We start from the raw sequence: 57671 nt of genomic DNA on the forward strand, positions 1-57671 counted from the left end.
GTGCTCCTCCTGCTCCGCGTCCTGGGCCTGGTCCGAGTCCTGCGCGCAGGCCGGGGAACGCTGGGCGACCAGCACCGGGCTCACGGCCTCCGGGCGGAGGACCGCTTCGGCGGAACCGGTGCGCATCCGCGCCCAGGCGTAGGCCAGGAAGTCCTCGGCCCGCGCCATCGCGGGCTCGAACCACGGCAGCGCCAGCAGGATCAGCAGACCGGCGGCCCAGCCGAGCAGCACGTCGCTCACCCAGTGCGTACCGAGGTAGACCGTCGTGGCGCCCACGCCGAGCGCGAGCAGCGCGCTCACCACGGACCCCAGCCTGCGGGCGCGCGGAGTCGTGGCCAGATACGCCAGAACGCCCCAGGTCACGACCGCGTTGGCGGTGTGTCCCGAGGGAAATATATCGCCGCCGGCGAACATCTCGGCGGAGCCTACGGTCGTCGCGTAATGCGGACCGAGCCGCCCGAGACCGTATTTCACGGCTCCCACCGTGATGTTCAGCAACAGCAGTGAGGTGCCGAGGACCAGCAGCGGATGCAGAGTGCGGTGGCGCCACGCGCGCCACCCCAGCCACGCGAGCACCATCACCGCGGTGGGACCCCGTTGGCCGAGGACGACGAAATAATCCAGGAACGCGTGGATTTGCGGCCATTGTTTGTAGGGACGCCAGAGCATGACCTGCCAGTCCAGCGTCACCAGTTTGGAAGTGGTGAGGACGCCCACGACGATCGCCACGTAGACCGCCAGCGTCGAACCGAACAGCCACACGCGTGTTCGGCTCATCCGCGGCAGGTCGCGGGTGGTCGGGCGCTCCGCCGTACGGAGGCGCTTCTCATCGGTTCGCACTTAATCGACGTTACAGCGTGTGACGGCATAGTTCGGCCGAACGGGCCGCTTTGTAATGACGATGTGATGTGGAGTGCGTCTCAGGGAGCCCTTTGGCGGCCGGTGATTCGGGCGGAATGCGGGAGTGGCTGGAGTTTATGTTCGGGTGTTGATACTCACAGGGTCGGCAAGGGGCGGCCTTCTTATTTATTGCTTATTTCCCTCACCTTTCTCCGCAGTTTCCCCGCCCATAGCCGGGCCGACGTGATCGAACGGGGCGGCGGACGGGCGGCGCCGGGGCGCACGACGGGTGTCCAAGGGGTGTCCGAGGGGGTCCCGCGGGGCCGGTGACCGGGTGTTGTGAGCCCGTGACCAGCGAGTGGTCTCGCGTACGCTGACGACTCACTCGTTCGTGGAGGTATGCGTATGACGAGGCCGGTCAGCAGGTGGACCATCCTGTTCGTCCTCTGCGTCAGCCTGCTGATCGTCGCTCTCGACGCGACGGTGCTGCACGTGGCCGTCCCCGCCGTCACCGAGGATCTGCGGCCCGGCGCCCAGGACCTGCTGTGGATCGTGGACGCCTATCCGCTGATCGCCGCATCCCTGCTGATCCTTTTCGGGACGCTCGGCGACCGCATCGGCCGCCGCAAAGTCCTGCTGATCGGTTACGCCCTCTTCGGCGTGGCGTCCGCGCTCGCCGCCTTCGCGCCGACCCCCCACGTACTGATCGCCGCCCGCGCGCTGCTCGGCGCCGGCGGCGCGATGATCATGCCTGCCACTTTGTCGATACTTCGACAGGTCTTCCCCGACCGCCGCGAGCGCGCGACGGCGATCGGCGTGTGGAGCGCGGTCGCCGCGGTGGGCGCCGCCGTCGGCCCGGTACTCGGCGGCTTCCTCGTCGAGCACTTCTGGTGGGGCTCGGTCTTCCTGATCAACATCCCGCTGATGGCCGTGATGCTGCCGCTGGGCCGGATACTCCTGCCGGAGTCCCGGGGCAGCACCGACGGCCCGTGGGACGTGCTCGGCGCGGTCGCCGCCGCCCTCGGCGTCCTCGGCGTGGTCCTCGGCATGAAGCGGCTCGGCGGCGGCGCGAGCCCGCTGGACGCCGCCGCCTTCGTGCCGCTGCTGGCCGGAGTGGGCCTGCTGGTCTGGTTCATACGCCGCCAGCGCCGCCGCGAGCACCCGCTGATCGACGTCCGGATGTTCTCCCAGCCCGCCTTCTCCACCTCGGTCGGCTGCATCGTGCTGGCCATGCTCGCCCTGGTCGGCCTGGAACTGATCGCGGTGCAGTACCTGCAACTGGTCCTCGGCCTCAGCCCGCTCCAGACCGGCCTGCGCCTGCTGCCGCTCACCTTCGCCGCCATGGCCGCGGGGCTCACCGGCTCCCGCATGCTGCGCGGCTTCGGTCCACGCCGCATGGTCTGCGGCGGCTTCGTGCTCACCGCCGTCGCCGTACTCGCGCTGACCGCCATGGGCCAGAGCGACCGGCCGGTCCTGCTCACCACCGCCTTCGTCCTGCTCGGCTTCGGTCTGGAGACCACTCTCTTCGGCGCCTACGAGTCCATGCTCAGCGAATCCCCCGCGCACCAGGCGGGCGGCGCGGCGGCGATCGGCGAGACCTCGTACCAACTGGGCGCCGGGATGGGCATCGCGCTGCTCGGCAGTGTGATGAACGCCGCCTACGCGCCGGGTGTCGCCCGCACCCCGGGGGTGAGCGCCGCCGACAGCACCGCCGCGGGCCACTCGCTCGGTGAGGCGTACGACGTGGCCGACCGGCTCGGCGGCGGCTCGGGCGCGGCCCTGCGGCACGCGGCCCGGCACTCCTTCGTCACCGGACTGCACATGACCCTGCTGGTGAGCGCGGGCCTGCTGCTCACCGGGGCGCTGGCCGCGCTGCGGCTGCCGCGTGTCATGGAGTGCGGCGCGGACAAGCGGCAGGCCACCTGCGATCTGGTGCTTCCGGCACGCCAGGAGCCCGCGGCGGCCGTCAGGTCCGGCGCGCCGGGGGAGTGAACGGCACCAGGCCCTCGACGGCCGTGCCCACGGGGCGCGCGAAGGTCCCGGCGCCGGCCTCCCGCCCGCTGCCGCTGGCTCCCGCCGGCCGTGGCACCATCCTCCAGGGCCCTCCCGACGCTCCCGGCGCGCGGCGGACGAGCGGTCTGGACGCGCGGCAGACTGAAACGTAACGTCGGCGCCGAGCCGTAGGTTATCGCCGCTAGTTTCCGTGTCCTTCTGTGCCGGAGGTCCCCCGTCATGCCCGGAGCCGCAACCCCGCCCTTCGATCCGTACGACCCGCTGGGCCTCGACGACCTGCTGACGCCCGAGGACCGCGCGGTCCGCGACACCGTACGGAAATGGGCCGCCGACCGCGTGCTGCCGCATGTCGCCGACTGGTACGAGCGCGGCGAACTGCCCGTCATCAGGGAACTCGCCCGTGAACTGGGCGCGATCGGCGCCCTCGGCATGCCGCTGACCGGCTACGGCTGCGCGGGCGCCAGCGCCGTCCAGTACGGCCTGGCCTGTCTGGAACTGGAGGCCGCCGACTCCGGCATCCGCTCGCTGGTCTCGGTCCAGGGCTCGCTCGCGATGTACGCCGTCCACCGCTACGGCTCCGAGGAGCAGAAGCAGCGCTGGCTGCCGTCGATGGCCGCGGGCGAGGTGATCGGCTGCTTCGGCCTCACCGAACCCGACCACGGCTCCGACCCGGCCGCCATGACCACCCACGCCAGGCGGGACGGCTCCGACTGGGTGCTGAGCGGCCGCAAGATGTGGATCACCAACGGCTCGGTGGCCGGTGTCGCCGTCGTCTGGGCTCAGACGACGGACGCGCCCGGCGGCATCCGCGGCTTCGTCGTCCCCACCGACACCCCCGGCTTTTCCGCGCCGGAGATCCACCACAAGTGGAGCCTGCGCGCCTCGGTCACCAGCGAACTCGTCATGGACGACGTCCGGTTGCCCGCCGACGCCGTACTCCCCGAGGTCACCGGCCTGCGCGGACCGCTGAGCTGCCTGAGCCACGCGCGCTACGGAATCGTGTGGGGCGCGATGGGCGCCGCGCGCAGCAGCTTCGAGGCCGCGCTGTCGTACGCGACGACACGCGAGCAGTTCGGCAGGCCGATCGGCGGCTTCCAGCTCACCCAGGCCAAACTCGCCGACATGGCGGTCGAACTGCACAAGGGCATCCTGCTCGCCCACCACCTGGGACAGCGGATGGACGCCGGACGGCTGCGGCCGGAACAGGTGAGCTTCGGCAAGCTCAACAACGTCCGCGAGGCGATCGAGATCTGCCGCACCGCCCGGACGATCCTGGGCGCCAACGGGATCTCACTGGAGTACCCGGTGATGCGGCACGCCACCAACCTGGAGTCCGTGCTCACCTATGAGGGCACGGTCGAGATGCACCAGCTCGTCCTAGGCAAGGCCCTCACCGGACTCGACGCCTTCCGCGGATGACGCGGACACCGCGCACGACGCCGGGACAGCCCGGTGAGTACCCTGCTCAGTTCTGATTGCTGTATCCCCCGGGGGACAACCCCCGGACCCCCGGCAGAGGTGGGGCTGGCGGTCGGGTGGCATGGCGGCAGCCAGAGTGTCAGTTCTGGTTGAAGAAGCCGTCGCCGCCGCGCTTGGCGTCGGCGTTCATGACCATGTAGTCGGCGGGAGTCAGCAGGAAAACCCTGGTGGCGACGCGCTCGATGGAGCCGCGCAGCCCGAACGTGAGACCGGCGGCGAAGTCGACGACGCGCTTGGCGTCGCTCGGCTCCATGCCGGTGAGGTTGACGATGACCGGGACGCCCTCGCGGAACAGCTCCCCGATGCCGCGCGCGTCCCGGAAACCGTCCGGGGTCACGGTGGCGATCCTGCGGCCCTGCTCTTCGGCGGTCTCGGTGGCCACCCGCACCCGCGGGTCGGTCACCCACGTGTCAGCCCGCTCGGAGCCCTCGCCGTAGTCGGCGTACTCCTCGTCGTAGTAACCCTCGCCGCCGTTGTCGTCAACGAGGCCCAGCCAAGCACTCGCCCGTCGAACCGATCCCATGGACGCCTCCTCTCTCACACGGTCAGTACCGTCCGCAGTCCTATGGTCGTCCATGATGTGGATGATGTGCCAAGCGGATTGCCGCCAGTCAGGCGTCTTGTGACGGTACTGGTGCACACGATAGTGGCGGATCGTCAGGCAGGCCCAGGGATATGGCCCCTGACACTTCGTTGGGAGCGCTCCCCACTTCCGGGTGACACGCGGGGCCGTCCGGCCGTACGCGCGCTCGTAGGCACGGCCGTACGTGTCGTCGTAAGTCCGCTCGTATGCCGCCCGGACCGGCCGAGTCCGTACTTTCGTATGCAATCCGGTCCCCGGCGCGTCGCGTGACGAAAGCGCCGCGGCCCGGACGTGCGGTGTCCCCCGAACGGGCTGATTCACATGTTTCCGGGACGTAAAACAACCCGATGAATCGGTGACCGTCCACCGACGCGCCTCGTTGTGCCGTCGCAGAACCCCGCCCCCTCCCGCTGTGCCCCAGCGGCACCGCGCATTCCCTAAGGCACATCCAGTGGACGCACGTACCACGGCGGCCCGCAGCCGCCGCCTGCTGGGCGCACTGGGCACGACGATGACGGCGCCGCGCACCATTCGCGCCAAGCTCACCCGAATCCTCGTTGTCTCCCTCGCCCTCGTCATGACCCTGCTCGGCGTCGTCGCCGCCCAACAGCTCTCCGGATACCGCAACGCCTCCGCCACCGCGGGCGACGCCCGCCTCTCGGGCACACTCCAGGGCCTCATCCACGAACTCCAGAAGGAGCGCGGCCTCACCACCGGTTACGTCGGCGGCGTCACCGAATTCCGCGCCAAACTCCCGGTGCAGCAGGCGGCGACCGACGCGGCACGCCGCGCCCTCGACACCGAACTGTCCGGCCGCTCCGACGGCGCGGCCGACTCCGTACGCCAGCAGATCGGCAAGCTCGACGGGCTCAAGGACGTCCGCCAGGCCGCCGCCGACGGCAACGGCGCGGTGGCCGACAGCTTCAACTACTTCACCTCCACCATCACTGACCTCAACCAGCTCGCCCTCGGCCTCGACCAGGTCCGCGACGGGCGGCTGCGCGCCGACTACCAGGCGCTGCGCACCCTGTCCGACGCCAAGGAGTACATGGGCGAGGAACGCGCCATCGTGCTCGGGGTGCTGCGCGCCGGGAGGTTCTCCGGCGACACCTCCTATCCGCGCTTCATGGAAATCAGGGCGGGCCGCCTCGCCGGACTCACCGCCTACCCGCAGTGGGCCACCGACGAGCAGCGCGGCACGCTCGACGCCGCCCTGGCCACCGCCACCGCGCGCAAGGCGCTCGGCTACGAACAGCGCGTCGTGGACGGCGGCGGCAAGGTCTCCGACCGCGAGATCCGCCCGCTCGACTGGTACGACGCGATGACCGGCACCATCAACAGCCTGCGCACCGTACAGATCTCGCTCGGCGACGACATCCAGCACCGCGCCGACGACCTGGAGAGCGCCGCCACCCAGCAGCTCGTGCTCTTCCTGCTGCTCGCGCTCGGCGCCGTCGCGGCGCTCGGCGGACTCGCCGTCGGCTGTGCCCGCGCCGTCTCGGGACCGCTGGACTCGCTGACCCGGCAGGCGGGAGAGGTCGCGGGGGAGCGGCTGCCCACCGCCGTCGCCCGCGCGCAGGCCGCCGGTTCCGCGCAGCCCGCGCCGCCCGCCGACCTCGTGCTGCCCGACCGGGCGGGCGACGAGGTCAAGCTCGTCGCCGCCGCCTTCGACCGGGTGCAGAAGGTCGCCTTCGACCTCGCCACGGAACAGGCGGTGCTGCGCCGCAACGCCACCGAGTCGCTGGTCAACCTCGGCCGCCGCAATCAGAACCTGGTCCGCCGCCAGATCAGCTTCATCAACAAGCTGGAGCACGAGGACGCCGACCCGGCGACGCTCGCCAACCTCTTCGAACTCGACCACCTCGCCACCCGCATGCGGCGCAACGCCGAGAGCCTGCTCGTCCTCGCAGGGGAATCCAGCCCGCGCCCGTGGGCTACGCCGCTGTCGGTCACCGATGTGGTGCGCGCCGCGCTGTCCGAGGTGGAGGAGTACCGGCGGGTGTCGCTGCGGCGGCTCGACCCGGTGCTGATCTCCGGCTCCGTCGTCTCCGAGATCGCCCACCTGCTCGCCGAACTGGTCGAGAACGCGCTGAGCTTCTCGCCGCCGGACGCCGAGGTCGAGATCGAGGGACGCCGTACGAGCGCCGGGTATCTCGTGGCGATCGTCGACCACGGGCTCGGCATGGACACGCAGGCACTGGCCGAGGCCAATGTGCGGCTGTCCGGCACTGCCAGCTTCATGGCGGAACCCACCAGGTTCCTCGGCCACTTCGTGGTCGGCGCCCTGGCCCGCAAGTGCGGGATCGAGGTACGGCTCGGCGAGGCACCGGCCGCCGGTGTCGTCGCCCGGGTGCTGATCCCTCCGGCGCTGCTCAGCGACATGGAGACCGCCGCGCTGGCTCCGGCCCAGGGCGCGTCGTCGATGCCCGCCGCTTCCGCCGCCGCGGGGGAAGGCCCTTCCCGTACGGCCGCCCGCGCGATCGAGAGCCCGGCCGCCGGGGCCGCCGTTCAGGGCGGGCCCGCCCAGGCCGGGAACACGACGGTCGGGATCACCACTGCCGGGACGCTCAGCACCGGGACCATGACGGCCGCGACCCGGGCCACCGAGAACGCGGAGGCCGCCATGGAGCAGCCGGAGCCCGTCGTCCTGCCCGCACCGCGCCGCGAGGAGGCCGCGGAGCGCGGCGGCTCGTCGGCCGCCCGTACCCGCAACGGCCTGGTCAAACGGCCCAAGCGCAGCGCCATCGCGTTGGCGGTCAACGAGACCGGCGACACCCGCTGGCAGTCGACCGCGGAGCCGACCCCTGACCGCAGCCCGGACGAGGTGTCCGGCATGCTCTCGGGCCTGCGCAGCGCGCACATGCGCGGCACGATCAGCGCGGAGCGGGAGAAGGCGTCGGGGAAGGGCACGGGGGACAGGAACGCCGCTGACGGCGGCGGCGAACGGGCCGCCGGGTCCGGGTCCGGGTCCGTCGCAGATGCTGCTGCCGGTTCGGATGCCGTCGTCGGCGCGGAGAAGGGCGGCGAGCGATGAGCATCGACATGCACAACGACTCGCAGACCTTCAACTGGCTGCTGGCGAACTTCGTCCGCAAGACCGACGGGGTGCGCGACGCGGTCGCCGTCTCCTCCGACGGACTGCTCATCGCCGTCTCCGACGGCCTCGGCAGGACCGACGCCGACCACCTCTCGGCGGTCGTCTCCGGCCTGTCCAGCCTGGCCCGCAGCGCCTCGCGCCGTTACGAGTTCGACGGCGTGAAGCTGATCATGATCGAGATGGGCCGCGGCTTCCTGCTGGTCTCCGCGATCAGGGACGGCAGTTGCCTGGGCGTGCTCGCCGACAGCAGCGGCGAACTGGGCCTGGTCGGATACGAGATGGCCGTGCTGTCCGAGCGGGCCGGGGACCTGCTGACGCCCCGGCTCATCGCCGACCTGCGCCAGGTGCTGCCGCGATGAGCGGGTCGGCCGAGGACGACGCCCTGTTCGTCCGGCCGTTCATCATGACGGGCGGCCGGGCGGAACCGGTGCAGGACGGGCTCCGGCTGGAGACCCTGGTCGCCGCCGCGCCCGGCGCGGGCTCCGCCCCGCTGGAGTTCGAGCGGCGGCGGATCGTGGCGCTGTGCGCGGAGCCGGCCACCGTCGCCGAGGTGGCGGCCGGGATCGGCGTCCCGCTGGGCGTGGCGAAGGTGCTCATCGCCGACCTCGTGGTCGGCGGCCTGCTGCTCTGCCAACAACCGTCGGAGCTCTCGCTCCACGTGCTCGAAAGGATCAGGGACCATGTCCGGGCGCTCTGACGCAAAAGCCGTGCCGTTCGCGGTCAAGATCGTGGTGAGCGGTGGGCTCGGGGTCGGCAAGACCACCTTCATCGGCGCGATCTCCGAGATCGAGCCGCTGGACACCGAGGCCGCGATCACCCAGGTCTCGGTGGGCATCGACTCGCTCGCCGGGGTCGAGTCCAAGACGACCACCACGGTCGCCCTGGACTTCGGCCGGATCAGCCTCGACCAGTCGATCGTGCTCTATCTGTTCGGCACTCCGGGTCAGGACCGCTTCTCCTTCCTCTGGGACGACCTGGTCGAAGGCGCGCTCGGCACCGTCGTGCTGGCCGACACCCGGCGGATCGAGGACTCCTTCCCCGCGCTCGACTACTTCGAGGAACGGGACGCGCCGTTCGTGCTCGCCGTCAACTGCTTCGACGGCGCGCGCAGTTTCGACCTGGAGGAGGTGCGCGAGGCGCTCGGTCTCGGCGCGGGCGTGCCGGTGGTGGCGTGCGACGCGCGGCGCCGGGACTCGGTGCGGGACGTGCTGGGCGCGCTGATGGACCAAGTGGTGAGCAAGCGCCTGGCGGTGTCGGGGCGTTCGGCGCGGACGCTGGTGCGCTGACCTCGCCCCTGTGCGGGGTCCGCGCGTGAACGGCCCCGGCTACCGGCTGACCCCCGGCTACCGGCTGACCCCTGTCACCGGCTGACGCCTGTCACGGCTGACCCCTGTCACCGGCTGCCGATAATATGTCCGCCGGTCGCAGGGGTCGGCCCTGCGGGCGGGCGAGTTCAACGGGGGAGCACGCGATGTTCGGGATCATCAGGCCGTGTCGGCACCGCATGTCCGAGGGGCTCGCGGCGTCCTGGACGGCTCACTTGTGCGGCCTGTGTCTCGCACTGCGGGACGGGCACGGCCAGTTCGCGAGAATCGCCACCAACTACGACGGGCTCGTCGTGTCGGTGCTCGTCGAGGCACAGACGGCCGTGTCCGGCGATGCCGACAGCCTGCGCCGCAAGGCCGGGCCGTGCCCGCTGCGCGGGATGCGGACGGCGCCGGTCGCCATGGGGGAGGGCGCGCGGCTGGCCGCGGCCGTCTCGCTGGTGCTCGCCTCGGCGAAGATGCGTGACCATGTGGACGACGCCGACGGGGCGTTCGCCCGGCGGCCGGTCGCCGCGGCGGCCCGTACGGTCGCCCGCCGCTGGGACCGGGCCGGGGCGCGTACCGGCGACAGCCTGGGCTTTGACACCGCGGTGCTGCTCGACGCGGTCGGGCGGCAGGGCGGGATCGAGGCGGCGGCCGGACTCGGCACCTCGCTGCTGACCGTCACCGAACCCACCGAGACGGCGACCGCCGCGGCCTTCGCGCACACCGCCGTACTCGCCGGGCGGCCCGCCAACCGGGAACCGCTGGCGGAGGCCGGACGGCTCTTCGGACGGCTCGCCCACCTCCTGGACGCGGTCGAGGACCTGGCCGAGGACACCCGCTCCGGCGCCTGGAACCCGCTCACCGCGACCGGCACCGACCTCGCCGAGGCGCGGCGGCTGTGCGACGACGCGCTGCACGGCATACGGCTCGCGCTCCGCGACACCGACTTCGCCGGGTCCGCCTCGGGCAAGCTCACCCATGTCCTGCTCGTCCACGAATTGGGACGTTCGGTGGACAGAGCCTTCGGCACCGGCGGTTGCGCGCACCAGGGCGCGGCCCCGTCCGCCGCCTCGCCCCCGCCGGGCAACCCCTACGCGCCGGGCGCGCCGGGCGGCACTCCTTACGGGCCGGGCCAGCGGCCGAACGCGCCCGGCGGCCCCGGATTTCCCGGCGGTTTCCCGCCGCCCGAGCCGCCGCGCAGGCGCGGGCTGATCATGGGCTGCCTGGTCTACGCCGGGATGTGCTGCACCTGCGAGCTGTGCTGCCGCGAGCACGACGACCCGTGGAGCGGGCAGCGCCGCGACTCCTGGTGCAACAACTGCGACTGCGACTGCGACGGCTGCTCGGACTGCGGTGATTGTTGCGATTGCTGTGACTGCTGCGACTGTGGATGCGACTGCTGAGGCCGCACGGCGGGGCCGTACCGATGAGCTGTTCGGACGATCTGTACGGCGGCGGGTGGCCCGTACCGGGAGCCCGTTGGGCGGGACGGCCTGCGAGGGTGGCCTGCGAGGGGGAGCGCCCGAGGGAGGGCGGTCAGACGGCGGGGCTGCGTGCGCGCGTGTGTGAGGACGGGACGATCCGTCGGAGAGAGGTCAGCTACGACAACACGACGCCGACCACACCCGACCGAAGTCGATGTGGCCGCGAGTGACGAGCCGACAGCTACGCATGCCCACAGTGCAGCAGCCCGTCAGGGCATCCGTCAACCACGCTGAGACGCGTGGTCCAGCACCTGGACATGCTTGACAGCGGGTGACGGCGTCGGCATAGCCTCGTGTCAAGGCCCGTGACGGGCCCAGCCGCGTTGAGGGACGCGGCGGCCTGTGTGAAGACGACTCCCGTGCCCCTTCCGCGTGTCCACGGAGCCTTCGCATGCCTGCTGCCTTCTCCCCTTCTTCTCCCTCGCCCTCTTCTCCTTCCTCTTCGTCTTCGTCCCCGGCTTCCGCGTCGCCGGGGGTCTCCGTGACCTCCGCCGCTGCCGCCGCGCCGCCCGTACCCGCGGTCCGGCGCCGTACGCGCTCGCTGCATCTCGCCGCCGCGATCGATGTCCCCGACCGCTACGAGGTGGCCTCGTACGGGGAGTTGGCCCGGCTCGCGGAGGGCGGTGCGCTGGACTTTGTCACCCTGGACGGCGCGGCCGACGCCGATCCGCTCGCCGTACTCACCGCGGTCGCCGCCGAGACCGGCCGGATCGGGCTCGTCCCCGCGGTGCCCGTCACCCGCGCCGGGCCGCGCGGTGTCGCGGCGGCGGTCGGCGCCCTGGACCTGGCCAGCCGGGGCCGGGCCGGCTGGACACCCAAGGCGGCGCCCGAGCCGATGCCGGAGCCGGCGCCCGAGCCGGCGCCCGGTCGGAGGTCCGCTCAGAGGTCCGCGCCCACGCCGAAAGCGAGAGCCGAGGCGCTGTGGCGGGAGACGGCGGCCGTCGCCGAGGCGGTCGCGCGGGAGTGGGACGGCGGCGCGCCCGAGCCCGGCCCGCGGGTGCGGCAGGGGCGGCCGGTCACGGCGGTGGACGCCACCGAGCCCGCCGCCCGCGCCGTCGCGGCCCGGTACGCCGACCTCGCCTTCGTCCGCGCGGCGGGTCCCGAAACGGCCGGGCTGGTACGGGAGGAACTGCGGCGGCTGGCGGCCGGAGCGGGGCGGGACCCGGACCGGCTGCTGGTGCTCGCCGAACTCTCCGTCGACCTCGGCGGCGGCGAGATCGGCCCGGAGCCGGGCGCCGAGATCACCCTGGTGCCGGACGGCACGGGCGGCGTGCTGTTCTGCGGCGGCCCCGTCGACCTGGCCGAACTGATCGCCGCGTGGCAGCAGGCGGGTGCGGTCGACGGCTTCCGCGTCCGGCCGGTGGAGCCACGCCGCGATCTGGAGCGCTTCGTGAACGGGACCACCGCGCTGCTCCAGCACCGGGGTCTGTTCCGCTCCTTCCACCCGGGCGCGACACTCCGCGAACACCTCGGCCTGCACCGCCCGTTACCGGACCTTCGGTGAACCGCCCGTCTCACCGGTCGGACGGCGGAGCGCCGCCGCGCGCCCTCTCCCGAAGCTCCGCGCGCGCTCTCCCGCGACCCTCCCCGCACCCCCTCACGGCACACTCCCCGCAGGTCACCGCCGTGCGAGCGCATCCGGCTCGCGCGGCCCGTATGGAAGGCTTGGTCGGCATGAGCGCAGAAACGGTTCTTGCTTGGAAGCGGTGGCACGAGCGGCGGGCCGAGACCGTCGCGGCGCCGTACGGTCCGCTGGCCCTGATCGGCACGTACTGGCTCGATGACGTGTCCGGGGACGGGACGATCCCCGGACTGCCGGGCCGGTGGCGGCAGGACGGCGGGGCGGTGGTGCACGAGGCGGACGGCGTGTCGGCCGTGCTGGAGGCCGAGGGCGAGCCGGTGTTCCTGCCGGACGGCAGGAAGCTGCTGGCGATCGTCCGCGAGGGTCTGCTCGCCGTACGGGTCTGGGACCCGCGGTCGCCCGCCCGTCTGGCCTTCGCCGGGATCGCGGCCTTCGACCCCGACGAGCGCTGGGTGCTGCCCGCCGTCTTCCGCCCGTTCGAGGCCGACCGCACCGTCCGGGTACCGAACGCGGACGGCCGTGAGCGCGGCCTCGGCCTCGGCGGCGAGCTGGCGTTCACGGTGGACGGGACCGAGCACACGCTCGCGGTGACGGTCGAGGACGACGGCCGGCTGTGGGGTGTCATCGCGGACGCGACGAGCGGAACGAGCACGTTCCGGTTCCGTTTCCTGCACGCGCCCGCGCCGGACGCCGACGGTTCGCTGACGCTGGACCTGAACCGTACGACGTTGCCGCCGTGCGCTTTCGCGGACGCCTTCATCTGCCCGTTCCCGCCGCCGGGCAACACCCTGGCCTTCGCGCTCGAAGCGGGGGAGCGGGCAGTTCTCACCGACTGAGACAGTGTCACATCCGGTTGCCCCGGCGGTTTTTGGACCGCCGGGGGCACCGCTGCGTCAGGCCCCGTACGGGTATTCGGCCGAACTACCCGGCCGAAAGGCCCCCTTGTGTGTTGCCTGTGGGATCTGAATACTCCTGTGAGTGCTTGTCAGGCGTATGAGGCGTTCGAATATCGGATCGAGTCTGACAGTACACCGACAAATCCCCCCGCAACCTCCCACCCCCACAGGAGGAAACGAGTGAAGACCACCCGGCGCATACAGCTTCTGGCCGTCACCTCCGGCCTGATCGCCGCCACCGCCATCGCGCTCCCGTCGGCGAGCGCCACCCCCACCCCCAAGGCCACGCCCGACGCGGCCGCCACCCTCGCGACCCACCTCGGCGCGAACAGCGCCGCGGGCACCTACTACGACGCGGCGAGCAAGACCACCGTCGTCAACGTCACCACCCAGGCCGCGGCCGACAGCGTCCGCGCCGCGGGCGCCACCCCGCGCCTGGTCACCCACAGCGCCGCGCAGCTCGCCAAGGCGGGCGACGCGACCAAGGCGGCCGACGTCGCGGGCACCGCCTGGTCCGTCGACCCGCGCAGCAACACCCTGGAAGTCAGCATCGACAGCCGGGTCACCGCCTCCCAGCTCGACCAGCTCAAGAAGTCCACGGCCGGCTTCGGCGACGCCGTGCACATCAACCGGGTCGAAGGCACCTTCAGCACGCTGCTCTCCGGCGGCGACGCGGTGCAGACCACCCAGTGGCGCTGCTCGGTGGGCTTCAACGTCCGCAGCGGCAGCACGTACTACTTCCTGACCGCCGGTCACTGCACCGAGGGCAAGCCCGCGTACTACACCACCTCCGGCACCTACATCGGCCCGACGACGGGCACCAGCTTCCCGACCAACGACTACGGCATCGTCCGCTACGACTCGACGGTCGCCCATGACGGCACCGTCGGCAGCCAGGACATCACCAGCGCCGCCAACGCCTACGTCGGCGAGTCCGTCAAGCGTCGCGGCTCGACCACCGGCATCCACAGCGGCACCGTCCAGGCCCTCAACGCCACCGTCAACTACGGCAACGGCGAGATCGTCTACGGTCTGATCAAGACCAACGTCTGCGCCGAGCCCGGCGACAGCGGCGGCTCCCTCTACGACGGCACCAAGGCCATCGGCCTGACCTCCGGCGGCAGCGGCAACTGCTCCTCCGGCGGGACCACGTACTTCCAGCCCGTCACGGCGGCGCTGAGCGCGTACGGGGTCAGCGTCTACTGAGCCGTCCGCCGAAACCCGCGCGAGTAAGCGAGGCCCGCGCGAGTCGGCGTGAATCGACTGAGCAGGCGTGAATCGGCTGAGCGGGTGTGTATCGGCTGAGCGGGCGGAAGCCTTGCGGACAGAGGCACTTCACCCGCTCAACTGTTCCACCGTCCGGCGCCCCCACCGCACCCCGCGCGGTGGGGGCGCCGGTTCGTACAGACTGGACGGCATGCTGGAAACCTCGGCGCGGCTGTTGCGCCTGCTCTCGCTGCTCCAGTCACGCCGCGACTGGACGGGGCCCGACCTCGCCGAGCGGCTGGACGTCACCGCGCGCACGATCCGCCGGGACGTCGAGCGGCTGCGGGCGCTCGGCTATCCCGTGCACGCGGCGCCCGGCACCGCGGGCGGCTACCGGCTGGGCGCGGGCGCCGCGCTGCCGCCGCTGCTGCTCGACGACGAGGAGGCGGTGGCGGTCGCGCTCTGCCTGCGCACCGGGGCGGGCAGCAGCGTCGAGGGAATCCAGGAGACGTCGGTACGCGCGCTGACCAAGCTGGAGCAGGTGCTGCCGTCCCGGCTGCGGCACCGCGTCCAGGCGATGCAGGCGGTCACCGTACGGCCGCGCGCCGCCGGTCCGACGGTCGGCCAGGAGGTGCTGACCGTGATCGGCGCCGCGTGCCGGGACCGGGAGGTGCTGCGCTTCGACTACCGCGACCACGGCGGCAACGCCAGCCGCCGGGCCGTGGAACCGTACCGGCTCGTGCACCACGGCCGGCGTTGGTACCTGCTCGCCTACGACGTCGACCGCGCGGACTGGCGGACCTTCCGCGTCGACCGGATGGAGCCCAAGCCGCCCACCGGCCCACGCTTCACACCCCGCGAACTGCCCGAGGACGCGGCGGAGTACGTGGCCAAGGGCGTCACCTCGCACGCGTACCGCTTCCAGGCGCGGGTGGTGCTGCACGCGCCCGCCGCGACCGTCCGGCAGACCTGGGCGGGTTTCGGCGTGGTCGAGCCGCTCGACGCGGACACCTGCGAACTGACCACCGGCTTCGAGTCGTTGGACGCGCTGGCGATGTTCGTCGGGATGCTCGGGGTGGACTTCGAGGTGCGGGAGCCGCCGGAACTCACCGAACACCTACGAGTGGTGGCAGCCCGCCTGACCCGAGCCGCGAACCGCACCCCGACCCCCGAACAGCCGTGACCCACGCTCAACCCGAACCGACCACCTGCCGAAGCCTCACGGTCCTCTCCCCCAGATAGGTGGTATGCGACCTGACCACATCCGGCACCCGCAACGACTCATGCTCCCGCATCAGCCGACGAACCTCGCCCAAGGGCCCACCCGCCGCGCTGACTTCGGCGACCGTGTCGAGCAGCCCGACCTCGTCGGCGCTGAGCGCGTCGAACGGCTGCCCGACCGGCGGGTCGGCCAGCCCCCAGCCGTCCCAAACCAGCAGCTCGGTGCTGTCGAGCATCGCGAGGTCCAGCACCAGATTGTGCTGCACGAACCACCAGCCCTTGAGGCCGATGTCCCCGACCCCGTACGTGTCCGGGTCCGCCGCGCCCGACCGGCAGTCCTGCCAGGCCAGGCCCGCCGTCACGAATCGGTCGCGTGGCACGTCGAACGGGTCGAAGTCGATGCCGTGCGCCGACATCGGCTCGGGCGCGGCCAACTGCGGGTCCACCAGGCGCCAGGACTCGCGGTCCGCGTCCCAGTACTCGGTGATCCAGTGGTCGTCGTGGAAATCCGGTGCGAAGTAGGTGGCATAGCCGCCGCGGACCCTGGCCGGTATGCCCTTCTCGCGCAGCGCCGAGCACAGCAACAGCGCGAAGTCCCGGCAGATACCGGCGAATCGCTCCTCCGGGCGGCGCGGCCGGTCCAGGGGCGCGTCGCACAGGCCGCGCGCCACCGCCAAGATGTCCGCCGCGTAACGCGTCTCCGCCTCCGCGTCCTTGCGGTCGCGCGGCAGCTCGTAGGCGAACAGATGCGCCTCCTCGCGGTGGATGAGCAGATTGCGCACCGTCTCGGCGAGGACCTGCGGGTCGGCGGGCAGCCCGGCGAAGACCCCCGTGCCGCCGGGATCGCTGGCGACACTCTGTGCACGGTAGAAATCGAACTCGTTTTCGTCCATAAGGGAACCCTGCTGGGAATTCGCCCCAATTTCAACCCCCTTCTGCCGGGGTTCAGCCGAATGGCTCAAGGGTGGCCCCGCGTGTCGCCGCTCAGCCCAACGGGCCGCTGGTGGAGCCCATTTCGCGGCCCCAGCCGTATGCGCGGTCGGCGTGGAGCGTGATGATGAGGCGGCGGTCGGCGACCATCGCGGCGCGGTATTCGTCCCAGTCCGGGTGCTCGCCCTGGATCGTGCGGTAGAGGTCGATCAACTCCTCGACGGTGGTGTCGTGGGGATCGGCTGCCACGGGGGTGAGTTCGGCGTCGCCCTCGGCGACCAGATAGGCGCCGAGGTCGGGGGTGGAGACGTAGAAGCTGGCGCGCGGGTCGCGGCGCAGGTTGCGGGTTTTCGCGCGGTCGTCGGTGACCGAGATACGGATGGTGCGGGCCGTTTCGTCGTAACCGAACGACACGTTGGACAACTGCGGGCGCCCGTCCCGCTTCAACGTGACGAGTACGCCGGTGCGACGCTCGCGCAGCAGGTCGAACAGCGGGTTCTGGGCGGCGGATTCCTGACGGGTCATCATCGCTCCGGTTCTGATCGCGGGTCGGGGTCGGCCTTGGGGTCGGCCTCGGCTTCGGGGTCGGTTGTGGGTAGGGCGTCGGGCTCGGTGAGAGGAAACGCCATCACCGTCGCGCCGATTCCGACCGTGCCGGGCGAATGCGGTGCCCGCGCCGCGTCGTGCAGCCCGTCGAAGAGCGCGCCCAGTCGGACGCGGAAGGTGTCCCAGACCTCGGGCGCCACCCATAGCTCCGCGTCCGAGGTCACCCCTGCGGCGCCCGGCGCGCGGCGGCCCGCCCGGTCGCGCAGATTGTGGGCCAGCGCCTCGGCGATCAGCAGCGCCCCCTCGCCCCGCTGATCGGAGAGCGGGGAGCCGTGCACCGCGCGGTAACGGCGCTCCCTGCCGCCGCGGTTGGCGCGCACCTCGGCGAGTTCCACCAGGCCGACCGCGTCCAGCCTGCGTAGGTGCTGACTGGCCAGCGCGTGCGAGACGCCCAGTTCGCGGGCGAGTTCCGCGGCGGACAGCGGCGCGTTCCAGACCAGGGACACGATGCGCAGCCGCACCGGGTGGGCGAGTGCTCGCAGGAGGGGATCGGTCGCCGTCATGTGCCCATTAGACCGTCCATGGGCGCGGGAAGCGGGCAGGCTGTTGCCGTCGCTGACTCCCAAGCAATAGGTTGGGAGTCATGACAGTGCGCAAGGTCCTGGGGGACCGTGACGCGGCGACGTATCTGGGCGGCGTCCTGGTCTCCGGCTTCGGCGACTCGGCGATGCTGCTCGTCGCCGGGATCTGGGTGAAGACACTGACCGGCTCCAGCAGCCTCGCGGCGGCCGTGACCTTCTGCGTGTGGGCGCCCGCCCTGGCCGGGCCCGTGCTCGGCACCCTCGCCGACCGGGTGCGCCGCCGCTCACTGCTGATCTGGACCAACGCGGCCCTGGCCGTCCTGCTCCCGGTCCTTCTCGCGGTACGGTCCGGGCGCGAGGCATGGCTGCTGTTCGTGGTCCTCGCGGTGGTCGGCGCCGCCTCCGTACTGTCGGACGCCGCCGAGGCCGGTCTCGTCACCGCCGCCGTCCCCGTCGACCTGCGCGGCGACTTCAACGGCCTGCGGATGACCGTCAACGAGGCCATGAAACTGCTCGCCCCGCTCATCGGCGCGGGCCTCTTCCTGCGCTACGGCGGCGGCGCCGTCGCCCTCCTCGACGCCGTCACCTTCGTCCTCGCCGCCGCGGCCTTCGCGGCGCTGCGCACCCGTGAACTCCCGCCGGTCCCACCGGCCGAGGGCTGGCGCGAGCAGACCGCGGAGGGCATCCGGTGTCTGCGCGACCACCCCGTGCTGCGCCCGCTGGTGACCGTCGGAGCGATCGCGATGGTGCTGTCCGGACTCAGCAGCGCCACCATCTACGAGATGACCGAGGCCGGGCTGCACCGTCCGCCCGCCTTCGTGGCGGTGCTCTACGCGGTGCAGGGCGCCGGGTCGATCGTCGCGGGAACGGTTGCGGGCGCGGTCATGCGCCGTGTGCCGGAACGGGTCTTCGCCGCCATCGGCCTGCTGCTCTTCACCACCGGCGCCGCCTTGCGCGCCATCCCCTCGCTGCCCGTCGTGCTCGTCGCGACCCTCGCCATCGGGGTCGGGCTGCCCTGGGTCATCGTCGCGGCCTTCACGGCCGTCCAGCAGCGCACCGCCCCCGAACTGGTCGGCCGGGTCGCGGCCACCGCGGGCACGGTGATCTTCGGCCCCACGGCGCTGGCCGCCGCCCTCGGCGCGGGGCTGGTCGCCCTGGTCGACTTCCGGCTCCAACTCGCCGCCGTCGGCGTCCTCGGCCTGCCGGCCGCGTGGCTTCTGCTGCTTCGTGGCGGGAGCGCGGGTTCGGCGGAGTCCGTTCCGGCAGATGCCGGTTCAGCCGATGGAGACTCCGCCCAAGCGGGCTCCACGCAGCGGAAACGTGGCGTCCTCCGTCCAGCGGATGCCGTCGAAGACCACCAGTCGGACCTCCGCGATCCGCGTCCGCAGCAGCGCTAGCGCCGGGACGCACTCCGCCTCCACCGCGGCGTACACCTCGTCCGACTGCCCCTGGGCGACGGTCAGATGGGGGACCGGATCGTCGAACGCGCCTCCGTACGGCGGGGCTTCCGGCCACCGGGCCGCCACCGCCGCGGTCAGCGCGCGCACGGGTCCTTCGGGCTCCGGCGCCAGCCACAGCAGATCCGGGAACCGCCCGAAGCGGGGGAAACGCACCTCGAACGGCCCGTGTCCCGAGAAGAGTTCGCCCAGCGCCGCCCGTACCCCCGCGTCGATCCGCTCGGCCGGAAGGAACGGATACAGCACCGTGAGATGCGCGGGCACCCCCTCCGCCGCGGCCGGGTCGTACCGCTCCCGCGCCGCGCCCACCACCTTCTCCGCCTCGGGCACCACAGCCACCAACGCGGTCGTACCCGCCGCGCGCCCCGACGTTCCCTTCTGACCCATACCCGGCATCGTCCCCCGCCTGCCCCTCGCACCGCCACCCCGTATCCGTCGCGGCCCTATGCCTTCGGCTCGCCCTCGGCGAGGGGGCGGGCGGTGTGGACGACGAGGTTGGTGACGTCGTGTTCGCGTTCGATGTGACCGTCGAGGAGGACTGCGGGGGCGTCGAGGACGGTGCGGCGGATGAGGGCCCAGACCGGTGGGGTGATGACGAGGTTGGCCATGGCGGTCTCGTCCTCGATGACGGCGAAGGCCATGCCGTTGGCGGTCGGGGGGCGTTGGAGGTACTTGACGATGCCGCCGACGCGGATGCGGCGCTGTGCGGGCCAGGTGCGGATGGCCTTGGTGGGCTGTGCGCCGAGGTGGTCGAGGCAGGGGCGCAGATGGTGGACGGGGTGCGGTCCCGCGGTGGCGCCGGTGGCGGTGAGGTCGGCCAGGGTGGTCTCGCCCGCGGTCATGGCGGGGAGTTGGGGGGCGTCGGGCAAGGCGTCGAAGCCGGGCAGGACCGGCTGCTGGTGCGCGGTGTGGGCGCCGGAGCGCCAGATCGCGGTGCGGCGGCCGGTGCCCAGGGACGCGAAGGCACCGGCGGTGGCGAGCTGTTCGAGGAGCCGGGCGCCCAGGCCGCCGCGGCGGGCGACGTCGTCCAGGTCCCGGAACGGCCGTTCGGCGCGGGCCGTGAGGAGGGTCGTGGCGGCGTCCTGCGACAGTCCGCGGACACTGGTGAGCCCGCGGCGGATCGCCGGATGTCCGTCGGGCCGCGCGGAGTCGGGTTCGAGGGTGGCGTGCACGCCGGAGGCGTTGATGTCGACGCCCCGGACGGCGATGCCGTGGTGGCGGGCGTCCTGGATGAGGGTCTGGGAGTCGTAGAAGCCCATCGGCAGGTGGGCCATGATCCCGGCGGCCAGGGCCGCGGGGTAGTAGTGCTTGATCCAGGCGGACGCGTAGATGATGCCCGCCATGGACTGCGCGTGGGACTCGGGGAAGCCGTAACTGCTCAGCGACGAGATCATCGTGATGATCCGCTCCGCCGCGTCCGGGCCGATCCCGCGCCGTGCCATGCCGGTCAGCAGCCGGTCGCGCAGCCGGGCGACCTTCTCTGTGGCGTGTTTGGCGGCGAGGTCCTTGCGGAGCCGGTCGGCCTCGCCCGGGGTGAACCCGGCGCAGTCGGTGGCGAGCCGGATCGCCTGCTCCTGCCACAACACCACCCCCAGGGACTTCTTCAGCGCCGCTTCGGCCAGCGGGTGGGGGTAGGTGACGGGTTCCTCGCCCGCCCTGCGCCGCAGATACGGGTGCTTGCTCCCGGCCTGGATCGGCCCGGGGCGGATGATCGAGGCGGCGACGGTGAGGTCCTCGAAGCAGGCCGGTTTCAGCTGCGGCAGGGTGCTGATCTGGGCGCGGCTCTCGGCCTGGTAGACCCCTATGATGTCGGCGCGGGCGATCATCGCGTACACCCGCGGGTCGTCCTGCGGAATCGTCGCCATGTCGAGGTGTACGCCGTGGTGTCCGGCGATCAGGTCACAGGCGGTGTGCAGAGCCGCGAGCATGCCGAGACCCAGCAGATCGATCTTGACCAGGCGGGCGGCGGCGACGTCGTCCTTGTCACCCTGGAGGACGGACCGGCCGGGCATGGTGGCCCATTCGACCGGCATGACCTCGCCGATCGGCTGCGCGGTCAGCACCATGCCGCCGGAGTGCACCCCCAGGTGCCGCGGCAGACCTTTGAGCTGAGCGGCCAGGTCGGTGACGTCGGCGGGGATGTCCGGATCGGCTGTCGTGCCCGTGTGTGTGGCCGTGCCCGTGCCCGTGCCTGTGCTCGTGCCCGTGTTCGTGTCGCTGCTCGCGCCGTCGGGGGTGTGGGGGCGGGCGGGCCGGTGGTGCAGGGACCGGGTCATGGCGTTGACTGCGGCGGCCGGGTAACCGAGCACCCGGGCCGCGTCCCTGACCGCCAGCTTCGGCTGGTAGCTGATGAGGTTGGCGACCTGCGCGGCGTGGTCACGGCCGTAGCGGGTGTAGACGTACTGGATGACCTCTTCGCGGCGGTGGTTCTCGAAGTCGATGTCGATGTCCGGCGGTCCCGACTTCTCCATCGACAGGAACCGTTCGAAGAGCAACCCGTGCTTGAGCGCGTCCACCGCCGTGATGCCCAGGACGTAGCAGACCACGCTGCTGGCGGCGCTGCCCCGGCCCTGGCACCAGATGCCCTGCTCCTGCGAGAAGCGCACGATGTCGTGGACGATCAGGAAGTATCCGGCCATGCCCAGATCGCCGATCACACCGAGTTCGTGGTCGAGCTGCCGCCACGCGGTCGCCGCCGCCGGATCGTCACGGGTCCCGTAGCGGGCGGCGCAGCCCCGCTCGGCCAGTCGCCGCAGCCAGGAGCTGTCGTCGTGACCGGGCGGTACGGGGAAGCGCGGCAGTTCGGGACGCAGCTCGGCGAGGTCGAGGACGCACGACTGGCCGAGAGCGATGGTCGATTCGTACGCTCCGGGGTAGCGGGCCAGCCGTTCCTCCATCTCCGCCCCGGTACGCAAGTGCGCGGTCGGCGCTGCCATCAGATGCCCGGTGGCCTGGTCGAGGGTCTCGATCCGTCGCAGTGCGGTGAGGGCCTGGGCGAGCCGGGCCTGCGCGGGCGCGGCGTAGTGGACGGCGTTGGTGGCGACCACGGGGGTGCCGGTGCGGTGAGCGGCCACCACCAGGGCGTCGGCGCGCACGCTGTCGACGGGGAGGTTCCAGTCGATGAGCTCCGCGTGCACGCTGCCGCTGCCGAACACCTCGCCGAGCCGTTCGAGGTGGAAGGCGAGCTGTCCGATCTCCGTGCCGTCCTCGCCCGCGTCGGCGGGCGGGCAGCCGGTCAGGACCGCCCAGTCACCGCCGGCGGCGGCGCGGGCGAGCACGTCGAGGTCGTACACCGGACGGCCTTTGGACCCGGCGAGCTGGGCCGCGGTGATCGCCGCGGACAGGCGGTGGAACCCGTCGAGGTTCCGGGCGAGGACGACGGGGCGCCCGAGCCCGTGACCGGTGAGGGTGAGTTCGGCGCCGAACACGGTCCGCAGCCCGGTACCGCGGGCGGCCTCGGCAACCCGCCGTGCCCCGTACAGCCCGTCCCGGTCGGTGAGCGCCAGCACCCCGATGCCCAGCCGCACGGCCTCCGTGACCAGCGCCCCCGGATCACTGGCCCCTTGGAGGAACGACAGCGAGCTGTGCACATGCAGCTCCGCCCACGGCACCCGGCTCCGCTCTTCCCGGTATTCGGTGTGTGCCGGGTGTGCCGCGTGCCCCGTGTGTGCCGGGTCCGCTGGGCGCGCCGGGCGCGGAGCGGCGGTGGGCAGGCGCAGCAGACGACCGCTGCGGCGGTCAGCCATAGTGGGCCTCGGCCCACCACCGGCCCGCGGAGATCCGCAGCAGCCATGCCCCGCCCGCGGTGGTGGTGATCTGCATCCGGGCGATCCGCCGCGCACGGTTCCGGTCCCACCACTGTTCCAGCGCGGGCCACGGCGCACTCCACGCGGTCACCTCCAGTACGCCGGGGAGTCCGTCCACGGTCAGCCGGACCGGAGGCGCGGAGACCGCCAGCCGTCCCGAGACGCCCACCACCTGTCCGGCGCCGTCCAGCAACCGGGCCGGCAGCAGCGGCTGGTACACCGTGGCCGGGTGCGGGGCGGGCAGCCTGCCGGGCCACGGCCCGGCACCGGCCGGGGGCGTGGCGATGTCGCCCACGGGGATCTTGCGGACCCGGTCGGCCGGGCCGCGGCCCCCGGTCAACTCCACCCGCGTGACCGCCCGGTGTCCGAGCAGCGCCTGCACCTGACCGGCCGCACGTTCCAGATCGTCCAGCGTGGCGCCCCCGCCGAACAGCACTGTCTGACGGCCGGTGGCCGCGCTGAGCTGCCGGGGCCGCAGCACCAGCTCCACCACTCCGACCGTGCCCCCGGCCCCGTCGGCGGCCGGGGCGAGATCCCCGGCATCGGTCCACGCCTGCACCTGCCAGCGCACCCGCTCCGCGACCGCCAACGACGACAGCCGTCCCTCGTGCCGCCACGCCCGCCGCAACGTGCGGCCGTCGGCCAGGCCCACCTCCACCTCCACTCGTGCTCCGACCACCCCCGCCGACGTCAGCCGCTCCTGCAACCGCTCGGCCAGTGCCTTCCCCGCGAACGCCAACGGCTCGGTGCGTTCCTCGGCAGGGTCGAAGCCCCACCGCACCGCGTGATCGGGCTCAGCGCCCGAGGCGTTCAGAAGCCGCGGCTCACGCCCGGACGCGGTGCGGTGCGCCGCCGCCCCGTCGGTGCCGAACCGGGCCGACACCTGGTCCGAGGGCAGCGCCGCGAAACCGCCCAGCGTGCCGATCCCGAGCCTGACCAGCAGTTCGGCCAGCCGGGGCCGACCCAGCACGGCCACCGGATAGGGGGCGAGTAAACCGGCCGTCTCCCCGGCCGGAACCAGGACCCCGGACCGGGCGCGGGCCGCCAGCGCCGCGGCGAACGTCGTATCCGCGGCGCCGCTCCGCACGGGGTGGCCGAGCCGGGAGAGCGCGGCGGCGACCCGCGCGGCCAGCTCCGCCTCGCCGCCCCAGTACCGCGCGGGACCGCGGGCCGGGGCGGCCACCATGCCCGGACGGATCACCTCCAGCCGCGGCATCACCTCCGCCTCCAACCGGCGTACCACCGGCTCGAACCCGCGTGTCTCGGCCGCCTGATCCCGTTCGACGGCCCGCAGCCCGGGGCAGCGGGACTGCGCCTGCCGCACCCGCATTCCCCGGCGTACCCCGGCCGCCCGCGCCGCGGCCGAACACGCCACCACCCGCCCGTCCCCCGACACGACCGCCACCGGCTCTCCGCCCGGCAGCCCCGTGGTGATCAGCGGCCAGTCCGGGACCCACGACACCAGCACTCGCACGTCGGCTCACCCCACCACGCGCAGCGCCCGGCCCCGGCCCGGCGCGTCCCCGGCCCGCACCTGATCCGCGGGCGGAGAGACCGGTTCGGGCTCCGCCAGGGGCATCGCCATTCCGGTCGGACCCGGCAGCAACAGCTCCGCCCGGCGGGGGGCACCGCCCGCGGCGCCGCGCCCGGACACCTCCACCACCACGTGGCGGTGGCGCAGCACACCGTGGCCCGCGCCGAGCCCGTCCCACCGCGCCTCGGTCACCCGCAGCCGCAGATCGGCGCCGTCCCACGGACCGGCCACGAGCAACACGGCCCCATGGGCCCGCACCTGTCCGGCCACCCGTCGCACCACTCGCCCCGGCACCGACCCCGGCGCGCCGAGCAGGATCACCGGCACCGTCGACACCAGCAACGACACCACCTGCGCCCACCGGCCCCCCGGCGCGTCCACCCACAGCCCCGCCCCGGCGTCCAGCCCCGCGTCCCGCGCGGCCAGCGCGCCCAAGGACGGCAGCCCCACCACGGCCCAGCCGGCCCCCGGACGCCGTCCCACCGCCTGCGCCGCCAACGCCAGCAGCAGCCCCTTGTCCCCGCCGACAGCGGTCACCGTGCCCGCCCGCAGCCGCCCTTCGGGCAGCAGCGGACCCCACACGGACCCCGGTCCGGCGACCGTTCCGTGTCCCGCCCGACCGTCTGCCGCCAGCACTGCACCCATGCCCCCGACATTCGCACGTGCGTTCGAACAAGGCAAGTCGGCGCACCGCCATCACTGCACGTGAGGGGTGTCGTACGGTCGATACGCATGTCCCCTGCATCCGCTCGACCGCAGCCGCCCGGTCCGCCCCTGGCCGCCCGGACGGGGGTGGTCGCGACGCCGTTCTCGGCCCGCTCGGCCGTCGTCGCTCCGGCGGCCGACGCCCGCCCGCCGGGCGCCGCGCTCGCGGACGCCGGTGGAAGCCGCCACTTCCGCCGCGATGCCGTGGAGGGTCGTGGGTTTTGTGACCGGCGGATAACGACGCGCCGACTTTTTACTCACGCGTAACTAGCCGCCCGTACTTACTCGCGCGTAATTTAACGGGTGTTCAGCAACCTCGTGATCCGGATCACAGGCCCTGCGTGTGTCCATTTTCCCGAACTGCGAGGAGATCACATGAGGCTGCCCTGGCGACGGCTCTTGGCCGCGCTTTCGCTGGCCGCCGCGATGGTTGTGGCGCCCGCTGCCACCGCCTCCGCATCTGCCAACTCGGCACCGTCAAGCGGGTGGAACAACTTCTCCTGCCGCCCCTCGGCCCAACACCCCCGTCCTGTCGTCCTGGTCCACGGCACCTTCGGCAACGGCACCGACAACTGGCTCGCTTTCGCCCCCTACCTGGTGCAGCGCGGCTACTGCGTCTACTCCTTCGACTACGGAATGCTGCCCGGCGTGCCGTTGATCGGCGGCCTCGGTCCGATCGCGGACTCCGCGCAACAGCTCTCCGACTTCACCGACCGGGTGCTCGCCGCCTCCGGGACGTCCAAGGTCGACATCGTCGGGCACTCGCAGGGCGGCATGATGCCGCGCTACTACCTGCGCTTCCTCGGCGGCGCGGCGAAGGTGAACACCCTGGTCGGGCTGGCCCCCGACAATCACGGGACCACGCTCGACGGACTCACCAAGCTGCTCCCGTACTTCCCCGGCGCGGCCGACGCGCTCCACGGGATCACCCCCGGACTCGCCGACCAGGTGGCCGGATCGGCCTTCCAACAGCACCTGAACGCGGGCGGCGACACCGTGCCCGGCGTGCACTACACGGTGATCTCGACCATCTACGACGAGGTCGTCACGCCGTATACGACCCAGGCGCTGTCCGGGCCCGACGTGCACAACGTCGTGCTCCAGAAGCTGTGCCCGGTCGACGTGTCCGAGCATGTGGCCATCGGCCTGACCGACCGCATCGCCTTCCACGAGGCGGCGAACGCGCTCGATCCGGCGCACGCGACCCCGACCACCTGCCTGTCGGCGTTCAGTTAGCCCATGGCGGTGATATGCGCGAGCCGTCGGCCAGTGTGGCTTGCAGGCCGATGCTCGTGGTGACCCACAAGGTGGCCGGCTCCTCCGTGCGGTTGGACAGACCTATGGAGGAGCCGGGCCGGGCGATGGCGGCATCTCCCGGTGCCAGGGAGCGCGTCTCCCCGTCGACGGACAGCTCCACCGACCCGGACAGGACCAGGAACACCTCCTCGCGAGTGATGGTGTGCGGCGGTCCCGAGGTCCCGGCCGGGACTTCGCTGCGCCAGGCGCACAGCTCCTCGCTGCCGAGTGCGGGTGCCGCGTAGGACACGAAGCGCACCCCGTGGATCTCGTGTGCGACAGCGTCGGCCGCGGTGACGAAAGGCATGACAACCCCCGGTGTTAGGCAAGTAATTTACGTAAGCTCCTTTCCTATATGTTCAAGCAGCTTGCGCTCTGTGTCAAGGTGTTCCTGTGAAAAATTCCGATGCCATGAGCCTGAGCGCGGCGCTCCTCGCCGCCACCGGCTCGCTCGTCGAGGACATCCACAACGGCGTCGTGGCCCTCGGCTACACCGACCTGCGCCCCACGCACGGCTTCGTCTTCTCCCGCCTGGCCCCGTCCGGCGCGACCGTCACCGAGATCGCCGAACACCTCGGCGTCACCCGCCAGGCGGCCAGTCAGATCGTGGACGAGCTGGAACGCAAGGAATACGTCGAACGCCGCCCGCACCCCGACGACGCGCGGGCCCGACTGGTGGTGCTCACCCCGCAAGGGCGGCGGTGCACCCGCGCCGCCGAGGAGTCCGCCGCGGAAGCCGTCCAGCCCTGGATCGAACTCCTCGGCGAGGAGCGGCTGCTCGCGCTGCGCGACGAACTGGTCCGCCTCGCGCCCACCGGTCCCATCCGTCCGAGCTGGTAGCACGGCACGCGTCCGACCGCCGGAGGAGAACGCGGGCCGACCGCACCGGCCGTGGCAGGGTGGCGCCATGAGCGACCCAGACCTCCGGCCCACCGCCCTCCGGATCATCGGGACCGTCCTCGACCCCGGCACCTGGCGCCGCTGGGACGAACCGGTGGCCGTGGCCGACCTGCCCGAAGCGGGCGACTACCGGGCGGATCTGCTCGCCGCCCGCGCGCGTACCGGCCTGGACGAGTCGGTGGTGACGGGGGAGGGGCGGATCCGGGGGCGCCGAGTGGCGCTGATGGCAGGGGAGTTCGGCTTCCTCGGCGGGTCCATCGGAGTCGCCGCGGGCACCCGGCTGGTCACGGCGGTCGAACGCGCCACCCGCGAACGGCTCCCGCTGCTGGCCACGCCCGCCTCGGGCGGCACCCGCATGCAGGAGGGGACCATCGCCTTCCTCCAGATGGTCAAGGTCACCGCCGCCATCGCCGACCACAAAGCCGCCGGACTCCCCTACCTGGTCCACCTGCGGCACCCCACGACCGGCGGGGTGCTCGCGTCCTGGGGATCGCTCGGCCACGTCACCTCGGCGGAACCCGGCGCGCTCATCGGCTTCCTGGGACCACGGGTGCACCAGGCGCTCTACGGCGAGGAGTTCCCCGCCGGAGTGCAGACCTCCGAGAATCTGCTCGCCCACGGTCTGATCGACGCGGTGCTGCCCGCGGGCGCGCTCGCCGCGGCGGCGGCCACGGCGCTCGACGTGCTCTGCGGCGAGCAAGGCCCGCTCTCGCACCGGCCCCTGACCACGCCCCAGCACGTGCCCGCGCCCGTGTCTCCGTCCGTGTCTCCGCCCACACTCGCATCTCCGCCCGCACTCGCAGGGCCAGAAGAGGGAGGACAAGGAGAGGACACGCCGCTTTCCACGGCCGTGTCATTTCCCACGACCGCGTCACTTCCCACCGACACGGCCGACTCGCTGCGCCGCAGCCGCCGACCCGAACGCCCCGGACTGCACGACCTGTTGGCCCACGCCACCGATGTGACGCCGCTGAGCGGCACCGGCGCGGGAGAGTGCGACCCCGGACTGCTGCTGGCGCTCGCCCGCTTCGGACCCTCGCCGTGCGTGGTACTCGGCCACGACCGTCGCCCCGCGGAGTCCGGACCCGCGCCGCTGGGACCCGCCGGGCTGCGCGAGGCACGGCGCGGGATGCGGATCGCCGCCGAACTCGGCCTGCCCCTGCTTACCGTTGTCGACACGGCGGGCGCCGCGCTCTCCCGCGAGGCGGAGGAAGGAGGTCTCGCCGCCGAGATCGCCCGCAGCCTGGCCGACCTCGTCACGCTCCCCGCGCCCACGCTGTGCCTGCTCCTCGGCCAGGGGGCGGGCGGCGGCGCTCTCGCCCTGCTGCCCGCCGACCAGGTACTCGCCGCCCGGCACGCCTGGCTGTCCCCGCTCCCGCCCGAGGGCGCCTCCGCGATCCTCTACCGCACGACGGACCGCGCCGTCGAACTCGCCGAACAGCAGGGCATCGGCTCCGCCGCGCTGCTCGCCCACGGCATCGCGGACGCCGTCGTCCCTGAGGACCCGGACGCCGCCGACGACCCGGACGCCTTCCTCGCCCGTCTCGCACACGTCCTCGGCGCGCGCCTCGCGGACCTCCGCGCGATGGACCCCGAGCGGCGAACAGCCGCCCGCAGAGCGCGTTATCGCAGGCTGGGCGGGGTCTGAGGGGCATTGTCAGTGGTGGGTGGCAGGCTTTTCCCATGAGCACCGAGACGGACAACCGCGACTTCTGGGACGGCGAAGCCGACCGCTTCGACGACGAGCCCGACCACGGCCTGCGCGACCCGGGGGTCAGGGGCGCCTGGGCCATACGGCTGCGCTCGTGGCTGCCCGGGACGCCGTCCGACGTGCTCGACCTCGGCTGCGGCACCGGAAGCCTCGCGTTGCTCGCGGCCGATGCGGGACACCGGATCACCGCTGTCGACTCATCGACAAAGATGGTCGCGCGGGCCGAGGAGAAGCTGGCGGGTACGGGGGCGCGGGTGCTGGTCGGCGACGCTGCCCGGCCGCCGGTCGGCCCCGCCGGATTCGATGTCGTCCTCGTCCGGCACGTGCTGTGGACCCTGCCGGATCCGGCGGCCGTACTGCGGCACTGGGCGGGGTTGCTGCGGCCGGGCGGCAGGCTCGTACTGGTCGAAGGACGCTGGGGCGCGATCAGCCCGGTCGGCATCGGGGCCGCGGAACTCGTCGAGCTGACCGCGCCGCTCGGCGGCCGGCTGGTGATCGAACAGCTCGGGCACGACGCCGCGTTGTGGGGCCGCGAGGTCGAGGACGAGCGGTACGCGGCGGTGCTCCGACCGCCCGCGCCCCAACGGCACAAGGAGATCGTCGACGTCCATCTGCTGCTGCTCCGCGGCGACGAGGTGCTGCTCGCCCGCCGGTCGGGCACCGGCTACGCGGACGGTCTGCTGCACGCGCCGTCCGGACACCTGGAGGACGGCGAGGACGTCAGAAGCGGCATGATCCGCGAGGCCCGCGAGGAGATCGGGATCGAGCTGGAGCCGGAGGAGTTGGCGGTCGCCCTGGTGATGCAGCACCGCGCACCGGACCGCGCGGCCAGGATCGGCTGGTTCTTCACGGCCGAATACGGCAGCGGCGGCGAGCCCGTCAACCGTGAGCCCGACAAGTGCTCTGAGCTGGGCTGGTACCGGCTGGACGCCCTGCCCGACGACATGGTGGCGTACTGCCGGGCGGGCATCGACGCCTACCGGAGCGGGCAGCCGTTCCTGCTCCACCTGCACGAGAGCGGGGACCCGATCGCCCACGACCCGGCCGGTAGCGGCCGAGCGGTGCCGTTGCCACCGTCCGCTGTGCCAGGATCCCGGATATGAGCCTGAAGATCACCGTAGACGCGGACGCGGCCACCGCCCCGTACGAGCAACTGCGCGGGCAGATCGCGGAAGAGGCCCGCGAGGGCCGCCTTCCGGTCGGCTACAAGCTGCCGACCGTACGGGGACTCGCCGAGCAGTTGGGGCTTGCGGCCAACACGGTCGCCAAGGCGTACCGCGCGCTGGAGGCCGACGGGGTGATCGAGACCCGCGGCAGGCACGGCACCTATATCGCCGCCGCCGACGCCCGCGCACGGGAAGTGGCCGCCGCGGCGGCGGAGTACGTGGCACGCACGCGTCGCCTCGGGCTCGACCGGGACGCCGCGCGGGCCGCGGTGGACGAGGCGCTGCGCGCCGTCGACGAGACCTAGAACCCCGGATCCCGGAGGTTCTCGCTCTCGGAGGGGCACCAACGTGGCAGGTCGGCGGCCGGGGGGCCGCCGGTGGCGGCGTAGGTCACGCGTTCCAGCAGTTCCGGTGCCCGCCGAGAGCGGCCCAGGCGTGCCGGGCCGCCGTCTCGGTGTCTTCTGTCGCCATGTATCTGGGGCGGGGAATCACCGGCGCTACTAGAGGTAGAGGCCGTCCGACGCCTGGGCGGGGACGGGCAGGGCGGCCGTGCTGCCGCGGCGGAGCGCGTACAACTCGGCGAGGGTGGCGCCTTCGCGGCCGATGCCCTCGGGAGTGCCGAGCCAGTTGACGGCCTCGTCACGGGTCAGCGGGCCGACCTCGATCCTGGCCAGGCAGCGGCCCGGCCGGACCACCGCAGGGTGCAGGCGTTCCAGATCCTCGTTGGTGGTGATGCCGACCAGCACATTGCGGCCCTGGCCGAGCAGCCCGTCCGTGAGATTGAGCAGCCGGGACAGCGCCTGGCCGGTCTGGTGCTTGGCCTGGCCCCGGATCAGCTCGTCGCAGTCCTCCAGCAGCAGGAGCCGCCAGCGACCGCCCGCCGTGCCGTCGTCCTCGCCGATGGCGATGTCCATCAGATAGCCGACGTCGTTGAAGAGCCGCTCGGGGTCGAGCACGCAGTCGACCTGGCACCAGTCGCGCCAGGACCGGGCCAGGGTGCGCAGCGCAGAGGTCTTGCCGGTTCCGGGCGGGCCGTGGAGCAGCAGCAGACGGCCGGTGATGTCGTCGGCCGTGAGCTTCATCAGGCCGTCCATCGAGTCGGCGACCGGCGCGGTGTAGTTCCCGCGCAGCTCCTCCCACGTGGCGGCGGAGATCTGCCGGGTGGTGCGGTGCGGCCCGCGGCGCGGCGAGACGTACCAGAAGCCCATGGTGACGTTCTCGGGCTGCGGCTCCGGCTCGTCCTCGGCGTCGTCGACGGAGGACTTCAGCACCTGCTCGGCCAGTTCGTCCGTGACGGCGGCCACGGTGACGTCGGCGCCGCGGTTCCAGCGGGAGATGAGGACGGTCCAGCCGTCGCCCTCGGCCAGGGTGGCGCTGCGGTCCTTGTCGCGGGCCTGGCGCAGTACCACCGCGTCCGGCGGCAGCAGCGTGAGGCCGGACTTCACGTTCTCCAGCGAGGCGCCGCGCGAGAACGGCTGCTCGCCCGAGGTGAACCGGCCCAGGAAGAGGGCGTCCACGACATCGGACGGGGAGTCGCTGTCGTCCAGTCGCAGATGGACGGGGAGCGCCTGGTGCGGGGCGGTGGCGGCGGTCGGCTCGGCGGCCGGTCCCTTGCCGGTTCCGGTGGTGGGCGGCACTTGCCTCCTCGGTTCACTGGGTGTCGCGGACATGCGGCCCATGATCCGGCACGCGGGCCCGATTCGCCCAGTCTTTTTCCATGCCGGGCCTCCCACCACGCCGTTGGTGGATTCATACCGTCTTGTCGGTATTTAGCGAGCGAGGGTCCGGGCGGCTTGAACTTCTCGTACAAGCGTACGTCCACGCTCGTGGGTGTCCCCGGCGGGGCGGTGGGGGAGACCCACGGGAACGGCACTGTTGCCAGGTCACAGCGGTCGCCGAGGATCGGGCGGCTGAGCTGGGCACATGCCCCTGGAACGTCAACACCCTTGAGGAGAAGGTGAATACGGCGTCTCGAATGAGTCCAGGATGCGCACGTGACGTGGCGGGGCGATAGGGTTAGCCTGCCCGAGCCGGGTGCCCTCGTAAGGGTGGGGAGAGTAATGGAACAGATAGCGATGCACAGCAGGCCACGAGTGCCTGCCATCAACTGCGGTACAGGCGCGTCCAGTGCGCGCCTCGACCGGCACCTCGCGATACTGGCCGGGCCTGCCCTGCCCCAGCGCGACACAGAGGAAGCGACTGTGCTGATGCAGGAGCTGACCTCGCGCAACACCGTGCACACCAAGGCCAACCGCGGTGCGAGGGTGTCGCTCTTCGCGCCGCTGCGACGGCTGCGGAGATCGCTGTTCGGCAACCGAGGCTGAGTCCGCTCCGCCCTCTCCCAGGACTCGGACTCCCAGGTCCCGCCCTCCCCTGACCTCGGTCGGGGCGGGGACCGGCCAGGTGCTCGGATCGTCCGGCGGCCACACCGTCCCGGCTCGGCGCTGCTTCGCGCGGCGCTTCGGTGTGTGCCCGCCGCGGCCGTCCCTCCCCACCGGACGGTCCGCCGCGACGCCAGGTCGCACGGACACCCTTCACCCGGCCACAGCGGGACCGCTCATGACAAGGTCGTTCACGGCACGGCTGGTCACAGCAGGGCGAACTGCCCGTCCGGCCCTTCCTCGTGGTGTTCCAGCACGGAGGCGGGCCTGCGCCTGGCGGCGGGCACCGGCAGTACGCCGCCCGCCCGCAGCTCGGCCGTCGTGATCGTCTCGCCGCGCACCGCCAGACGGCGCGCCAGACCCTCGCGGTCCTCGCGCAGACCGGCCAGCAGCGTCAGCACACTGATCAGCTCCAGCAGTTCCGACGTGGTGGCCCGCGTCCACGCGGCGGGCCGCAGCGCCTCCAGGGTCCCCGGCGCACCCGGCGCCGTACGCCGCTCGAACCACGCCTCGATCACCCGCACCCCACCCGCGGTGACGTCCCAGGCGGCTGGTGAGACCGGCGAGATCCGGCCGTCGCCGATCAGCAGCGCCCGCTCGTCCGGGTCGTACGACAACTCCCCGGCGGCCGGGGCGTCCGGCAGCGGTGAGCGTACGTAAGGGCGGCTTCCGCCGGGCAGCCGGAGCCGACCGGCGTCGCGTCCCCCGGCGGGGTCGGCGAACCGCGTCCCGTGGGTCTGGAGCCACAAGGTCCGGCGTCCGAGCGCCAGCCCCTCCTGCCAGAGCGCGGGATCGCGGGGCAGCGGTACGAGGGCGCCGCCGGGGCCCGGCCGCGCCGCCGCGCCGATCCAGGCCAGTACGTCGGCCGCGGCGACCTCGGTGCCCAGCCGCGCGGAGAGCAGGGCGGTCAGCCCCGGTGCGATGTTGGGGTCCCGGCCGCCCGGCTGCCGGAACAGCGGCCGTATCCAGCCCGGCCGCCCGGCCGGGGAGCGACCGTCGGGCAGCAGCGCGCAGAACACCACGGCGGGCTCCCGCGCCCCGGACTCCGCCACTGACACGGGCCGTGCCTGATACGCCTGTTCCAGCGCGAAGACCTGCCGGTCGTCGGCCGTCCGCCATATCTCGGCCCGCGCCACGTCGATCAGCCGGTGGTTGGGTATCAGCCACTGCCGGTCGTACGGGCCGTGCTGCACCCGCACCGGCTCGGGGCAGCGACCGGTCTCGCCGGCCAGCGCGGTGGTCGGGGTGCGGTGGCCCGGCAACTGCGCGACGGGCGTGTGCAGATTCCTGGCCCGCGTCGGATGCAGCAGCGCCGACCGGGCGTCCTGGTCCGCGGTGCCGGTGAACAGCGCCCACCGGGCACGCAGACAGGAAGGTTCCGCGGCCATCGGCCAGCCACGGCCGATCCGCAACGGGCGTACGGACCACGGCATCACGTCGTGCAGCAAAGGCGCGTCATTGCTCACCGCACGCATGCTACTGACGACCCTCAGGGTGCCTCCATCGTCACCGTGAACGAGAAGCGGTCACCCCGGTAATGGATGCGCACCACGTCCACCGCCCGGCCCGACTCGTCGTAGGTCACCCCGGTGTAGTGCAATATCGGGCTCAGCAGCGGCACTCGCAGCAGCCGGGCCGTCTCGGGATCGGCCAGCCGCGCCTCCACGGTGTCGGTGATCCGGCTGATCCGCACGCCGAGCACGTCCCGCAGCACCTTCGTCATCGGCCACCGCTCCAGGTCGGCGAGGTCGATCCGGGCGCCGAGTTCCGGACGTACGAAATTCTCCGCCCAGTTGGTGGGCTCACCGCTCTCGTCACAGCGCAGCCTGCGGTAGGCCATGGCCTGGTCGAGGTCGGGGAAATACTCGGCGGCCCCCGGCGGCAGCGGCTCGGAACCGTAGCGCAGCACCGCCGTACGGCCGCCGGACTGCTGCGCCACGATCGCGTCCACCGAGCCGAGCAGCTTCACCGGCGCCCCGCGCAGCGCGGTCGGCTCGATGAAGGTGCCGCGCCTGCGGTGCCGGCTGATCAGGCCCTCGTCCTCCAACTCCTTGAGCGCCTGCCGCATGGTGAGGACGCTCACCCCGTAGTGTCCGGCCAGCTCGTCCTCGGTGGGCAGCCGCAGCGGGGCCTCCGCGTGGCGGCCCAGTATCGAGGCCCGCAACGACTGCGAGACCTGGTACCACAGCGGCAACTTGCGGTTCAGGACGAGGGAGTCGGGGGCGAAGGACGTCACGGCCGGAAGTTTCTCGCAAGCCCCTCCCACACCCGGTCGTAGCCCTCCTGCCGGTGCTCCGCGTTCAGTGCGAACGCGGTGGGCACGACCGGCCAGCGGGTCTCGAACATGAACGCCAGGCCGTCGTCCACGCGCTGCGGCGCCAGTTCGGCGGCGCTCGCCTTGTCGAAGGTGGCCCGGTCGGGTCCGTGCGCCGACATCATGTTGTGCAGCGAGGAGCCGCCGGGCACGAAGCCCTCGGCCTTGGCGTCGTACGCTCCCTCGATCAGGCCCATGAACTCGGTCATCACATTGCGGTGGAAGTACGGCGGCCTGAAGGTGTCCTCGCCGACCAGCCAGCGCGGGGCGAAGACCACGAAGTCCGCGCCCGCGAGCCCCGGCGTGTCCGAGGGCGAGGTGAGCACCGTGAAGATCGACGGGTCGGGGTGGTCGTAGCTGAGCGAGCCCAGCACGTTGAATCGGTGCAGGTCGTACACGTACGGCACATGGCTGCCGTGCCAGGCGACCACGTCGAGCGGCGAGTGGTCGTAGGCCGCGGCCCAGAGATTGCCGCCGAATTTGTTGATCACCTCCGTCCGTTCGTCCCGGTCCTCGTAGGCGGCGACCGGGGCGCGGAAGTCCCGCGCGTTGGCCAGTCCGTTCGCACCGATCGGGCCCAACTCGGGTAGTTGGAAGGGCTGGCCGTAGTTCTCGCAGACATAGCCGCTCGCCGTGCCGTCCGGCAGCTCGACACGGAAGCGGACGCCGCGCGGGATCAGGGCGACCTCGCCCGGGTCGGCGCGGATCAGCCCCAACTCGGTCCGCAGCAGCAGGGCGCCCTGCTGCGGCACGATCAGGAACTCGCCGTCCGAGGAGGAGAACACCCGGTCGTGCATCGAGAGGTTGGCCGCGTACCAGTGGATGCCGATGCCCTCACGGCGCAGCACATCGCCGTTGCCGCCGACCGTGACCAGGCCGGTCACGAAATCCGTCGGCTCCTGCGGCATCGGCAGCGGGCCCCAGCGCAGCCGGTTGGGGTCGGGCTCCACGTCCAGGAAGGGGGCGCTGCGCACTTGGCCGTTGGGGATCCGGCGGAAGGGCGGATGGGCGGCCGAGGGCCGGATCCGGTAGAGCCAGCTCCGCCGGTTGCGGGCGCGCGGCTCGGTGAACGCGGTGCCGCTGAGCTGTTCCGCGTAGAGCCCGAAGGGGGCGCGCTGCGGTGAGTTGCGCCCCTCCGGGAGCGCGCCCGCCACGGCTTCGCTGCTGTGCTCGTTGCCGAAACCCGAGGAGTACGGCAGGTCCTTGCCGTCCTCGGCGTCGGCGCCGCCCGGCCCGTTCACGGCATTCGTGGCGTTCATGGTCTGCTCCCGGTGGGGTCTCGTCCGTGATTCCTATGCTGAACCATAGGAATCACGGCGGCAACCCTCAGCCCGAGCCTGTGGAAAACTCCGCTGCCAGGGCCCGGACGGTGGCCGCGGCCGACACCGCGTGGCCGCGCGCCGAGGCGTGCACCAGGTCGGCGCTGTACAGGTCGCGGTTGGCGGCGGCGGGATGGCCGTACATCTCGACGACCACCGCGCCGTAGCGCTCCGCGACCGTCCGGGTCACCTGATTGAGAACGGCGACGCCGCTCTCCAGCGGGCCGCCGCGCAGTTCCGGCACGGCCGCCGCGACATTCACCAGCGCGTACGCGACCAGGGTCCTGCCGGGCGCGGCCAGCCGGGAGAAGAGCAGGTCGAGCTCCTTCTCCAGCGCCTCGGGGGAGAAGCCGGGCAGCAGCAGGTCGTTCCCGCCGCAGACGATCGCGACCAGGTCGGGCGCGAAGCGCGCGGCGCGCTCGGCCTGGTCGGCGCGTACCTGGCCCGCGGTGAGACCGCGCAGGCCGAGGTTGAGATACGTCAGCTCCGGCACGACCCGGCGCAGGGCCTCCGCGGTGCGGTCGGCCCAGGGCAGGGTGCGGTATCCGGGCACGGGGTCGCCCAGTCCCTCGGCGATGCTGTCGCCGACGACCGCGAAGCGCTTCCAGGGCGCGCCGCGCAGCAGCCGGTCGCTCTCCTCGGGCGACAGGCAGTGGGGGTCGGCGGCCTCCGCCGGGTGGTCGGCCGCATAGGTGGCGGCGAAGGCGCTGACGGCGCTGGGCGCGGGAGCGTGAGCACGCGCGGGTGCGGGTGCGGGCGGGGGGACGGGAGCGGGAGCGAGGAGGGGAACGGGAACGGCGTCGCTGTGCTGCGTCATCTCAGGACTCCTTGGCAAGGGCGCGGGTCAGGCCGAGGCCGACCGCGGCGGCGACGGCGGCAAGCGCGGCGCAGACGAGGAACACCTCGCGGAACGCCCGCGTCCCGTCCAGGCCGCGGGCGGCGATGACCGACGCGGTCGCGGCGACGCCGAGCGCGCCGCCCAACTGCCGCGCGGTGGTGGTCATGCCGACACCCGAGGCGAACTGCCGGGGCGGCAGTGATGTCGCGGCGGCGGTGGACAGGGCGGTGAGCGTGGCCCCGAAGGCGGCGCCGCCGACCAGGCCCATGGGCAGCCACAGCGCCAGGAAGCGGGTGTCGGTGCCGAGTTGGGACCAGGTCCAGACGCTCACCGCGGCGAAGGCGGCCATGGACACGGCGACGACGGCGGGCAGATGGTGCGGCCGGGCGCGCTTGCCGACCACCAGGGCGGCCACCGCGGAGGTGAGCGCGCCGGGTGTGAGGGCGAAACCCGCCTTGAGGACCGAGTAGTGCCACACGGCGGTGAGGAACAGCGGTCCGCAGAGCATCCAGGCGAAGAGCGCGGCCCCGGCGAAAGCGGCGGCGGCGGAGGCGACGGCGAAGGTGCGGTTGCGCAAGAGGCCGGTCTCGACGGCGGGCGTCACCTGGCGCGTGGAACGGACGAGCGCCACGACGAGCAGCGCCGCGCCGCACCATGTGCTGCCCACAGTGGCCGCGGACGCCCAGCCCCAGTCGCTGCCCTTGCTGAGGCCGAGCACCAGCAGGCCGATGCCCAGGGTGACGGCGAGCGTGCCCAGTGGGTCGGGCAACCGCCGTTCCGCGCCGGTGCGTTCCGGCAGGCCGCGCAGCCCCGCGGCCACCAGGACGATGCCCACCGGCACATTGATGAGGAAAACGGAGCGCCAGCCGAAGGCGTCGACCAGCAGACCGCCCAGGCTCGGCCCGGCGGCGCTGGCCATCGAGCCCGCGGCGCCCCAGACGCCGATCGCCGCCGCGAGCCCGGCGGGGGGCGTGGTGGCGAGCAGCAGCCCCAGTGCGGCCGGGATCATCCCGGCCGCGGCGGCGCCCTGGAGGGCGCGGGCGGCGATCAGCCAGGGCAGGCCGGGCGCGGCGGCGCACAAGGCGGAGGCGACCGTGAAGCCGGTGAGCGACAGCAGGAAGACGCGCTTGCGGCCGAAGGCGTCGGCTATCCGTCCCGCGGGGGTGAGCAGCGCGGCGAAGAGCACCGCATAGCTGCTCACGACCCACGACAGGTCGGACACGCGGTCGGCGGGGAAGCTCTCGGCCAGGTCGGGGAAAGCGACGTTGACCACGGTGGTGTCGAGGAACGCGATGAAGGTGGCGCCCGCGCTGAGCAGCAGGACGATCCCCGGTCTGACGTCCGGGGTCCGTCCTGAGCCGTGCGGTGCGGGGAGGGTGGAAGCGGGGGAGGACATGAGCCGTCCTTGCCTTGGCAGCGAGAAACATACTGGGAGTACATACTGGCGGTATGAAAATACATACCGAAGGTATGTGCGTGTCAAGAGTGGATACGCCCTAGGGTGGGAAGGGCATCGCGAACGACAGGAGGGCGCCGCCGTGGCAGCACCGCGCACAGGCACCGGAAGCGGGACGGGCACCGTCCCGGCCCGCAGGGCGGCGGCACGCCCCACGCAGCGCGAGCGGTCGGACGCCACTGTCGAGGACCTGCTCACCGCGGCCCGCGCGCTGTTCGCCGCAGAGGGCTACGCGGCCACCTCGCTGGACGCGGTCTGCGAGCGGGCGGGCGTCACCAAAGGTGCCCTGTACCACCACTTCTCCGGCAAGAAGCAGCTCTTCAGCGCCGTCTACACCCGCGAGCAGGAACGTCTCGCCCACCGGATCTCGACCGCGTACCTCCAGGTCACCGACCCGTGGGAGGCGGTCCACGAGGGCAGCCGCGCCTATCTGGAGGCGTCCTTGGACCCCGAGGTGCAGCGCATCACGCTCTTCGACGCTCCGGGCGCGCTCGGCTGGGAGGCGATGCGCGACCTCGGCGTCAACTGCCGCCAACTCACCCTGCGCGGTGTGAAGTACGCCATCAAGGCGGGCGCGATCTCGCAGCGCCCCGCCGACCCGCTGACGTCGATGCTCTACGGCGGACTCAGCGAGAGCGCGATGGCGATCGTCAGGGCCGACGACCCGCCGACCGCCCTGGCGGAAGCCCTCGCCGACCTGCGCAAGCTCTTCGACGCGCTCGCCGCGAAGGGCTGACGGCGCCGTGCCACGGGCCGTGGGCGCCGACAGCGGACTGCGCCGCGCACCGGTGCAGCAGCGCAGCACCGAACGTCTGGAACGCATCCTCGACGCCTGCGCCCGGCTGTTGGACGAGGGCGGTTACGAGCGCCTCAGCACCCGCGCCGTCGCCGCCCGCGCGGGCGTCCCCATCGGGTCGGTCTACCGTTTCTTCTCCGACAAGCGCGCCCTCGCGGACGCCCTCGCCCACCGTAACCTCGACGAATTCCTCGACCGTACGGCCGCGCGTCTCGCGGAGCCCGGCACCGACCCCGACTGGCGCACGGCCGTGAACATCCTGGTCGACGAGTACACCGCCATGAAGCGCACCGCGCCCGGTTTCGCGCTGGTCGACTTCGGCGTGCCGGGCGAGACCAATCACGACCTCGCCGACCGGCTGCCCGCGCTGCTCGGCGAACGGCTCTCGGCCGACCCCTCGGAACCCCGGCTGCGGCTGGCCCTGGTGATCGCCGTCGAGACGGCGGACGCCGCGCTGCAACTCGCCTTCCGCACCGACCCGTCGGGCGACCCCGGTGTGATCTCCGAGACGAAGGCGCTGATCCGGGCCTATCTCGCGACCGTCCTGGACTGACCTCCCCTAGCCTCCCCGCACCTCACCCGGCCTCCCTCGGGCCTCCCCGAGCCTCCCGCTTCGGCCACGAGCCAGCCGGGCACCCGCTCCCGCAGCGCCTCCGCACCCGCTCCCGCAGCGCCCTCGCAGGGTCCGACGCCCGCTCCAGGGGTCGTTGTCAGTACCGCCGGGTAATGTCGAAGACGACCGCGCGCCACCGTCGCCGCCCGTCCAGGGGAGTCCCCGATGACCCGAACCGCCCTGCGCATCTGTCCGCTCTGCGAGGCCACCTGCGGCCTCACGCTGTCCGTTGATGACGGACGGGTGACGCATGCCCGCGGCGACCGGGACGACGTGTTCAGCGCGGGCTTCATCTGCCCCAAGGGCGCCGCTTTCGGCGCGCTCGACGCCGACCCCGACCGGCTGCGGCGCCCCCAGGTGCGCCGCGAGGGCCGGCTGACCGAGGCGACGTGGGACGAGGCGTACGCGGCCGTCGCCGCCGGGATCGGCGCGGTCACCGGCACGCACGGCGGTGACGCGGTCGGCGTCGTCCTCGGCAACCCCAATGTGCACACGATGGCGGGCGGCCTCTACCCCGCGCAGCTCATCGGCGCGCTGCGCACCCGCAGCGTCTTCACCGCGAGCACGCTCGACCAGATGCCCAAGCACGTGTCCTGCGGCTACCTCTTCGGCGACCCGAACGCGATCCCGGTGCCCGACCTGGACCGCACCGACCATCTGCTGCTCATCGGCGCCAACCCGCTGGTCTCCAACGGCAGTCTGGCCACCGCCGCCGACTTCCCCGGCAAGCTCAAGGCACTGCGGCGGCGCGGCGGCAGACTCGTCGTCATCGACCCGCACCGCACCAGGACCGCCCGCGCCGCCGACCGCCATGTGGCGCCCAGGCCCGGCACCGACGCCGCCCTGCTGCTCGCCATGGTCCGGACGCTGTTCGCCGAAGGACTCGCGGATACCGGCGAACTGACCCCGTGGCTCAGCGGCGTGGCCGAGGTACGCGACCTGGTGACGGATTTCGCGCCGGAGGCGGTCGCCGCCTATTGCGACGTCCCGGCCGATGACATCCGTTCCCTGGCGCGCGAGTTGGCGGCGGCCGACCGCGCCGTGGTCTACGGGCGGCTCGGCAGCACCGCCGTGGAATTCGGCACCCTGGCGAGCTGGGCGGTCGACGTGCTCAACGCGTTGACCGGCAATCTGGACCGGCCGGGCGGCGCCATGTTCCCGCTCGCGGCCACCGGACGGGCGCCCCGGCCGCCCGGCCCCGGCAAGGGATTCCGGGTCGGCCGCTGGCACAGCCGGGTCTCGGGACACCCCGAGGTCAAGGGTGAACTGCCCGCCGCCGCTCTCGCCGAGGAGATCGACACCCCCGGGGACGGCCGGCTGCGGGCCCTCGTCGTGGTCGCGGCCAACCCGGTGCTGTCCGCCCCCGACGGCCTGCGGCTCGACCGAGCCCTGGACGGTCTGGACTTCATGGTCAGCGTCGATCCGTATCTCAACGAGACCTCGCGCCACGCCGATGTGGTGCTGCCACCGCCCCCGCCCGCGCAGAGCGCGCACTACGACTTCGCCTTCAGCACGCTCGCGGTCCGCAACACCGTCCGCTACAGCCCGCCCGCGGTGCCGCTGGAGGACGGGCTGCTGGACGAACCGGAGATCCACGCCCGGCTGATCCTGGCCGTCCTGGGACAGACCCGTGGCCAGGGAGCCGACCCCGCGCTCGTGGACGAACAGGCGGTGGTCCGCAAGCTCACCGCCGAGACCGGCGACCCGCACTCGCCGGTCCACGGGCGGGACATCGCGGAGCTGTCCGCCGCGCTCGGCGGGAGCACCGGATACGAACGGCGGCTCGACATGATGCTGCGCCTCGGCCCGTACGGCGAGGGCTTCGGCGCCGACCCCGACGGCCTCACTCTGGCGAGGGTCCTGGACCGGCCGCACGGCATCGACCTCGGCCCGCTGCGCCCGCGCGTGCCTGAGGTGCTGCGGACACCGTCCGGCACGGTCGAGCTGGCGCCCGAGGCCGTCGCCGCCGATGTGCCGCGGCTGCGGGCCGCGGTGGCGCGCGGCGCGGACGGCGACGGCCTGGTCCTCATCGGGCGCCGCCATCTGCGGTCCAACAACTCCTGGATGCACAATGTGCCCGCGCTCACCGGCGGCACCAACCGCTGCACGGCGCAGATACACCCCGACGACGCGGCCCGGCTCGGCCTGGCCGACGGAGCGCTCGCCCTGATCAAGGGCGACGGCGGGGAGATCACCGCGGCCGTCGAGATCACCGACGCGCTGCGCCCCGGAGTGGTCAGCGTGCCGCACGGCTGGGGTCACGACCGCGAGGGCACCCGGCTGACCGAGGCGGCCCGCGAACCGGGCGTCAACGTCAACCAGTTGCTCGACGGCACCCGGCTCGACCCGCTCTCCGGCACGGCCGTGCTCAACGGATTCCCGATACGGATGGAGGCCGTCCGCTGACCCGCGCCGCGCCCGTGACACGGCCGGGTGACACGGCCCCGCCGGGTGGTGTGACACCCGGACAGCGGGGCACAGGACCCCTGGGCGCGGGCCGCCCGGGGAGGGCGGCCGGACGTCACGGGCACGGCCCGGCCCCGCGCGGAGCCCGGGGCGCCGGGCGGTTCCGGCGGGACGTGACTGACGGCACGCGGCGCACCCTGGCCACAGAAAACTAACGGCGCTAGTTTGGGCGTCGGACGCAGAGCGGTGACCCCGGAGGGCAGCAACGGTGGACGGTACGGCACAGGGCGCACAGGACCTGGTGACATCGCGCGACGCCCAGTACATCGGCGGGAAATGGCGCCCCGCGGCGGGCGGCGGCCGGATCGACGTCGTCGACCCGGTGACCGAGAAGGTCATCGGACAAGTGCCCGCGGGCACCGCGGAGGACGTGGACGAGGCCGTACGCGCCGCGCGCGCCGCCCTGCCCGGCTGGGCGGCCACCCCGCCCGCGGAACGCGGCGCGATACTCGGCGCGGTACGCGACCTGATGGCGGCGCGCCGCGAGGAGATCGCCGCGACCGTCGCCGCCGAACTGGGCGCGCCGCCCGCCTTCGCCGCCGCCGTCCACACCGACATGCCCACCGCCGTCATGGGCGGCTTCGCCGCGCTCGCCGCCGGGCACGCCTTCGAGGAACAGGTCGGCAACTCACGGGTGTTCCAGGAGCCGGTCGGCGTCGTCGGCGCGATCACCCCGTGGAACTACCCGCTGCACCAGGTCGTCGCCAAGGCCGCCCCCGCACTGGCCGCGGGCTGCACCGTGGTGCTCAAGCCCGCGGAGGACACCCCGCTGGTCGCCCAGCTCTTCGCCGCGATCCTCGACGAGGCCGGGCTCCCCGCCGGAGTCTTCAACCTGGTCACCGGACTCGGCCCGGTCGCCGGACAGGCGCTCGCCGAGCACCCCGGCGTGGACATGGTCTCCTTCACCGGCTCCACCGCGGTCGGACGGCAGATCGGCGCCACCGCGGGCGCCGCCGTCAAGCGCGTCGCGCTCGAACTGGGCGGAAAGTCCGCGAACGTCATCCTCCCCGGCGCCGACCTCGCCCGCGCCGTCAACGTCGGCATCGCCAACGTCTTCGCCAACTCCGGCCAGACATGCAGCGCCTGGACCCGGATCCTCGTCGACTCCGCGCGCTACGACGAAGCCGTCGAGGCGGCCACCGCGGCAGCCGCCAAGTACGTACCCGGCGAACGGCTCGGCCCGGTCGTCAACGCCAAGCAGCGCGAGCGGGTGCGCGGCTACATCCGGCGCGGCACCGCGGAGGGCGCGCGGATCGTCGTCGGCGGCACCGATGCGCCGGACGGACTGGAGACCGGCTACTACGTACGCCCCACCGTCTTCGCCGACGTCGACCCCGGTATGACGATCGCCCAGGAGGAGATATTCGGCCCGGTCGTCGCCCTGATCAGGTACGAGGACGAGGACGACGCCCTGCGCATCGCCAACGGCACGGTCTACGGGCTCGCGGGCGCGGTCTGGGGCGCCGACGAAGCGGAGGCCGTCGCCTTCGCCCGCCGGATGGACACCGGACAGGTCGACATCAACGGCGGCCGGTTCAACCCGCTGGCGCCCTTCGGCGGTTACAAGCAGTCCGGAGTCGGCCGCGAGCTGGGCGCACACGGCCTGGCGGAGTACCTCCAGACCAAGTCCCTCCAGTTCTGACCGCAGGACCGCCAGAACCGGCAGGACCGCCCCGTTCACGCCCGCTCGTCCGCATCCGTCCGCATCCGGATCCGGATCCGCTCGCAGCCCCGCACCCAGGAGACCTCGTGGTACGCGCAGCCGTCCTGCCCGCCGTCAACGCGCCGCTGGCCGTCGCCGACATCGAGCTGCCCGGACCTGGACCCGGACAGGTCCGGGTCCGGCTGGCGGCGGCGGGCGTGTGCCACTCCGACCTGTCGCTGTCCAACGGGACGCTGCGCCAGCCGGTACCCGCCGTCCTCGGTCACGAGGGCGCGGGCACGGTGGTGTCGGTCGGCGACGGCGTCGGCCATCTCGCCCCCGGCGACCGCGTGGTCCTCAACTGGGCTCCCGCCTGCGGCGACTGCCACTTCTGCGGTCTCGCCGAGCCCTGGCTGTGCGCCAACTCCGCCACGGCCGCGGCCAGTCCGTACGCCACGCTGGCCGCCGACGGCAGCCCGCTCTACCCGGGCCTGGGCACCGCCGTCTTCGCCGAGGAGACCGTGGTCGCCGCGGGCGCGGTCCTGCCGCTCCCGGACGGCGTCCCGCTCACCGACGCCGCGCTGCTCGGCTGCGCCGTACTCACCGGCTACGGCGCCGTGCACCACTCGGCGCGGGTCCGTACCGGCGAGAGCGTCGCCGTCTACGGGGTCGGCGGCGTGGGGCTCGCCGTGCTCCAGTCGGCGCGGATCGCGGGCGCCGAGCGGATCATCGCGGTCGATGTCGCGCCCGCCAAGGAGGAGTTGGCGCGGGCGGCCGGCGCCACCGACTTCGTCGTCTCCGGGGACGACACGGCCAAGCGGATCCGCAAGCTCACCGACGGCTTCGGCGCCGACGCGGCCATCGAGTGCGTGGGCCGCGCCGACACCATCCGCACCGCCTGGTCCTCCACCCGCCGCGGCGGCCGTACGACGGTGGTCGGCATCGGCGGCCAGGACCAGCAGGTCACCTTCACCGCGCTGGAACTCTTCTACTTCGGCCGCACGCTCTCCGGCTGCGTGTACGGAAACTGCGACCCGGCCGTGGATCTGCCGGTGCTCGCCGAGCACGTACGGGCGGGTCGCCTCGATCTGTCCGCCATGGTCACCGACCGCATCACGCTCGACGGCATCCCGGCGGCCTTCGAGGCGATGACCGCCGGGCGCGGCGGCCGTGCGCTGGTGGTCTTCTGACCGGTCGGGCCGGATTCCGGCAGGACCGCGGCCCCACCGAATTCAGCGGGCGCCGTCGCAACGCTTATGCCTACGCCTACGCCTGCGCGCCGTCGACCATCGCCAGCCAGTGCCGGTGGGTGCCGTCGAAGGGACCTGTGCCCTGCGCCACCGCCGTCATCAGCCACGCGGCGGAGGATTCGGCGGCGCCGATCACATCGGCGGGGTAGCCGTACAGCACCTGGTGTTCGGCGAATTCGTCCTCGTCGACCAGGATCGGCAGGTCGGCGCCGCGTTTGAGCAGGACGTCCAGGTCGAGGTCGACCATGGTGACCTCGGCGGGGGACGGCCACCGCGGCGGGGTGCTGATGTCGCAGTAGATCTCGGTGCGGCGGGGCGCCGCGTTGAAGGTCGCCGTCCACCACGCGTCGCGCGGGAAGAGGATGATGTGCGCCTCGGGGACCGGGATCTGGGGGATGTGGCCTTTGCGCACCAGGCCGAAGCCGGGGAGGCCGAGCCACATGCCGTGCTCGTCCTCACCGAGCCGCCGCATTCGCAGATTCCAGTGCAGAGTGCCGTCGTATTTGCGGTAGTTGACCTGGACGAAGTCGGGCTCGGGGCCCTGCGGGACCGGTTCTGACATGGCACCATCCTGCCAGCAGGCGCGGCCGGTCCGCCCCCGGATTTCCCGCCTGGAGGCCACCCGTTCCGGGGCTCACGCCGGTGCGGTTCCCGGGTCCGCGAGCGCCTCGAACTGCACGGCCAGACCGTCGATCAGCGCGCGCAGCCCCGTCTCGAAGGCGCCGCTGTCGATCTGCCGCTGGTGCTTGGCGAGGAGGTGGGCCTGGCCGAGGTGCGGATAGTCGGCGGGGTCGTATACGTCCGCGTCGCCGACGAAGCCGCCGGCGAAGGAGCCGAGCGCGGAGCCGGTGACGAAGTAGCGCATGAGGGCGCCGATCCGGGTGGCGTGGGCGGGCGGCCAGCCCGCCTCGACCATGCCGCCGAAGACGGCGTCGGCCATCCGCAGCCCGGCGGGCCGCAGGCCGGGCCCGATGGCGAGGAACGGCACGATGTGCGGGTGGTCGGTGAGGGCGGCGCGGTAGGAGCGGCCCCAGTCGAGCAGCGCCTGCCGCCAGTCCCTGCCGTCACCGAACATCGACAGGTCGACCTGGGTGACGACGGTGTCGGCCGCCGCGTCGAGGATGGCTTCCTTGGTGGCGAAGTGGTTGTAGAGCGAAGGCCCGCTGACGCCCAGTTCGGCCGCGAGCCGCCGGGTGGACAGGGCCGCAAGACCCTCCTCGTCGATGAGGGCGAGGGCCGCCGTGACGATCCGGTCGCGGCTGAGCAGGGGCTTGCGGGGGCGGGCCATGCGGCACATAGTAGAGGCTGCCGCCCCGAAACTAGCGGTGGTAGTTTCAAAGGATCGTCCGGACGATCGTGGGATGCGGTGACGACGCAGTGAACCTTGAGCTGACCGAGGAGCAGGCCGCCGCCAAGGAGCTGGCCAGGGACTTCACCGAGCGCGAGATCACGCCGAACGCGGTGGCGTGGGACCGCGCCGAGAGCGTGGACCGCGCCATCGTGAAGAAGCTCGGCGCGCTCGGCTTCCTCGGTCTGACCGTCGACGAGGAGTACGGCGGCTCCGGCGGCGACCACCTCGCCTACTGCCTGGTGACCGAGGAACTGGGCCGCGGCGACTCCTCCGTGCGCGGCATCGTCTCGGTCTCGCTCGGCCTGGTCGCCAAGTCGATCGCGCGCTGGGGGAGCGAGGAGCACAAGCGCGCCTGGCTGCCCCGGCTCACCTCGGGCGACGCGGTCGGCTGCTTCGGGCTGACCGAGCCCGGCACCGGTTCGGACGCCGCGAATCTCACCACCCGCGCGGTACGCGACGGCGACTCGTACGTGATCACCGGCAGCAAGATGTTCATCACCAACGGCACCTGGGCCGATGTCGTCCTGCTCTTCGCCCGCACCGGCCGCGCCGACGAGGGGCACAAGGGCGTCAGCGCCTTCCTGGTGCCGACCGACACGGCGGGCCTGACCCGCCGCGAGATCCACGGCAAGCTCGGGCTGCGCGGCCAGGCGACGGCCGAGCTGGTCCTCGACGGCGTCCGCGTCCCGGCCTCCGCGATGCTCGCGCCCGAGGGCAAGGGCTTCTCGGTGGCGATGTCCGCGCTGGCCAAGGGGCGGATGTCGGTCGCGGCGGGCTGCGTCGGCATCGCCCAGGCGTGCCTGGACGCGGCGGTGGCGTACGCGGGGGAGCGCGAGCAGTTCGGCGCGCCGATCGCCGGACGCCAGCTCGTCCAGGAACTGCTCGCCGACATCGCGGTGGACGTGGCCGCGGCCCGGCTGCTCACCTGGCGGGTCGCCGACCTGATCGACCGCGGGCTGCCCTTCGCCACGGAGTCCTCGGTCGCCAAGCTCTACGCGAGCGAGGCCGCCGTGCGCTGCGCCAACAACGCCCTCCAGGTCTTCGGAGGCTACGGCTACATCGACGAGTACCCGGCGGGCAAGCTGCTGCGGGACGCGCGGGTCATGACGCTGTACGAAGGCACCAGCCAGATACACAAGCTGCTGATCGGACGGGCGCTGACCGGCGTATCGGCGTTCTGACCGCAGGCCGCGGCCCCGTACGGCGCCCCGTACGGCGCCCCGTCCCGCTTCGACGTCCCGCTTCCACGCCCTGCCTCGGCGTCCCCCTGCCCTGGTCACGACAAGTGGCGAGTGACCGCTTAGTATCTAAGCGCTTGCTCAGCCCCGCGATAAGGTGGCGGCTGTGACCGGCGGGTGAGGAGCGTGCGATGAGCGTCGAGGCGACAACCGGCGAGGCGTGGGGGGACATCAGCCCCGACGCCGCGAGGCGGCTGGTGATCGCGGCGGTGCAGGCGTTCGCCGAGCGCGGCTACCACGCCACGACCACCCGCGACATCGCCGGGCGCGCGGGCATGAGCCCCGCCGCGCTCTACATCCACTACAAGACCAAAGAGGAACTGCTCTACCAGATCAGCAAGGTCGGCCACCTGCGTTCGCTCGCGATGCTCTCCGAGGCCAGGGACGCCGACGGCAGCGCGGCCGAACGGCTGGAGAGCGCCGTACGCGCCTTCGTCCGCTGGCACGCCGAGCACCACACGACCGGGCGGGTCGTGCAGTACGAACTGGGCGCGCTCGCCCCCGAGCACCACGCGGAGATCGTGGCGCTGCGGCGGCAGAGCGAGGACGCGATCCGCACGATCATCAAGGACGGCGTGACGGCCGGCGAATTCGACGTCCCCGAGGTCTCCGGGACCACGCTCGCCGTGCTGTCGCTCTGCATCGACGTGGCCCGCTGGTTCAACCCCGGGGGCCGCAGGACCCCGGACGAGGTCGGCGCGCTCTACGCCGACCTCGTGCTGCGCATGGTGCGGCCCACGGCCTGAGGGCGCGACCGCCCGAACGCGCCTGAGGACAGCTGTCCGAACGCGCCTACGGACAGCTGCCTGAACGCCGCTACGGCTCTAGAGATAGAAGCGGGCCACCGTCTCCGCCACGCACACCGGCTTGTCGCCGCCCTCGCGCTCGATGGTCACCTTCGTCACGAGCTGGATGCCGCCGCCCACCTCGGTGACCTCCGCGACCTCGGCGGTCGCGCGGAGCCGGGAGCCGACCGGCACGGGTGCGGGGAAACGCACCTTGTTCACGCCGTAGTTGACGCCCATCCTCACGCCCTCGACCAGCAGGAGCTGCGGGGTGAGGGACGGGATCAGGGAGAGCGTCAGATAGCCGTGCGCGATGGTCGTGCCGAAGGGGCCGAGCGCCGCCTTCTCCGCGTCGACGTGGATCCACTGGTGGTCCCCGGTGGCCTCGGCGAACAGGTCGATCCGCTTCTGGTCGATCTCCTGCCACTCGGTCCAGCCGAGCTTTTCGCCGACGGCGGCGCGCAGTTCGTCCGGCGAAGCGAAGATGCGGGGCTGCGACATGGGGTGGCCTCCAGAGGCGGTCCGGTACGGCGCGCTACGGGTTTCCAAGCGCTTGCTCAGCGACTCTCAGCATGGTTCGGGGGCCGCCGGGTGTCAATCGCCGCCGCGCCGCGGGCCGCCGCGCCGTCCGCCGCCCGTCCGCCGATCCCGTACCCCCGGTCCCGTACCCCCGGCTCCGGCGTCGCTACCAGACCTCCGGCCGCCGCCCCGCCCACGGCCTGGCCCGTTCCAACTGCGCCGACAGCGACACCAGCGTCGCCTCGTCGCCGTACCGCCCGCCCAGCATCACGCCGATCGGCAGCCCCGCGTCCGTCCAGTGCAGCGGGACGCTGACCGCGGGCTGGCCCGTCGCGTTGTACAGCGGGGTGAAGGGCGTGAAGGCGGCCATCGCGTCGAATTCGGCCGCCGGGTCCGCGTCGTCGCGTATGCCCCCGACCAGGGCGGGCGGCTGCGCGAGCGTCGGCGTCAGGATCACGTCGTACGACGTCAGGAGCGCGTCCGCGATGAGCTGGCCGAGCATGCGGAAGACGTAGAGGGCGCCCGCGAAGTCCAGCCCCGACACCTTGCCGCCCGCCGCCCGCAGATGCCGGGTCAGCGGCATCAGCACGTGCTCCTCGCCCGGCGGGACCGGCCGGGCCGCGGCCATCACCGACCAGACCGCGTTGAACGCCTGCCGCACCGAGTCGTCCACCGGCAGGGCCATCTCGTCCACGTCGTGGCCCAGTTCGCGCAACAGCCCCGCCGCGCCGTCGAGCGCGGCCCGGCAGTCGGGGTGCAGCGCGACGCCCGGCACCGGCGGATCCGCGAGCGCCACCACGCGCAGCGGCCCCGGCTCGCGGCGGGCGTGGGAGAGGAAGGTCTCGCCGGGCGGCAGCGAGGGCGCCCCGTACGGGGCGCCGGGCTCGGGGCCCGCGAGGATGTCGAGCAGCGCCGCCGCGTCGGCGACGGTACGGGCGATCGGGCCCGACGTACTGAGCCCGCTCACGTCGTGCAGGACGGGACCGCCGCTGACCCGGCCACGGCTCGGTTTTATGCCGAACAGCCCGCAAACCGAGGCCGGGATACGGATCGAGCCGCCGCCGTCGCTGCCCTGCGCGACCGGCGCGAGGCCGCCCGCCACCGCCGCCCCGGCGCCACCGCTCGAACCGCCCGCCGACCGGTCCAGGTCCCAGGGCGTGCGGGCGGGCGGCGCCAGCCGGTTCTCGGTGTAGCAGGGGAGCCCGAACTCGGGGGTGTTGGTCTTGCCGAGCAGGATCGTGCCCGCCTTGCGCAGCCGGGCCGCCACATGGTCCTCGGCGTCCGGTACGTGCTCCGCGAAGGCCGCGGAACCGAAGGTGCAGCGCACACCGGCCACCAGGTTCAGGTCCTTGACCGGCACCGGGACGCCGTGCAGCACGGGCAGTTCGTCGGCCGCGCCCTCGCGCCGCGCGGCCAGCGCCCACGCCTCGGCCTCCGCGGCCTGCTTGCGGGCGACCTCGGGCGTCACGGTGATGAACGCGCCGAGCGTCGCGTCGAGCCGGTCGATCCGCTCCAGATAGTGCTCGGTCAACTCGACCGGCGACACCGCCCCCTCGCGTACCGCCGCCGCCTGCTCCACCGCCGTCAGATCGTGCAACTGGGCCATGCCCGCTCCCGCCTTCCGCCGCTCGTACCGCCGCTCGTACCGCCGTGCGCCACGCGTCGTGCGCCGCGATCCTCGCACTACCGGCGGGTAGCGGCCAGCCCCTCGCCCGACCTGGTCACCCGCCCGGGACCCGTCACGCCTGATGACCACGGCCGCGGTCTTTCGTCGAGGCGTCGAGGAGTCACGGCGTCCGGTGTCACCGTCACCATGCCGCGACCTGGGCGGTTCCGCCCGCCGACCGGTGACGGCCGACGCCCCGCGGTCGGCCACTGTCGGCCACTATGGAGCGGAGCCGACGGGCCAAAACGAATGGCACCCGCCCTCCCGATCGGGGACCATCGCGAAGGCCCCCGCCCGTCTGTGAACGACCAGCACCGCCAAGGAGCCACATGAGCCTGCGCCACCACGAGATCGCCGAGGCGGACAACCGCATCCTCAACCCCCTCAGCCAGGAGAAGCTGCGGCTGCTCGGTGAGATCTGCCGGTTGAAGGAGGGGCAGCGGCACCTCGACCTTGCCTGCGGGAAGGGCGAGATGCTGGCCGGCTGGGCGAAGCGGTACGGCACGGGCGGTGTCGGGGTCGATCTCAGCGAGGTGTTCCTGACGGCGGCGCGCGAGCGGGCCGCGGAATTCGGCGTTTCGGAGAGAGTGAGCTTCGAGCGCGGCGACGCCGGGAAATACCAGCCGGAGCCCGCCGCCTTCGACATCGTCTCGTGCCTCGGCGCCACCTGGATCGGGGACGGCCTCGCGGGCACGATCGACCTGCTGCGGCCCGCCCTGCGCCCCGGCGGGCTGATGCTGATCGGCGAGCCGTACTGGAACGAGACACCGCCGGAGGAGGCGTACGAGGCCCTCGGCGCCGAGCCGGACGACTTCGCGTCGCTCGGCGGCACCCTGGACCGCTTCGAGGCGGCGGGCGTCGACCTGGTCGAAATGGTGCTGGCCGACGGCGACAGCTGGGACCGTTACTACGCGCCCCAGTGGTTCGCGATCTCCGAATGGCTCCGCCGCACCCCCGCCGACCACCCCGACGTACCGGCCATGCGCGAATTCCTCGACCACCAGCGGCGCGGCCATCTCGCCTACGGCAAGCGCTACTTCGGCTGGGGCGTCTTCATCCTGCGCCCCCGCTGACCCCTGCGCGCCCCCGCTGACCCCTGCGCCCCCGCCGACCGCGCGCGCCCCCCGCCGACCCCTGCGCGGGATGTGCGGGAAGTGAAAAGCTGACGCATGTTCATCTTCCGGGGAGGGCGTACCGGCGGTAACGTCCGGGGACTGGTATCCGGAAGGAGCAGACATGCCGCTGCGGACCCCACGACGGATCGGCAAGCTGGGCAGGATCGGCAAGTGGAGAACGGCGACAGCCGCGGCGCTGCTGGCGCTCGGGGCCACCTTGGTGGCCCCGTTGCCGCTGGCGGCGCAGGCCGCGGACAACTCGGGCGACTACTGCGCGGGACAGTGCTCGGACATTCTGCCGCCGGGCGAGAACGGCAACGCCACGCTCGCGGACATTCTGGCGAACAAGGTGCTCGGGACACGCCCCGCGCACACCTCTGACCAGCTCGGACCGTATTCGTCGCTCGCCGACGGATACCCGGGGCTGACCGACGCGACCCTCGGCAACTTCTTCAACAGTTCGTCCTTCGGCGTCCCTTCGGGCCAGGTCGCCTCGGTGATCAGCCCGCGCTCGGACGTGACGATCACCCGCGACAAGGCGACCGGCGTCCCCCACATCAAGGGCACGACCAGGCAGGGCACGGAGTACGGCGCCGGATACGCGGCGGCGCAGGACCGGTTGTGGCTGATGGACCTCTTCCGGCACGTCGGACGCGGCGAACTGTCGTCGTTCGCGGGCGGCGCGGCGGCCAACCGCGGCCTGGAGCAGGAGTTCTGGCGGCAGGCCCCGTACACCGAGGCCGACCTCCAGGACCAGGTCACCCGGCTGGCGAACAGCGGCGGCGCCCGCGGCCAGCAGGCGCTCGCCGACGCGCAGGCGTACGTCGACGGCATCAACGCCTACATCACGCAGTCCAAGAACGGCCGTTACTTCCCCGGCGAGTACGTCCTCACCGGGCACGTGAACGCGATCACCAACGCGGGCACGATCGACCCGTTCCAGCTCACCGACCTGATCGCGCTCGCCTCGGTGATCGGCGCGCTGTTCGGCACCGGCGGCGGCGGAGAGGTGGAGTCCGCGCTGTCGCTGCTGGCCGCGCAGCAGAAGTACGGGGTCACCGAGGGCACCAAGGTCTGGGAGTCCTTCCGCGAGCGGGACGACCCCGAGGCCACGCCCACCGTGCACGACGGCAGCAGCTTCCCGTACGCCGGCAAGCCCGCGCAGGCCAAGGGCCAGGCGCTGCCCGACGCGGGCTCCGTCGTACCGGAACCGCTGGTCTACGACGCGACCGGCGGCGCGAGGCAGGCCACCACCAAGAGCCCCGGAGTGCTGCCGAGCAACCTCTTCTCCGGCGACGCCACGAAGAAGGGCATGTCCAACGCCCTCGTGGTCAGCGGCGCGCACACCGCCAGCGGCCACCCGGTCGCCGTCTTCGGTCCGCAAACCGGCTATTTCGCGCCACAGTTGCTGATGCTCCAGGAGTTGCAGGGCCCTGGCCTCAGCGCGCGCGGCGCCTCCTTCGCGGGCCTGGGCATGTACGTGGAACTCGGCCGCGGCCAGGACTACGCCTGGAGCGCGACCTCCGCGAGCCAGGACGTCACCGACACCTACGCAGTGGAGCTGTGCCAGGACTCCACGCACTACGTGCTGCACGGCGCGTGCGTGCCGATGGAGAAGCTGGAACGCACCAACTCCTGGTCGCCGACCGTCGCCGACTCCACGGCGGCGGGCTCGTACCGCATGCAGGTCTGGCGCACGGCGTACGGCCCGGTGCAGTACCGGGCGAACGTCGGCGGCAAGGCCGTCGCCTATACGGCGCTGCGCAGTTCCTACCGGCACGAGGCCGACTCGATCCTGGGCTTCCAGGAGCTGAACGACCCCGGTTTCGTGCACGACGCCGCCTCCTTCCAGCGGGCGACGCAGGACATCAACTACACCTTCAACTGGTTCTACGCGGACTCCCAGCACACCGCGTACTACAACAGCGGCACCAACCCGGTCAGGGCGGACGGTGTGGACCCGTCGTTCCCGGTGTGGGCGCAAAGCGCCTACGACTGGCGCGGCTGGGACCCGGTGACCAACACCGCCTCCTACACCCCGCCCGCGCAGCATCCGCAGTCCGTCGACCAGGACTACTACGTGTCGTGGAACAACAAGCAGGCCAAGGGGTACACCTCGGCGGGCTTCGGCAACGGCTCCGTGCACCGCGCCGACCTGCTGGAGGACCGGGTGAAGGCGCTCACCCAGGCGGGCGGCGTCACCCGCGCCGCGCTCACCAAGGCCATGGCGGACGCGGCGCTCACCGACCTGCGCGGTGAGGACGTTCTGCCCGACCTGCTCCAGGTGATCAACAGCGCACCGGTCACCGATCCCCAGGAGGCCACCGCCGTACAGCAGTTGGAGGCGTGGAGCACGGCGGGCACCAAGCGGCACGAGACCTCGCCCGGCTCGCACACGTACGCCAACGCGGACGCGGTACGGGTGATGGACGCGTGGTGGCCGCTGCTGATCGCGGGCGAGTTCCAGCCCGGCCTCGGCAGCGACCTCTACAACGCGCTGGCCGCGAACCTCGCGATCGACGAGTCGCCGTCCGCGGGACACGGGCCGACCGGCGCGCACGCGGGCAGCGCCTTCCAGTACGGCTGGTGGTCGTACGCCGACAAGGATCTGCGCAAGGTGCTCGGCAAGCCGGTGCAGGGCGCGCTCGACCAGACGTACTGCGGTGGCGGCCAACTGACCGCCTGCCGGGACATGGTGCTGTCCACACTGAAGCAGGCGGCGGCCGTCCCGGCGGCCACCGTCTACCCGGCCGACGACAGCGGCTGCTCCGCCGGTGACCAGTGGTGCGCCGACTCGATCGTCCAGCGTCCGCTGGGCGGTGTCACGGACGACCGGATCGCGTGGCAGAACCGGCCCACCTTCCAGCAGGTGGTGGAATTCCCTTCGCACAGGTGACAAGTCCCGCTCAGGAGTGAGCTCTTGAGCGGTTCGCGGTGACAGTCGCGGGCCGGGTCCTCAGCCGGGGATCCGGCCCGCGGCGCGCAGCACCAGGCGGGCCAGCTCCTCGTGGCAGATGTCGCTGTGCGCGCCGGACGGCGGGCCGCCCGAGCACACCACCGCGGACGCGTCCACGCTCACGCAGCCGGTCCTAGGCAGCTCACCGGCCAGGGCCCGCTCCAGGGTCAACTCCGGTGCGCCGTACAGGGCTTGGAAGCCGTCGTGGCCCAGCGCGCCCCAGCGTTCGCCGAAGCCGAGCAGATCCGCCCCCGCGTGGGCGATGTCACCCAGCAGCGACTCGTCCTCGCCTGCGAGCCGCGAGGCCAGCGGGTAGAACACGCCGAGCGCCTGGTCGTGCCGCGAATGGCAGGCCACCAGGGGCCCGGTGACCCGCTGTTGCCTGCCGTGCAGCGCCCCGCCCCGCGCGTCGAAGGGCTGCGGGCCGCTGAACGCGTAGTGCGAGAGGGCCCCTTGGAGCAGGGTCACCGACGAGACCCGGAGAGTGGGCGGCATGCCGTCCAGCGCGAAGGACACCAGCCGCGCGCCGAAGCTGTGCCCGATCAGATGGACCCGGACCGAGGGCGCCCTGCGCGCCAGCACCCCGAGCAGCGGCCCGAGCCCGCGCTGCCCGACGGTCCCCGCGCGCCGCTTCATCGCGTAGTACGTGGCCTGCCGCAGCAACTCCTTGGCCCCGTCCCACACGCGCTGGCCGAGCCCGCCGAACAGCGCCTCGCCGGAGGCCGGTGGGCCTGGTGGGGCCGGGGTGACCTCGGCGCCCGCTGTCGCCAGGGCGTCGGCCAGCGAGAGGCAGGTGGTGACGGGATCCTGGGTGAACAGGAGTGGCTCGGCGCCGGACGCGGTGCCCATGTCCTCGGCGATGAGGTTCTGGGCGGCGCCGCCTTGGGCGTTGGGCCCCTGTGCGGCGGGCGCGGCGCCCGGACTCGGCGGCAGTCCGGTGAGGGTACGGACCAGCGCGGCGAATTCGTCCAGCCGTTCGGGCGCCGCCGGCCGCTGGGCCAGCAGTTCCGCGATCCGGTCGAGCGTCGGTCCGCTGCCGGGGAAGACGTCGCCGAGTGCGGCCTTGGTCAGGGGGTCGAGCGCGGTCCTGGTCAGGGGGTCGAGCGCGGTGCCTGACGCGGCGGCGCCGTCCGTCACGGGCGCGGCGAGCGTCGGGGAGGTGCGCGGGAAGTCGGTGCGCGGGAAGTCGGGGATGGGCTCGTCGCTGAAGCGCATCGACGGCCAGTGCACGCCGACGTAGCCGAAGCGGAGGTCCGGCGCGGTGGCCAGCAAGCCGGGGAAGTAGCCGAAGAAGCCGTCGTAGAGCGCGGACGCGGTGGCGATGTCGTTGTTCCAGCCGTGCGAGAAGACCACCAGATCGGTCCGGTCCCCGACCGCTTCCAGCAGCGCGTCCCGCTGCCGGGGGTCGGGGTCGCCGTCCGCGTCGAAGGTCAGGTCCCAGTACGGCCGGACGCTGGTCACTGAGGTGCTGGTCACGGCCATGGCGCCCCCCTGGAAATACGCCGTGATGGTGCGGTTCGCCCGCATCATCCCGACAGGGCCCGGTGTCGTCCATCCCCCGGACGGCTGAATACGCACCGGCTACGTACGCGGCGCGCGGCCGGGAGCACCGCTCCGGCGTCCCGGGCACGCCTCCGGCGCCCGGTCCGGTACTACCGGATTGCGTGACCGACCGCTTAGTATGCGAAGGAGTCGAGCCGATCCGAGCCGAGTCGAGTCGAAGGAGACACGATCGTGGTCGTGGAAGCAGTGCGCGGCGCCCGGGTGGTCGTCACCGGGGCGGGCGGCGGCATCGGAGCCGCCCTCGCCCGCAGATTCGCCGCCGAGGGCGCCCGGGTCGTGGTGAACGACCTGGACGCGGACGCCGCCCGCGCGGTCGCCGACGAGATCGGCGCGGCCGTCGTCCCCGGCGACGCGTCGGGCATCGTGCCCGCCGCCCGCACCGCGCTCGGCGGCGGCGTCGACATCTTCTGCGCCAACGCCGGGGTCGGCACCGGCGGCGGCCCCGAGGCGGACGACGCCGCCTGGGAGCTGGCCTGGGACGTCAACGTCATGAGCCACGTCCGCGCCGCCCGCGCCCTGCTCCCCGAATGGCTGGAGCGCGGGCAGGGCCGTTTCGTGTCCACCGTCTCGGCGGCCGGACTGCTGACGATGATCGGCGCGGCCCCGTACTCGGTCACCAAGCACGGCGCGCTCGCCTTCGCCGAATGGCTCTCGCTCACCTACCGGCACCGCGGCGTCCATGTGCACGCGGTGTGCCCGCAGGGCGTGCGGACCGCGATGCTCCGCTCCACCGGGGTCGCGGGCGACCTCGTGCTCGCGCCGAACGCCATCGAGCCCGAGGACGTCGCCCAGGCGGTGCTCGACGGCATCGCGGCCGACCGCTTCCTGATCCTGCCGCACCCCGAGGTCGCCGGTTATTACGCGGCCCGCGCCGCGGAACCCGGCCGCTGGCTCCGCGGCATGAACAAACTCCAGCGCAGCTACGAGGAGTTGCGGGCGAAGGAAGCGGGACAGGCCGAGGACACCGGGGTGGCCGGGCAGGCCGAGGACACCGGGAAAGCCGAGGACACCGGTAAGACCGGACAGGCCACGGAATCCGCCACCACCCCCGCGCGGGAAG

General features: G+C 72.7%; 47 protein-coding genes and 2 pseudogenes. 28 read left to right on the plus strand and 21 right to left on the minus strand.

Features of this window, described 5'->3' with window-relative positions:
• Nucleotides 1–840, minus strand: an 840-nt coding sequence (locus BGM09_RS24030; RefSeq protein ID WP_188283769.1) for a phosphatase PAP2 family protein, incomplete at its 3' end; no start/stop codon positions are given.
• Between the two features lie 399 nt (nt 841–1239).
• Between BGM09_RS24030 and BGM09_RS24035 the strand changes: the two genes are divergently transcribed.
• Together BGM09_RS24035 and BGM09_RS24040 are read left to right on the plus strand one after the other, a co-directional pair.
• Nucleotides 1240–2832 (plus strand): MFS transporter, encoded by a 1593-nt coding sequence (locus tag BGM09_RS24035; protein ID WP_188283770.1) that lies wholly within the window; start codon nt 1240–1242, stop codon nt 2830–2832.
• Between the two features lie 240 nt (nt 2833–3072).
• Nucleotides 3073–4272: an acyl-CoA dehydrogenase family protein gene (locus tag BGM09_RS24040; protein ID WP_188283771.1), complete on the plus strand. Its 1200-nt coding sequence runs from the start codon at nt 3073–3075 to the stop codon at nt 4270–4272.
• A 139-nt stretch (nt 4273–4411) separates the two neighbouring features.
• Here BGM09_RS24040 and BGM09_RS24045 read toward each other — a convergent pair whose 3' ends face one another.
• Nucleotides 4412–4855: a cell division protein SepF gene (locus tag BGM09_RS24045; RefSeq protein ID WP_188283772.1), complete on the minus strand. Its 444-nt coding sequence runs from the start codon at nt 4853–4855 to the stop codon at nt 4412–4414.
• 511 nt (nt 4856–5366) lie between these two features.
• Here BGM09_RS24045 and BGM09_RS24050 point away from each other — a divergent pair.
• From BGM09_RS24050 to BGM09_RS24090, 9 genes are all read left to right on the plus strand, one after another.
• Nucleotides 5367–7949 (plus strand): nitrate- and nitrite sensing domain-containing protein, encoded by a 2583-nt coding sequence (locus tag BGM09_RS24050; protein ID WP_317452869.1) that lies wholly within the window; start codon nt 5367–5369, stop codon nt 7947–7949.
• Entirely contained in the window at nt 7946–8371 is a 426-nt protein-coding gene (locus BGM09_RS24055) for a roadblock/LC7 domain-containing protein (protein WP_188283773.1), read from the plus strand. Before BGM09_RS24050 ends, BGM09_RS24055 begins: the two co-directional genes overlap by 4 nt.
• Nucleotides 8368–8709, plus strand: coding sequence for a DUF742 domain-containing protein (locus BGM09_RS24060; RefSeq protein WP_188283774.1), 342 nt, complete (start codon nt 8368–8370; stop codon nt 8707–8709). Before BGM09_RS24055 ends, BGM09_RS24060 begins: the two co-directional genes overlap by 4 nt.
• Nucleotides 8693–9298 (plus strand): GTP-binding protein, encoded by a 606-nt coding sequence (locus tag BGM09_RS24065; protein WP_188283775.1) that lies wholly within the window; start codon nt 8693–8695, stop codon nt 9296–9298. Before BGM09_RS24060 ends, BGM09_RS24065 begins: the two co-directional genes overlap by 17 nt.
• Before the next feature lie 185 nt (nt 9299–9483).
• Nucleotides 9484–10725, plus strand: coding sequence for a DUF5685 family protein (locus BGM09_RS24070; protein ID WP_188283776.1), 1242 nt, complete (start codon nt 9484–9486; stop codon nt 10723–10725).
• A 562-nt stretch (nt 10726–11287) separates the two neighbouring features.
• On the plus strand, nt 11288–12310 hold the full coding sequence (locus BGM09_RS24075; protein WP_317452870.1) for an LLM class flavin-dependent oxidoreductase: 1023 nt from the start codon (nt 11288–11290) through the stop codon (nt 12308–12310).
• Nucleotides 12311–12480: 170 nt separating this feature from the next.
• The gene (locus tag BGM09_RS24080) at nt 12481–13224 is read left to right on the plus strand and encodes a DUF1684 domain-containing protein (RefSeq protein WP_188283778.1); all 744 of its coding nucleotides are present in this window, start codon (nt 12481–12483) and stop codon (nt 13222–13224) included.
• Between the two features lie 240 nt (nt 13225–13464).
• Nucleotides 13465–14490, plus strand: coding sequence for a S1 family peptidase (locus tag BGM09_RS24085; protein ID WP_317452871.1), 1026 nt, complete (start codon nt 13465–13467; stop codon nt 14488–14490).
• A 211-nt stretch (nt 14491–14701) separates the two neighbouring features.
• Nucleotides 14702–15673 (plus strand): helix-turn-helix transcriptional regulator, encoded by a 972-nt coding sequence (locus tag BGM09_RS24090; RefSeq protein WP_188283779.1) that lies wholly within the window; start codon nt 14702–14704, stop codon nt 15671–15673.
• Nucleotides 15674–15680: 7 nt separating this feature from the next.
• Here BGM09_RS24090 and BGM09_RS24095 read toward each other — a convergent pair whose 3' ends face one another.
• From BGM09_RS24095 to BGM09_RS24105, 3 genes are all read right to left on the minus strand, one after another.
• Entirely contained in the window at nt 15681–16604 is a 924-nt protein-coding gene (locus BGM09_RS24095) for a transglutaminase-like domain-containing protein (RefSeq protein WP_188283780.1), read from the minus strand.
• A gap of 91 nt (nt 16605–16695) precedes the next feature.
• The gene (locus BGM09_RS24100; protein ID WP_188283781.1) at nt 16696–17166 is read right to left on the minus strand and encodes a PPOX class F420-dependent oxidoreductase; all 471 of its coding nucleotides are present in this window, start codon (nt 17164–17166) and stop codon (nt 16696–16698) included.
• Nucleotides 17166–17750, minus strand: coding sequence for an ArsR/SmtB family transcription factor (locus BGM09_RS24105; protein ID WP_188283782.1), 585 nt, complete (start codon nt 17748–17750; stop codon nt 17166–17168). Before BGM09_RS24105 ends, BGM09_RS24100 begins: the two co-directional genes overlap by 1 nt.
• Nucleotides 17751–17830: 80 nt before the next feature.
• On the opposite strand from BGM09_RS24105, the gene BGM09_RS39215 reads away from it, so the two are divergent.
• A complete protein-coding gene (locus BGM09_RS39215) occupies nt 17831–19165 on the plus strand; it encodes an MFS transporter (protein ID WP_188283783.1) in 1335 nt (444 codons plus the stop codon).
• Between the two features lie 6 nt (nt 19166–19171).
• Here the strand turns inward: BGM09_RS39215 and BGM09_RS37965 are convergent.
• From BGM09_RS37965 to BGM09_RS24125, 4 genes and pseudogenes are all read right to left on the minus strand, one after another.
• Nucleotides 19172–19621, minus strand: a pseudogene (locus BGM09_RS37965) (2'-5' RNA ligase family protein); the annotation flags it as partial.
• A gap of 47 nt (nt 19622–19668) precedes the next feature.
• A complete protein-coding gene (locus tag BGM09_RS24115; protein WP_317452873.1) occupies nt 19669–22836 on the minus strand; it encodes an error-prone DNA polymerase in 3168 nt (1055 codons plus the stop codon).
• Between the two features lie 127 nt (nt 22837–22963).
• Complete coding sequence (locus BGM09_RS24120; protein ID WP_188283785.1) at nt 22964–24505, minus strand: DNA polymerase Y family protein; 1542 nt, start codon at nt 24503–24505, stop codon at nt 22964–22966.
• Nucleotides 24506–24511: 6 nt separating this feature from the next.
• Nucleotides 24512–25210: a hypothetical protein gene (locus BGM09_RS24125; protein ID WP_223187517.1), complete on the minus strand. Its 699-nt coding sequence runs from the start codon at nt 25208–25210 to the stop codon at nt 24512–24514.
• Nucleotides 25211–25645: 435 nt separating this feature from the next.
• Here BGM09_RS24125 and BGM09_RS24130 point away from each other — a divergent pair, with 435 nt between their 5' ends.
• Nucleotides 25646–26506: an esterase/lipase family protein gene (locus tag BGM09_RS24130; protein ID WP_188283786.1), complete on the plus strand. Its 861-nt coding sequence runs from the start codon at nt 25646–25648 to the stop codon at nt 26504–26506.
• On the opposite strand, the gene BGM09_RS24135 is transcribed toward BGM09_RS24130, so the two are convergent.
• A complete protein-coding gene (locus BGM09_RS24135; protein ID WP_188283787.1) occupies nt 26499–26873 on the minus strand; it encodes a cupin domain-containing protein in 375 nt (124 codons plus the stop codon). The two genes, BGM09_RS24130 and BGM09_RS24135, sit on opposite strands and share 8 nt — an antisense overlap.
• A gap of 86 nt (nt 26874–26959) precedes the next feature.
• On the opposite strand from BGM09_RS24135, the gene BGM09_RS24140 reads away from it, so the two are divergent.
• The 4 genes from BGM09_RS24140 to BGM09_RS24155 all read left to right on the plus strand — a co-directional run bounded on the left by BGM09_RS24140 (nt 26960) and on the right by BGM09_RS24155 (nt 30648).
• Nucleotides 26960–27406: a MarR family winged helix-turn-helix transcriptional regulator gene (locus BGM09_RS24140; RefSeq protein ID WP_188283788.1), complete on the plus strand. Its 447-nt coding sequence runs from the start codon at nt 26960–26962 to the stop codon at nt 27404–27406.
• Between the two features lie 67 nt (nt 27407–27473).
• Nucleotides 27474–29114, plus strand: a complete 1641-nt coding sequence (locus tag BGM09_RS24145; RefSeq protein WP_188283789.1) for a carboxyl transferase domain-containing protein — start codon at nt 27474–27476, stop codon at nt 29112–29114.
• A gap of 35 nt (nt 29115–29149) precedes the next feature.
• Complete coding sequence (locus BGM09_RS24150; RefSeq protein ID WP_188283790.1) at nt 29150–30280, plus strand: methyltransferase domain-containing protein; 1131 nt, start codon at nt 29150–29152, stop codon at nt 30278–30280.
• A complete protein-coding gene (locus BGM09_RS24155) occupies nt 30277–30648 on the plus strand; it encodes a GntR family transcriptional regulator (RefSeq protein ID WP_188283791.1) in 372 nt (123 codons plus the stop codon). The genes BGM09_RS24150 and BGM09_RS24155 overlap by 4 nt, the downstream gene beginning before the upstream one ends.
• 195 nt (nt 30649–30843) lie before the next feature.
• On the opposite strand, the gene BGM09_RS24160 is transcribed toward BGM09_RS24155, so the two are convergent.
• The gene (locus BGM09_RS24160) at nt 30844–32013 is read right to left on the minus strand and encodes a DUF5925 domain-containing protein (RefSeq protein WP_188283792.1); all 1170 of its coding nucleotides are present in this window, start codon (nt 32011–32013) and stop codon (nt 30844–30846) included.
• Between the two features lie 390 nt (nt 32014–32403).
• On the opposite strand from BGM09_RS24160, the gene BGM09_RS24165 reads away from it, so the two are divergent.
• Nucleotides 32404–32667 (plus strand): hypothetical protein, encoded by a 264-nt coding sequence (locus BGM09_RS24165; protein WP_188283793.1) that lies wholly within the window; start codon nt 32404–32406, stop codon nt 32665–32667.
• Nucleotides 32668–32930: 263 nt separating this feature from the next.
• Here the strand turns inward: BGM09_RS24165 and BGM09_RS24170 are convergent, their stop codons facing one another.
• From BGM09_RS24170 to BGM09_RS24190, 5 genes are all read right to left on the minus strand, one after another.
• Nucleotides 32931–34199 (minus strand): type ISP restriction/modification enzyme, encoded by a 1269-nt coding sequence (locus tag BGM09_RS24170; protein WP_188283794.1) that lies wholly within the window; start codon nt 34197–34199, stop codon nt 32931–32933.
• Between the two features lie 14 nt (nt 34200–34213).
• On the minus strand, nt 34214–34960 hold the full coding sequence (locus BGM09_RS24175) for a GntR family transcriptional regulator (RefSeq protein ID WP_188283795.1): 747 nt from the start codon (nt 34958–34960) through the stop codon (nt 34214–34216).
• Nucleotides 34957–36297, minus strand: a complete 1341-nt coding sequence (gene hmgA, locus BGM09_RS24180) for a homogentisate 1,2-dioxygenase (protein ID WP_188283796.1) — start codon at nt 36295–36297, stop codon at nt 34957–34959. The genes BGM09_RS24175 and hmgA overlap by 4 nt, the downstream gene beginning before the upstream one ends.
• Nucleotides 36298–36364: 67 nt before the next feature.
• Complete coding sequence (locus BGM09_RS24185; protein ID WP_188283797.1) at nt 36365–37174, minus strand: SGNH/GDSL hydrolase family protein; 810 nt, start codon at nt 37172–37174, stop codon at nt 36365–36367.
• A 1-nt stretch (nt 37175) separates the two neighbouring features.
• Nucleotides 37176–38591, minus strand: coding sequence for a DHA2 family efflux MFS transporter permease subunit (locus BGM09_RS24190; protein WP_188283798.1), 1416 nt, complete (start codon nt 38589–38591; stop codon nt 37176–37178).
• 142 nt (nt 38592–38733) lie between these two features.
• Between BGM09_RS24190 and BGM09_RS24195 the strand changes: the two genes are divergently transcribed.
• The 5 genes from BGM09_RS24195 (at nt 38734) to BGM09_RS24215 (ending at nt 45358) form a co-directional block, all read left to right on the plus strand.
• A complete protein-coding gene (locus BGM09_RS24195; protein ID WP_317452875.1) occupies nt 38734–39387 on the plus strand; it encodes a helix-turn-helix domain-containing protein in 654 nt (217 codons plus the stop codon).
• A gap of 7 nt (nt 39388–39394) precedes the next feature.
• On the plus strand, nt 39395–40000 hold the full coding sequence (locus BGM09_RS24200) for a TetR/AcrR family transcriptional regulator (protein WP_188283799.1): 606 nt from the start codon (nt 39395–39397) through the stop codon (nt 39998–40000).
• Nucleotides 40001–40225: 225 nt separating this feature from the next.
• Nucleotides 40226–42466, plus strand: a complete 2241-nt coding sequence (locus BGM09_RS24205; RefSeq protein WP_188283800.1) for a molybdopterin oxidoreductase family protein — start codon at nt 40226–40228, stop codon at nt 42464–42466.
• Nucleotides 42467–42767: 301 nt separating this feature from the next.
• Nucleotides 42768–44168 carry an aldehyde dehydrogenase family protein gene (locus tag BGM09_RS24210; RefSeq protein ID WP_188283848.1) on the plus strand — a complete coding sequence of 467 codons (1401 nt, stop codon included), beginning with the start codon at nt 42768–42770 and terminating at the stop codon, nt 44166–44168.
• A 107-nt stretch (nt 44169–44275) separates the two neighbouring features.
• Entirely contained in the window at nt 44276–45358 is a 1083-nt protein-coding gene (locus BGM09_RS24215) for a zinc-binding dehydrogenase (RefSeq protein WP_188283801.1), read from the plus strand.
• 76 nt (nt 45359–45434) lie between these two features.
• Here BGM09_RS24215 and BGM09_RS24220 read toward each other — a convergent pair whose 3' ends face one another.
• Together BGM09_RS24220 and BGM09_RS24225 are read right to left on the minus strand one after the other, a co-directional pair.
• A complete protein-coding gene (locus tag BGM09_RS24220; RefSeq protein WP_188283802.1) occupies nt 45435–45980 on the minus strand; it encodes a DUF402 domain-containing protein in 546 nt (181 codons plus the stop codon).
• A 72-nt stretch (nt 45981–46052) separates the two neighbouring features.
• Nucleotides 46053–46706: a TetR/AcrR family transcriptional regulator gene (locus BGM09_RS24225; RefSeq protein ID WP_188283803.1), complete on the minus strand. Its 654-nt coding sequence runs from the start codon at nt 46704–46706 to the stop codon at nt 46053–46055.
• An 89-nt stretch (nt 46707–46795) separates the two neighbouring features.
• Between BGM09_RS24225 and BGM09_RS24230 the strand changes: the two genes are divergently transcribed.
• Both BGM09_RS24230 and BGM09_RS24235 read left to right on the plus strand, forming a co-directional pair.
• Nucleotides 46796–47950, plus strand: coding sequence for an acyl-CoA dehydrogenase family protein (locus BGM09_RS24230; RefSeq protein WP_188283804.1), 1155 nt, complete (start codon nt 46796–46798; stop codon nt 47948–47950).
• A gap of 188 nt (nt 47951–48138) precedes the next feature.
• Complete coding sequence (locus tag BGM09_RS24235) at nt 48139–48753, plus strand: TetR/AcrR family transcriptional regulator (RefSeq protein ID WP_188283805.1); 615 nt, start codon at nt 48139–48141, stop codon at nt 48751–48753.
• A gap of 78 nt (nt 48754–48831) precedes the next feature.
• On the opposite strand, the gene BGM09_RS24240 is transcribed toward BGM09_RS24235, so the two are convergent.
• A complete protein-coding gene (locus BGM09_RS24240) occupies nt 48832–49293 on the minus strand; it encodes a MaoC family dehydratase (protein ID WP_188283806.1) in 462 nt (153 codons plus the stop codon).
• Nucleotides 49294–49477: 184 nt separating this feature from the next.
• On the minus strand, nt 49478–50917 hold the full coding sequence (locus tag BGM09_RS24245; protein ID WP_188283807.1) for an amidase: 1440 nt from the start codon (nt 50915–50917) through the stop codon (nt 49478–49480).
• 389 nt (nt 50918–51306) lie between these two features.
• On the opposite strand from BGM09_RS24245, the gene BGM09_RS24250 reads away from it, so the two are divergent.
• Together BGM09_RS24250 and BGM09_RS24255 are read left to right on the plus strand one after the other, a co-directional pair.
• Nucleotides 51307–52050, plus strand: coding sequence for an SAM-dependent methyltransferase (locus BGM09_RS24250; RefSeq protein WP_188283808.1), 744 nt, complete (start codon nt 51307–51309; stop codon nt 52048–52050).
• A 163-nt stretch (nt 52051–52213) separates the two neighbouring features.
• A complete protein-coding gene (locus BGM09_RS24255) occupies nt 52214–54988 on the plus strand; it encodes a penicillin acylase family protein (protein WP_188283809.1) in 2775 nt (924 codons plus the stop codon).
• 60 nt (nt 54989–55048) lie between these two features.
• On the opposite strand, the gene BGM09_RS24260 is transcribed toward BGM09_RS24255, so the two are convergent.
• Nucleotides 55049–56530, minus strand: coding sequence for a serine-threonine protein kinase (locus BGM09_RS24260; protein WP_188283810.1), 1482 nt, complete (start codon nt 56528–56530; stop codon nt 55049–55051).
• 258 nt (nt 56531–56788) lie between these two features.
• Between BGM09_RS24260 and BGM09_RS24265 the strand changes: the two are divergent.
• Nucleotides 56789–57550 (plus strand): annotated as a pseudogene (locus BGM09_RS24265) (SDR family oxidoreductase); the annotation flags it as partial.
• Nucleotides 57551–57671 lie beyond the last annotated feature (121 nt).

It is taken from the genome of Streptomyces sp. CBMA29 (assembly GCF_014596445.1).
Taxonomy (GTDB): Bacteria; Actinomycetota; Actinomycetes; order Streptomycetales; family Streptomycetaceae; genus Actinacidiphila.

Excerpts from the sequence above, each read along its gene's own strand:
- BGM09_RS24205 (WP_188283800.1), top strand. The coding sequence starts at position 40,226 with ATGACCCGAACCGCCCTGCGCATCTGTCCGCTCTGCGAGGCCACCTGC.
- BGM09_RS24055 (WP_188283773.1), top strand. The coding sequence starts at position 7,946 with ATGAGCATCGACATGCACAACGACTCGCAGACCTTCAACTGGCTGCTG.
- BGM09_RS39215 (WP_188283783.1), top strand. The coding sequence starts at position 17,831 with ATGACAGTGCGCAAGGTCCTGGGGGACCGTGACGCGGCGACGTATCTG.
- BGM09_RS24130 (WP_188283786.1), top strand. The coding sequence starts at position 25,646 with ATGAGGCTGCCCTGGCGACGGCTCTTGGCCGCGCTTTCGCTGGCCGCC.
- BGM09_RS24240 (WP_188283806.1), bottom strand. The coding sequence starts at position 49,293 with ATGTCGCAGCCCCGCATCTTCGCTTCGCCGGACGAACTGCGCGCCGCC.
- BGM09_RS24100 (WP_188283781.1), bottom strand. The coding sequence starts at position 17,166 with ATGACCCGTCAGGAATCCGCCGCCCAGAACCCGCTGTTCGACCTGCTG.
- BGM09_RS24155 (WP_188283791.1), top strand. The coding sequence starts at position 30,277 with ATGAGCCTGAAGATCACCGTAGACGCGGACGCGGCCACCGCCCCGTAC.
- BGM09_RS24185 (WP_188283797.1), bottom strand. The coding sequence starts at position 37,174 with ATGACGCAGCACAGCGACGCCGTTCCCGTTCCCCTCCTCGCTCCCGCT.
- hmgA (WP_188283796.1), bottom strand. The coding sequence starts at position 36,297 with ATGAACGCCACGAATGCCGTGAACGGGCCGGGCGGCGCCGACGCCGAG.
- BGM09_RS24090 (WP_188283779.1), top strand. The coding sequence starts at position 14,702 with ATGCTGGAAACCTCGGCGCGGCTGTTGCGCCTGCTCTCGCTGCTCCAG.
- BGM09_RS24145 (WP_188283789.1), top strand. The coding sequence starts at position 27,474 with ATGAGCGACCCAGACCTCCGGCCCACCGCCCTCCGGATCATCGGGACC.
- BGM09_RS24125 (WP_223187517.1), bottom strand. The coding sequence starts at position 25,210 with ATGGGTGCAGTGCTGGCGGCAGACGGTCGGGCGGGACACGGAACGGTC.
- BGM09_RS24105 (WP_188283782.1), bottom strand. The coding sequence starts at position 17,750 with ATGACGGCGACCGATCCCCTCCTGCGAGCACTCGCCCACCCGGTGCGG.
- BGM09_RS24160 (WP_188283792.1), bottom strand. The coding sequence starts at position 32,013 with ATGTCCGCGACACCCAGTGAACCGAGGAGGCAAGTGCCGCCCACCACC.
- BGM09_RS24095 (WP_188283780.1), bottom strand. The coding sequence starts at position 16,604 with ATGGACGAAAACGAGTTCGATTTCTACCGTGCACAGAGTGTCGCCAGC.
- BGM09_RS24250 (WP_188283808.1), top strand. The coding sequence starts at position 51,307 with ATGAGCCTGCGCCACCACGAGATCGCCGAGGCGGACAACCGCATCCTC.
- BGM09_RS24245 (WP_188283807.1), bottom strand. The coding sequence starts at position 50,917 with ATGGCCCAGTTGCACGATCTGACGGCGGTGGAGCAGGCGGCGGCGGTA.
- BGM09_RS24170 (WP_188283794.1), bottom strand. The coding sequence starts at position 34,199 with ATGCGTGCGGTGAGCAATGACGCGCCTTTGCTGCACGACGTGATGCCG.
- BGM09_RS24225 (WP_188283803.1), bottom strand. The coding sequence starts at position 46,706 with ATGGCCCGCCCCCGCAAGCCCCTGCTCAGCCGCGACCGGATCGTCACG.
- BGM09_RS24135 (WP_188283787.1), bottom strand. The coding sequence starts at position 26,873 with ATGCCTTTCGTCACCGCGGCCGACGCTGTCGCACACGAGATCCACGGG.
- BGM09_RS24040 (WP_188283771.1), top strand. The coding sequence starts at position 3,073 with ATGCCCGGAGCCGCAACCCCGCCCTTCGATCCGTACGACCCGCTGGGC.
- BGM09_RS24035 (WP_188283770.1), top strand. The coding sequence starts at position 1,240 with ATGCGTATGACGAGGCCGGTCAGCAGGTGGACCATCCTGTTCGTCCTC.
- BGM09_RS24235 (WP_188283805.1), top strand. The coding sequence starts at position 48,139 with ATGAGCGTCGAGGCGACAACCGGCGAGGCGTGGGGGGACATCAGCCCC.
- BGM09_RS24080 (WP_188283778.1), top strand. The coding sequence starts at position 12,481 with ATGAGCGCAGAAACGGTTCTTGCTTGGAAGCGGTGGCACGAGCGGCGG.
- BGM09_RS24165 (WP_188283793.1), top strand. The coding sequence starts at position 32,404 with ATGGAACAGATAGCGATGCACAGCAGGCCACGAGTGCCTGCCATCAAC.
- BGM09_RS24220 (WP_188283802.1), bottom strand. The coding sequence starts at position 45,980 with ATGTCAGAACCGGTCCCGCAGGGCCCCGAGCCCGACTTCGTCCAGGTC.
- BGM09_RS24255 (WP_188283809.1), top strand. The coding sequence starts at position 52,214 with ATGCCGCTGCGGACCCCACGACGGATCGGCAAGCTGGGCAGGATCGGC.
- BGM09_RS24260 (WP_188283810.1), bottom strand. The coding sequence starts at position 56,530 with ATGGCCGTGACCAGCACCTCAGTGACCAGCGTCCGGCCGTACTGGGAC.
- BGM09_RS24060 (WP_188283774.1), top strand. The coding sequence starts at position 8,368 with ATGAGCGGGTCGGCCGAGGACGACGCCCTGTTCGTCCGGCCGTTCATC.
- BGM09_RS24070 (WP_188283776.1), top strand. The coding sequence starts at position 9,484 with ATGTTCGGGATCATCAGGCCGTGTCGGCACCGCATGTCCGAGGGGCTC.
- BGM09_RS24045 (WP_188283772.1), bottom strand. The coding sequence starts at position 4,855 with ATGGGATCGGTTCGACGGGCGAGTGCTTGGCTGGGCCTCGTTGACGAC.
- BGM09_RS24065 (WP_188283775.1), top strand. The coding sequence starts at position 8,693 with ATGTCCGGGCGCTCTGACGCAAAAGCCGTGCCGTTCGCGGTCAAGATC.
- BGM09_RS24190 (WP_188283798.1), bottom strand. The coding sequence starts at position 38,591 with ATGTCCTCCCCCGCTTCCACCCTCCCCGCACCGCACGGCTCAGGACGG.
- BGM09_RS24150 (WP_188283790.1), top strand. The coding sequence starts at position 29,150 with ATGAGCACCGAGACGGACAACCGCGACTTCTGGGACGGCGAAGCCGAC.